The organism is Pseudomonas putida (assembly GCF_028682635.1).
In the GTDB taxonomy this organism is placed as follows: domain Bacteria; phylum Pseudomonadota; class Gammaproteobacteria; order Pseudomonadales; family Pseudomonadaceae; genus Aquipseudomonas; species Aquipseudomonas putida_AE.
In genome coordinates this window covers 1-40,586 of the sequence record NZ_JANHLK010000042.1, presented here as the reverse complement: position 1 = coordinate 40,586, position 40,586 = coordinate 1, and the positions used below count along the sequence as shown (strand labels likewise).

Sequence of the window (40,586 nt, the reverse complement as noted above, 5' to 3'; positions counted from 1 at the left end):
CCGTGATGCCGCCTTCGCTACACCCCTCCCCTCTTTTCATCGCCTTCCGACCAGAAACTCCCATCAGGCTATTGCGCATCCGGTATTATGGTATACCATCATACGCACAGACACCTTCCACCCTGATACGGAGCAGCTCATGAGTTTCGAAATCCGCAAGATCGTCAGCTATGTCGAAGAAACCTTCATCGAAGGCGGCAAAGCCACCGACAAGCCCGTGACCATGGTCGGGCTGGCCGTGGTGATGAAGAACCCCTGGCTGGGCAACGGTTTCGTTGAAGACCTCAAGCCGCAGATCCGCGCCAACTGCTCCGACCTCGGCGCGCTGATGGTCGAGCGCCTGGTGGGCATCATTGGCGGTGCCGAGAAGATCGAAGCCTATGGCAAGGCTGCCGTGGTCGGTGCCGACGGTGAAATCGAACACGCCTCCGCGGTGATCCACACCCTGCGCTTTGGCAACCATTACCGCGAAGCGGTGAAAGCCAAGAGCTACCTGAGCTTTACCAACAAGCGCGGCGGCCCGGGCACTTCGATCCAGATCCCGATGATGCACAAGGACGATGAAGGCCTGCGTTCGCACTACATCACCCTGGAAATGAAGATCGAAGACGCGCCGCGTGCCGACGAAATCGTCGTGGTCCTGGGTTGCGCCGATGGCGGCCGCCTGCACCCACGCATCGGCAACCGCTACATCGACCTGGAAGAACTGGCTGCCGAAAAAGCCCAGTAAGCCGGTCGGTCACTACAACAAAAAGGTATGCAGGAGCGCTCCATGATTCGGCTCACCGCTGAACGCACCCCGGCTGGCACCAGTTACCTGGCGACCGGCCAAGGCCAGCCCGTGGTCTTGATCCACGGCGTGGGCCTGAACAAAGAAATGTGGGGCGGCCAGATCGTTGGCCTGGCCACGCAATACCGCGTCATCGCCTACGACATGCTCGGCCATGGCGCCAGCCCGCGCCCTGAAAGCGGCACGCCGCTGCTCGGTTATGCAGACCAGTTGCTCGAGCTGCTCGATCATCTGCAATTGCCCAAGGCGGCCGTGATCGGTTTCTCCATGGGTGGGCTGGTGGCGCGGGCTTTCGCCCTGCATTACCCGCAACGCCTGCAAAGCCTGGTGGTGCTCAACAGCGTGTTCAATCGCACCGCTGAGCAACGTGCCGGCGTGATCGCCCGCACCAGCCAGGCCGCCGAGCACGGTCCGGACGCCAACGCCGAAGCCGCGCTGTCACGCTGGTTCAGCCGTGAATACCAGGCGGCCAATCCGGCGCAGATCGCCGCAATTCGCCAGACGCTGGCGGGCAATGACCCCCAGGGTTACCTGACCACCTACGAATTGTTTGCCACCCAGGACATGTACCGCGCCGAGGACCTGGGCAACATCCAGGTACCGGCGTTGATCGCCACCGGCGAACTCGACCCCGGGTCGACCCCGGAAATGGCCGAGCAACTGGCCCAGCGCATTCCCGGTGCCAAGGTTGCCGTGCTCGCCGAGCAGCGGCATATGATGCCCGTAGAATCGCCGCGCCTGGTCAATCAGCTGTTGCTGGAGTTTCTCGACACGGCGCACTCCCGACAAAACCAGATCAAGGGGATCGTTGCATGACACTCACACGCTTCCAGATGTGCATCGGCGGTGAATGGGTCGATGCCCTCTCCGGCAAGACTTTCGAAAGCCTCAATCCGGCCCTGGCCGAGCCCTGGGCCGAACTGCCCGATGCCGACGAAGCCGACGTCGAGCGCGCCGTACAGGCTGCGCAGACCGCCTTCGACAGCCCGGCCTGGCGTGGCCTGACCGCCACCGCCCGCGGCAAGTTGCTGCGCCGACTGGGCGACCTGATCGCCGAAAACAAGGAACAACTGGCGCAGCTGGAAAGCCGCGACAACGGCAAACTGATCCGCGAGACCCGCGGCCAGGTCGGCTACCTGCCGGAGTTCTTCCACTACACCGCAGGCCTGGCCGACAAGCTCGAAGGCGGCACCCTGCCGCTGGACAAGCCCGACCTGTTTGCCTACACCGTGCACGAAGCCATGGGCGTGGTCGCCGCGATCATTCCGTGGAACAGCCCGCTGTACCTGACCGCGATCAAACTGGCGCCGGCCCTGGCGGCGGGCAATACCATCGTGATCAAGCCGTCCGAGCACGCCTCGGCGACCATTCTCGAACTGGCGCGTTTGGCGCTGGAAGCCGGCATCCCGCCGGGCGTGGTCAACATCGTCACCGGTTACGGCCCGAGCACCGGTGCCGCCCTCACCCGCCATCCGCTGGTGCGCAAGATCGCCTTCACCGGTGGCGCGGCGACGGCCCGGCATGTGGTGCGCAGCAGTGCCGAGAACTTCGCGAAATTGTCCCTGGAACTGGGCGGCAAGTCGCCGAACATCATCTTCGCCGACGCCGACCTCGACAGCGCGATCAACGGCGCCATCGCCGGGATCTACGCCGCCTCCGGGCAAAGCTGTGTGTCGGGTTCGCGCCTGCTGGTGCAGGACGAAATCTACGACGAATTCGTCGCTCGCCTGGTGGAACGCGCCCAGCGCATCCGCATCGGCAACCCGCAGGAAGACAGCAGCGAAATGGGCCCGATGGCCACCGCGCAGCAGCTGGCCGTAGTGGAAGGACTGGTGGCCGATGCCATTGCCGAAGGGGCAACACTGCGCCTGGGTGGCAAGCGTGCGCAGAACCTGGGCGAAGGCTGGTTCTATGAGCCGACCCTGTTCGAATGCGACCGCAATTCGATGAAGATCATGCAGGAAGAAGTGTTCGGCCCGGTGGCTTCGGTCATCCGTTTCAAGGACGAAGCCGAAGCCCTGGCGATCGCCAACGACTCGCAGTTCGGCCTCGCCGCCGGCATCTGGACTCGCGACCTGGGCCGCGCCCATCGCCTGGCCCGGGACGTGCGTTCGGGGATCATCTGGGTCAATACCTACCGCGCGGTGTCGGCCATGGCGCCGATCGGCGGCTTCAAGAACAGTGGCTATGGACGCGAAAGCGGCATCGATTCCGTGCTGGCCTACACCGAGCTGAAAACGGTGTGGATCAATCTGTCCCAGGCACCGATGCCTGATCCATTCGTGATGCGCTAGGAGTCCTGAGAAATGATCGAACCCGGCATTTACAAAGACGTCATGAGCTCGTTCCCTTCCGGGGTCACGGTGGTCACCACCCTGGACCCGGCGGGCGGCATCGTCGGCATTACCGCCAGTGCCTTCAGTGCGCTGTCGATCGATCCGGCACTGGTGCTGTTCTGCCCCAACTACGCCTCTGACACCTACCCGATCCTGCGCGACAGCAAGCAGTTCGCGATTCACCTGCTGTCCGCCGACCAGACCGCCGAAGCCTATGCGTTTGCCGGCAAAGGCAAGGACAAGGCCAACGGCATCGAGTGGCACTTGAGCGAACTGGGCAACCCGTTGCTGCGCAAGGCCACGGCGATCATCGAGTGCGAACTGTGGCGCGAATACGATGGCGGCGACCACGCCATCATCGTCGGTGCGGTGAAGAACCTGATCCTGCCCGAGCAACCGGTGACGCCGATGATCTACCACAAAGGCAAGCTGGGCCCCCTGCCCACCCTGGCCTGATCGGTTCCACACAAAAAAACCTGTGGGAGCGGGCTTGCTCGCGAAGGCGGAGTATCAGTTGACATCAATATTGACTGACCCACCGCTTTCGCGAGCAAGCCCGCTCCCACAGGGGTCCGTGCAGATTTTTTAAATTTTGTCAGGAGCCGGCATGAGCCCAGCAGCCTCGTTACTGTTCCGCCAGCAGGCCTACATCAACGGCCAATGGCTGGATGCGCCCGACGGTGCGCAACAGGACATCTTCAACCCGGCCACCGGCGAGTTGATCGGCCAGGTGCCAAACCTCGGCGCCGAAGACGCACGCCAGGCCATCGACGCCGCCAACAAGGCCTGGCCGGCCTGGCGCGCACTCACCGCCAAGGAACGCAGCAACACGCTAAAGCGCTGGCACGCGCTGATGCTGGAAAACGCCGATGCCCTGGCCGAAATACTCACCCTCGAACAAGGCAAGCCGTTGGCCGAAGCCAAGGGTGAAATCCTCTACGCCGCCAGCTTCATCGAGTGGTTCGCCGAAGAAGCCAAGCGCATCTACGGCGACACCATTCCCAGCCACAAGGGCGATGCGCGTATTGTCGTGAGCAAGGAACCAATCGGTGTCGTCGCGGCGATCACCCCCTGGAACTTCCCCGCGGCGATGATCACCCGCAAGGCCGGCCCGGCACTGGCCGCCGGTTGCCCGTGTATCGTCAAGCCGGCGCCGGAGACGCCGTTCTCGGCTCTGGCCATGGCCGCGCTGGCCGAGCAGGCCGGCATTCCCGCCGGTATTTTCAACGTGATCACCGGCGATGCCATCGCCATCGGCGCCGAACTGACCGCTAGTCCGCTGGTGCGCAAACTGTCGTTCACCGGCTCCACGGCCATTGGCAAGTTGCTGATGGCGCAGTGCGCGCCGACGCTGAAAAAGGTGTCGCTGGAACTGGGCGGCAACGCGCCTTTTATCGTCTTCGACGACGCCGATCTGGAACGTGCGGTGGAAGGCGCGCTGATCGCCAAATTTCGCAATGCCGGCCAGACCTGTGTCTGTGTCAATCGCTTCCTGGTGCAGGACGGTATTCACGACGCTTTCGTCGCGCGGTTGGCCGAACGGGTCTCGCAACTCAAGGTTGGCAGCGGTTTCGCCGACGGCGTCACCCAGGGTCCGCTGATCAACGAGCGCGCCGTGGCCAAGGTTGAAGACCATGTGCAGGATGCACTGGCGCAAGGTGCACAGCTGTTGTGCGGCGGCGAACGCCACGCCCTGGGCCATGGCTTCTTCCAGCCCACGGTATTGGCCGGCATCACCACGCAGATGAAAGTCGCCCGGGAAGAAACCTTCGGCCCGCTCGCCGCGGTGTTCCGCTTCGCCAGCGAATCCGAGGCCGTGCAGATGGCCAACGACACCGAATTCGGCCTGGCTGCCTATTGCTACACCCGCGACCTGGGCCGCGCCTGGCGCATGAGCGAAGCGCTGGAATACGGCATGGTCGGGATCAACGAAGGGTTGATCTCCACCGAAGTCGCGCCGTTTGGCGGGATCAAATCCTCGGGGCTGGGGCGCGAAGGCTCCAAATACGGCATCGAGGATTACCTGGAGCTCAAATACACCTTGATGGGTGGGCTGTGAATCAATACCTGTAGGAGCCCGGCTTGCCGGCGAAGGCGCCCTCAAGTACGCCTTCGCCGGCAAGCCGGCTCCTACAGGGGTCTAAGGAGATCATCGAAATGAGCAACGAAAAATACGAAAAAGGCCTCAAGATCCGCACCCAGGTGCTGGGCGAAGCCTATGTGAATCATTCCATCGAGAACGCCGACGACTTCACCCGTCCCCTGCAGGAGATGGTCACCGAGTACTGCTGGGGCCACGTCTGGGGCCGCGAGGGTCTGTCGCTCAAGGAGCGCAGCATGATCAACCTGGCCATGATCTCGGCCCTCAACCGCCCGCACGAACTCAAGCTGCATGTGCGCGGCGCCTTGCGTAACGGCCTGAGTCGTGAGCAAATACGCGAAATTCTGCTTCAGGTCGGCATATATTGCGGTGTTCCCGCTGCCGTCGACAGTTTCCGGCTCGCCCGGGAAGCATTCGCCGAAGCCGATGCCGAGGCCTCAAGTTAACCCCTCGGCTGTTTGAACTGAACGAGCACGGACGGTGCCCGTTTTGCATGGACAGCCACATTCTAGAGCGGACCCCATGAAACGCCTGCCACTCGACGACAGCTTCAAGGTCAATCGCAACCCCGTTACCCTGCGCGAAATCGTGCTGGATAAACTGCGAAGCGCCATCATGAACTTCCAGCTCCTGCCGGGAGATCGACTGGTCGAACGCGATCTGTGCGATCGCCTGGGCGTGAGCCGCACCTCGGTGCGCGAAGCCTTGCGTCACCTGGAATCCGAAGGCCTGGTGGAGTTCGCCGACGCCAAGGGCCCGCGGGTGGCGATCATCACCCTGGCCGATGCCGTCGATATCTATGAGCTGCGTTGCGTACTCGAGGGCCTGATCGTCCAGCTGTTCACCCTGCGGGCCAAGGCCAAGGACATCAAGGCCCTGGAAAAGGCCCTGGAAGAAAACCGCCAGGCCTTGAAGGAAGGCGAGCTGCAGCAGGTCATCGACTCCGTCCAGGGCTTCTACGACGTACTGCTCGAAGGCTCCGGCAACCATGTCGCCGCGACCCAGTTGCGTCAGTTGCAGGCGCGCATCAGCTATCTGCGGGCGACTTCGGTGTCCCAGCAGAACCGTCGCGGCGCCAGCAACCAGGAAATGGAACGCATGGTCGAGGCGATCAAGAGCGGTGATCCCCTGGCCGCTCACCAGGCGTGCGTCGACCACGTGCGCGCCGCCGCCACCGTCGCCCTCGATTACCTCAAGCGCAAGCAGGAAGAGACCGGGGCGATCCCCGAGATCACCCAGCCCATCGCACTCAAAGAACCTCGCATAGGTCGTTGATCATGTTCAGCCCGAGCTATTGTCCAAAGTGCGGCAGCAATGACCTCAAGTCACAACTGCCCCCGGGCGATACGCACGAGCGCCTGATGTGCCGCGTCTGCGGCTACATCCACTACGTCAATCCGAAAATCATCGCCGGCTGCATCATCGAACAGGACGGCAAGTACCTGCTGTGCCAACGCGCCATCCCCCCGCGCCCCGGCACCTGGACCTTGCCGGCGGGCTTCATGGAAGGTGGCGAGACCACCGAGCAGGCGGCGCTGCGCGAAGTCTGGGAAGAGAGCGGCGTGCGCGCGGAGATCCTCTCGCCCTACTCGATCTTCAGCGTGCCTACAATCTGCGAGGTGTACATCATCTTCCGCGCCATCGCGCTGGAGATCACCGGGCAATACGGGCCGGAAACCCTCGACTACAAATTCTTCGCGCCTGAGGACATTCCCTGGGACAGCATCTATTACCCGGCGATAAGGCAGATCCTCGAGCGTTATATCGAGGAACGCCAGGCCGGGGTCTACGGCATCTACATCGGTAACGACGACACCGGCAAAATTCATTTCATTCGCTAGCGAAAGCCTCCGATATTCCGCCATCCCTTGTAGGAGCCGGCTTGCCGGCGAAGGCGTCCTTGAGTATTGCGCAGGCCTCGCGGACGCCTTCGCTGGCAAGCCAGCTCCTACAGGGTGATGTGGTGTTTGTCAGGTTGGTGACACACCTTCGACGATGATCACCTCGGCCCGCGCCACGCCTTCGCGGTGCCCTTTCGCCTCCTGATACAGCTCGGATCGATAACAGGCCAACGCCTGCTCGTACGAGTCAAACTCGATCACCACGCTGCGTTGCGGCGTCGGCCGACCTTCCATCGCTTCGCTGCGTCCGCCGCGCGCCAATATCCGACCCCCGTATTCGGCAAACGCCTTCGGTGCCCGCTGGGTGTATTGGCTGTATTGATCGGGGTCGGTGATATCCACGTGAGCAATCCAGTACGCCTTCATAGTGACCTCTGTGGTTGTTATGTATTATGGTATACCACAATATATCTCCATCAAACACCGAGAATCCTTACATGGCCTTCAACAGCATCGAAGAAATCATCGAAGACTACCGCCAAGGCAAGATGGTGCTCCTGGTGGACGACGAGGACCGGGAAAACGAAGGCGACCTGTTGCTGGCCGCCGACCGTTGCAGCGCCGAAGCCATCAGCTTCATGGCCCGTGAAGCACGGGGCCTGATCTGCCTGACCCTGACCGACGAGCATTGCCAGCGCCTTGGCCTTGAACAGATGGTGCCGAGCAATGGCAGCGTGTTCAGCACCGCGTTCACCGTGTCGATCGAAGCGGCGGTTGGCGTCACCACCGGCATCTCCGCTGCCGACCGCGCACGCACCGTGGCCGCCGCCGTCGCCGAGGGCGCGAGTGCCACCGATATTGTGCAGCCCGGGCACATCTTCCCTCTGCGCGCCCGGGAAGGCGGCGTACTGACCCGCGCCGGCCACACCGAGGCCGGTTGCGACCTGGCTCGCCTGGCCGGCTTCACCCCCGCCTCGGTGATCGTCGAAGTGATGAACGATGACGGCACCATGGCTCGCCGCCCGGACCTGGAAGTGTTCGCGCGCAAGCACGGGATCAAGATCGGCACCATCGCCGACCTGATCCACTATCGTTTAAGTACCGAGCATACGGTGGTGCGCATCGGCGAGCGCGAGCTGCCGACGGTGCATGGCACCTTTCGTCTGATCACCTTTGAGGATCGCATCGAAGGCGGTGTCCACATGGCAATGGTCATGGGTGATCTGCGCCGCGATGAAGCGACGCTGGTGCGCGTGCACGTAATCGACCCGTTGCGCGACCTGGTGGGCGCCGAGTACAGCGGGCCTTCCAACTGGACGTTATGGGCCGCATTGCAGCGCGTGGCGCAGGAAGGTCGCGGCGTGGTGGTGGTGCTGGCCAACCACGAATCCTCGCAAGCGTTGCTGGAGCGTGTGCCGCAACTGACCCAGGCGCCGCGGCAATTCAGCCGTTCGCAGTCACGGATCTATTCGGAAGTCGGCACCGGGGCACAGATCCTGCAGAACCTTGGCGTCGGCAAGCTGCGGCATCTTGGGCCGCCGTTGAAATATGCAGGGCTGACCGGGTATGACCTGGAAGTCGTCGAGAGCATCCCGTTCATTGAATGAATGATGCCCCCCTGTAATTGGATGGGACTCGCCCCAGCCGAGGCGTCAACGATAACCGGTGTTTTCTGGATAAACGCGGTGTATGTGAGTCCTTCGCTGGCAAGCCAGCTCCTACAGGGGGTGCGTCGTTCTACAGATTCGAGTTCTGCAATAAAAAAGCATTTTTGGCTGATAGCCGGTAAGGCAAAGTGCTTGCACAAAGTTTGGAATACCATAATATGATATTCCATAGACCGGGCGATTCAGCCAAGCGCACCCGACAGGGAAAGCACCCACAACAGCCCTTGGCCCGGTCGCCTTTCAAGGCCAGATGGACCTACTGCTCCCGATAGGCGGGCACTACCAAGCCCGCTCAAAAACACAACAAATGAGGGCGTGAAAATGGTGTTGAACAAACGTGCAACCGCAGTACTGTTCGCCGGCCTGCTGGCCACGGCCAGTCATGTGGTTATGGCGGCCGAAAGCGTCAACTTCGTCAGCTGGGGCGGTAGCACTCAGGATGCACAGAAGCAGGCCTGGGCCGATCCGTTCAGCAAGTCCACCGGTATCACCGTGGTCCAGGATGGCCCTACCGACTACGGCAAGCTCAAGGCCATGGTCGAAAGCGGCAACGTGCAGTGGGACGTGGTCGACGTCGAAGCCGACTTCGCCTTGCGCGCCGCCGCCGAAGGCCTGCTCGAACCCCTCGATTTCAAAGTCATCGATCGCGCCAAGATCGACCCGCGCTTCGTTTCCGATCACGGCGTCGGCTCGTTCTTCTTCTCCTTCGTGCTCGGCTACAACGAAGGCAAGCTGGGTGCCAACAAACCCCAGGACTGGTCCTCGCTGTTCGACACCAAGACCTTCCCCGGCAAACGCGCCCTCTACAAATGGCCAAGCCCTGGCGTGCTCGAACTGGCGCTGCTGGCCGATGGCGTCGCCGCCGACAAGCTCTACCCGCTGGACCTGGACCGCGCCTTCAAGAAACTCGACACCATCAAGAAAGACATTGTCTGGTGGGGCGGCGGCGCGCAGTCGCAACAGCTGTTGGCCTCCGGTGAAGCGAGCATGGGCCAGTTCTGGAACGGTCGCATTCATGCCCTGCAGGAAGACGGTGCACCGGTCGGCGTGAGCTGGAAACAGAACCTGGTCATGGCCGACATCCTGGTCATTCCAAAAGGTTCGAAGAACAAGGACGCGGCGATGAAGTTCCTGGCCAATGCCAGCAGTGCCAAAGGCCAGGCCGACTTCTCCAACCTGACCGCCTACGCCCCGGTCAACGTCGACAGCGTGGCGCGCCTGGACTCGGAGCTGGCCCCCAACCTGCCGACGGCCTACGCCAAGGATCAAATCACTCTTGATTTCGCCTACTGGGCCAAGAACGGTCCTGCTATCGCGACACGGTGGAACGAATGGCTGGTCAAATGAAAATGACGGCAACTGCGTCCCGTCCATCCTCGCCCGTCGGGAGCGCCCTTGGCGCTGCCGGCAAGGCCGCTGCGATGACGCAAACCCCGACCCTGGCGCAACGCTGGCGCGGATCGAGCAACCTGATCCCCGCCCTGATGTTCCTCGGCCTGTTCTTCCTGGCACCCCTGATCGGCCTGCTGCTGCGCGGCGTGCTGGAGCCTGTGCCTGGGCTGGGCAACTACGAGCAACTGTTCGCCAACTCGGCCTATGCCCGGGTCTTGCTCAACACCTTCTCGGTGGCCGGCCTGGTGACGCTGTTCAGCCTGCTGCTGGGTTTCCCGCTGGCCTGGGCGATCACCCTGGTGCCCCGCGGCTGGGGTCGCTGGATCCTCAACATCGTGCTGTTGTCGATGTGGACCAGCCTCCTCGCCCGCACCTATTCCTGGCTGGTGTTGCTGCAAGCCTCCGGGGTGATCAACAAGGCGCTGATGGCCATGGGCATCATCGATCAGCCGCTGGAGATGGTGCATAACCTCACCGGCGTGGTGATCGGCATGAGCTACATCATGATCCCGTTCATCGTGCTGCCGCTGCAGGCGACCATGCAGGCCATCGACCCGATGATCCTGCAGGCCGGCTCGATCTGCGGCGCGAGTCCCTGGACCAACTTCTTCCGGGTGTTCCTGCCGCTGTGCCGGCCGGGGCTGTTCTCCGGTGGCTTGATGGTGTTCGTGATGTCCCTCGGTTACTACGTGACGCCAGCGTTGCTGGGCGGTGCGCAGAACATGATGCTGCCCGAGTTCATCATCCAGCAGGTGCAGTCGTTCCTCAATTGGGGCCTGGCCAGCGCCGGTGCCGCGTTGCTGATCGTGATCACGCTGGTGCTGTTCTACTTCTACCTGAAGCTTCAGCCGGAATCCCCGGTTGGCGCCAGCAACGCGAGGTAAGCCGTCATGCTCCTGACCCCCAATGCCATGAGCCGCCGGATGCGCTTTGGCCTGTATGCCACCACCGGGCTGATCGGTCTGTTCCTGTTGTTGCCGATCGTGTTCATCGTCCTGCTGTCGTTCGGCTCGTCGCAATGGCTGGTGTTCCCGCCACCGGGCTGGACGCTGAAATGGTACGGCCAGTTTTTCTCCAACGCCGACTGGATGAACGCGGCCATGGCCAGCCTCAAGGTCGCGGTACTGACCACGTTCTTTGCCGTGGCCCTGGGCCTGCCGACCGCCTTCGCCCTGGTGCGCGGGCGCTTTCCCGGCCGGGAAATGCTCTACGGCCTGTTCACCCTGCCGATGATCGTGCCGCTGGTGATCATTGCCGTGGCGGTGTACGCGCTGTTCCTGAAACTGGGCTACACCGGGACCATGTTCGCGTTCGTGGTCAGCCACGTGATCGTCGCGTTGCCGTTCACCATCATTTCGATCATCAACTCGCTGAAGCTGTTCGACCAGTCGATCGAAGATGCCGCGGTGATCTGCGGTGCCTCGCGCCTGCAGGCGGTGTTCAAGGTGACCTTCCCGGCGATCCGTCCGGGCATGGTGGCCGGCGCCCTCTTCGCCTTCCTCGTCTCATGGGATGAGGTGGTGCTGAGCGTGATGATGGCCAGCCCGACCCTGCAAACCCTTCCCGTGAAAATGTGGACCACCCTGCGCCAGGACCTGACGCCCGTGATCGCCGTCGCCTCGACGCTGCTGATCGGCCTCTCGGTATTGGTCATGGTGATCGCCGCCGCACTGCGCCGGCGCAACGAAATCAGCGCCTAAGCGCAGGAGTACGACATGAGTGCAGTGATCAAAGATTCCGCGCAGCAAAATGACAAGCCCCTGGTGAGCCTGCGCAACCTGAACAAATACTACGGCGACTTTGCCGCCGTGGACGACATCTCGCTGGACATCAAGGACGGTGAATTCCTCACCTTCCTCGGCTCCAGCGGCTCGGGCAAAAGTACCACCCTGTCGATGCTCGCCGGTTTTGAAACCCCGAGCAGCGGCGAGATCCTGGTCAATGGCCAGTCACTGGTGAACGTACCGCCGCACAAGCGTGACATCGGCATGGTGTTCCAGCGCTACTCGCTGTTCCCGCATCTTTCTGTGCGCGACAACATCGCCTTCCCGTTGGCGATCCGCAAACTGGCCACCGCCGAGCGTGAACGTCGGGTCGATGCCATGCTCAAGCTGGTGCAGCTCGAGCAATTCGCCCATCGCCGCCCTTCGCAACTCTCCGGCGGCCAGCAGCAACGTGTCGCCATCGCCCGGGCGCTGGTCTACGAACCACGCATCCTGCTGATGGATGAACCGCTGGGCGCACTGGACAAGAAACTGCGTGAAGACTTGCAGGACGAACTGCGCCAGCTGCATCGGCGCCTGGGCATCACCATCGTCTACGTGACCCACGACCAGGAAGAAGCCATGCGCCTGTCCCAGCGCATCGCCATCTTCAGCCACGGCAAGATCGTCGGCCTGGGCAGCGGTTATGACCTGTACCAGAACCCGCCGAACGCCTTTGTCGCCTCGTTCCTCGGCAACTCGAACTTCCTCAAGCTCAAGGCCCAGGGCAACGCGGTGGCTTCGTTCGAAGGGCAGCCGCTGTCGATCCGCCTGACGGCCGGGCTGCAAACCGATCAGGATGTACTGTTGATGGTGCGGCCGGAAAAGGCCTTGGCCCTGAGCATCGAGCAAGCCGCCCAGGAACCGCTGGCCGCGGGCTGGAATGAAGTGACGGCCAAGGTGGTGGAGGTGTTGTTCCTGGGTGAAAGCCAGACGTGCAGCGTGGTGACTTCGGGTGGTACGTCGATGACCGTCAAGGCGCTTTCTGCGGCGGGCATGCCGATGCAGGCGGGTGATCCGGTGCGGGTGCGTTGGGCGACTGCGGATGCTTGTGTTTATACCGAGTGGGCGGAGAGTGATTTGAACAAGGCTGCAGGGGCGCATTGATGCCTTGAGGTTCCTCTGGGCCGTTAATTGAGTATCACCCTCGGGTCGCCGCAACGTCGGGTTGCGGTGGCCCTTTTTTTTGGCGTACATATCCATTGCTGCAGTACCGCAAAACCTTGTGGGAGCTGGCCTGCCGGCGATGGCGGCCTGACAGCCGACCTGATCTCAAATGAACGCCCCTGTAGGAGCTGGCTTGTCGGTCGCCGCAGCGCAACGATGGTCGTCAACGATGACGCGAGCTGTCTGTGGGACCGCGTATTTCGGACGTTTTTCGCGAGCAAGCTCGCTCCTACAGGTAGGAGGTGCGCCATAGGTGGCCGTTACCGCAGGAATGGATATGTACTCCAACACCAAACAATAGGTCGGCTGTCAGGCCGCCATCGCCGGCAGGCCAGCTCCCACAGTAGATCGGGTAGGGCCGCGAGAGATGGGTCGGTTGTGAGGCCGCCTTCGCTGGCAAGCCAGCTCCTACAGTAGATTGGGGACGGCCGTGAGAGATGGGTCGTCTGTCAGGACGCCTTCGCTGGCAAGCCAGCTCCTACAGTAGATTGGGGACGGCCGTGGGAGATGGGTCGGTTGTCAGGCCGCCATCGCCGGCAAGCCGGCTCCTACAGTAGATCGTGTATAGCCGCGATCAGGTAGCAATCCGGATATGTTTACGAGCAAAACAAAAATGCCCGGCCAAAAGCCGGGCATTCCAGACAAACAAAAACCATCAATCGGTATAACCCAACTTAGAAGCCCGACTCCGCTCAGCCCGCCCACGGGTAGCCAGGCAATAGTAGAGCGGACAAGTCACCACCAATCCCACCAGCCACGACAAGTCCGCACCCTCGACCAGATTGGCATAAGGCCCGACATACAACGACGTATTGGCAAACGGCAGCTGCACAATGATCCCGATGAAATACGCGACGATCGCATGCAGATTGAAGCGCCCATAAATCCCGCCATCCGCACGGAAGATCGAGGTTATGTCATAGGACCCGCGCTTGATCACATAGAAGTCGATCAGGTTGATCGAAGCCCAGGGCACCAGCACCAGCAGCAACGCCAGGATCAGCCCGATGAACTGCGAGATGAAGTCCGCCGAAGCGCCCAGCGCCACCACACAGCAGCCTGCCAGCACCACGGTCGACAGCACCACACGCACCTTGATGCTCGGCGTCCACTGACTGGCGAAGGTCTGGATCGAGGTGATGATCGACAGCACCGCGCCATACAGATTCAAGGCGTTGTGGCTGATGATGTTGAGCAGGAACAGCACCATCAGGATCGGCCCCAGCCAGCCGGTGGATTGCTTCACCGCAGCCATTGCTTCGGTGCCTTCCGGGGTCGCCAGCACAGCCACCGCGCCGAAGGTGAAAGACAGGATCGTGCCCAGGGTTGCCCCCAGGTAGGTGGCCCAGAACGGCTTGGCGATGCCGATGTCGGCCGGCAGGTAGCGCGAGTAGTCCGACACGTAGGGCGAAAAGCTGATCTGCCAGATGATCCCCAGGGACACGGTGGCCAACCAGCCGGACAAGTTGAAACCGCCGCGGGTTAAAAAGTCCGCCGGCAGGTCATGGGCGAAGATGTAGAGGAAGCCGGCGAGCAAGGCGCTGCCCATGACCCAGGTGCCGATGCGGTTGAGTGAGTGGATGAAGCGGTAACCGATCACCCCGATCGCCGTGGCGCTCAGGGCACCGATGAGGATGCTCGCCGGCACCGGTACCGAGGGAGCGATGCCGACAATCGACTTGCCCGCCAGGACGATGTTGGAGATGAAGAAACCGACGTAGATCAGTGCCGCAAAGAACACGATCAGCAACGCACCATAGCGCCCAAACTGACCCCGGCTCTGGACCATTTGCGGAATGCCCATGCGCGGCCCCTGGGCCGATGCCAGGGCAATCACCAGCCCGCCGACCATATGCCCGAGGGCAATCGCCAGCAACCCCCAGAACAGGTCGAGGTGGAACACCTGGACCACCATGGCACCCGTGACGATGGGCAGTGGCGCGATGTTGGTGCTGAACCATAGGGTGAAAAGATCGCGGGCCTTCCCGTGGCGCTCTGCGAGTGGAACGTAATCGACCGTGTGATTCTCGATCAACGGGTCTTGCCGGGACATCTGGGACATATGCATGAACTCGAGTTTGTCTGTTCTTATCTTTGTATGAAGCCAAACCGGGGGGACTCTGTGGTCGCCCCTCAGATGCGCACCATATTATGGTATTCCAACATTTTCACAAGACTGATCCGGTCTTGAAATGCCCATCTGATCCGCCATCCTGCCCGCCAGTCTGCGTTCATGACCCGCTTGAAGCCCCGTAAACATTGAGGTTCCGACGACGACCCTACGTTTATCGGTTCACCGAAAAAGACCTTGCAAACGACGTATTACGGTATACCATCAGACCTACAAACTCATAAAAACCACGTTCCACTCCCGAGGACAGTCCAATGATCGATGCCGCCATCTACAAACAAGTCATGGGCTCGTTCCCGTCCGGCGTCTGCGTGATCACCACACTCGATGACGACGGCCAGATCGTCGGCCTGACCGCCAGCGCCTTCAGCTCGCTGTCGATGGACCCGGCCCTGGTGTTGTTCTGCCCCAACTACAGCTCCGACTCCTACCCGGTCCTGATCAGGAACAAGCGCTTTGCCATTCACGTACTGTCCGGCGGCCAGCAGAGCGAAGCCTATGCCTTCGCACGCAAGGGCAAGGACAAGGCGCAGGGCATCGAGTGGACGTTGAGCGAGCTGGGCAACCCGATCCTGGCCAACGCCACGGCGGTCATCGAATGCGAGTTGTGGCGCGAATATGAAGGGGGAGATCACGCGATCATGGTCGGCGCGGTGAAGAACCTGATCGTGCCCCGGCAGAACGCCGGGCCGCTGGTGTATTGCCACGGCAAGATGGGTGCCTTGCCCGTTCTGGCCTGACACTTACAGGCAAAAGATCACCGCCTGTGTAGGAGCTGCCGCAGGCTGCGATCTTCTGATCTTAAAATTGTTGCATCAATATCGTATTATGGTATACCAATAATCAACAGCCCCGCAGTCGACGGGTCGACCACAAGAGATTCGAGGTAGCGTCATGAAATTTTCCCTGTTCGTACACATGGAACGTTGGGACGAAAGCGTCAGCCACCGCCAGTTGTTCGAAGACTTGACCGAACTGACGCTGATGGCCGAGGCCGGTGGTTTCAGCACCGTATGGATCGGTGAACACCACGCCATGGAATACACCATCTCGCCAAGCCCGATGCCGCTGCTGGCCTACCTGGCCGGCAAGACCACCACCATTCACCTGGGCGCCGGCACCATCATCGCGCCGTTCTGGCACCCGATCCGGGTCGCCGGTGAATGCGCGCTGCTGGACGTCATCAGCAACGGGCGCATGGAAGTGGGCCTGGCCCGTGGCGCTTACCAGGTTGAATTCGACCGCATGGCCGGCGGTATGCCCGCCTCCTCTGGCGGCCAGGCATTGCGGGAAATGGTTCCGGTAGTACGTGCCCTGTGGCAAGGCGACTACGCCCATGACGGCGACATCTGGAAATTCCCGACGTCCACCAGCGTGCCCAAGCCGATCCAGAAGCCGAACCCGCCGATGTGGATCGCCGCCCGTGACCCGGACTCGCACAACTTCGCCGTCGCCAATGGCTGCAACGTGATGGTCACGCCGCTGATGAAAGGCGATGAAGAAGTCCTCGACCTGAAGAACAAGTTCCAGGCCGCCCTGGACAACAACCCGGACGTGCCGCGCCCGCAATTGATGGTGCTGCGTCATACCCACGTGCACTCGGCCGACAATCCCGAAGGCTGGAAAGTCGGGGCCAAGGCCATCGCCAGGTTCTACCGCACTTTCGATGCCTGGTTCGGCAACAAGGTAACACCGGTCAACGGCTTCCTGGAGCCCAGCCCGGAAGAGAAATTCGCCGGCCGCCCGGAGTTCGAACTGGAGAGCCTGCACAAGACCGCCATGATCGGCACCCCGGAAGAAATCATTCCGCGCATCAAGTACTATCAGGAACTGGGCGTCGACGAGTTCAGCTTCTGGTGCGACAACAGCCTGCCGCACGCCGAGAAGAAAAAGTCCCTGGAGCTGTTTATCAAGCACGTGGTTCCGGCGTTCCGGTAGGAGCAAGCTTGCTCGCGTTGGACGCCAACGATAACGCGCGCCATCTGAATGACCGCGTTGACCTGTGGGAGCGGGCTTGCTCGCGAAAGCGTCAGGTCCATCGCCATCGATGTTGAATGAGCTGCCCTCTTCGCGAGCAAGCTCGCTCCTACAAGGGTCGATTCCCATGTCCAATGGTCGTCTCCAATCACTCGCCTTTCCCTCCAGCGCCGCGCGGGCTTACCTGCGCGGTGGCTGGACGTCTTCGCACCTGCATTTCAAGCGCCTGCGCGCCAGCGTTACCGCCAAGCAGAACGGCTTCTGGCAAATAGTTCACTGAGCCCACCCGAACAGGAATCCACGTAGCCGAACGTCAGGCGATAGCCTCGCGCTTGCGCTGCATTGTGCTTCGGGACGCTACCGCGTCCGGCCATGATCAGGTTTGCTCCATGAACAATAAAAACGCACTGTTGATCATCGACATGCAACAGGAGGACGGCTTCGTCCTCGAACACTTCGACTCGGTGGTGGCCAACACGGCCTTCCTTCTCGAAACCGCCCGCCAGCAGCGGGTCCCGATCCTCTATACCCGTCATGTCAATCCAGCCGATGGCAGCGACCTGCCGCCCGGCGAACCCCGCGCGCCCGACGGCGGCCCCAGCGGTTATCGCGCCGGCACTCGCCAGGTGGAGATCATCGAGAGCCTGGCCCCGCAGCCCGCTGAAACGGTGATCGATAAAGGCCGCTACAGCGCCTTCCACCGTACCGACCTGGATGCCCGGCTCAAGGCGCTGGACGTTCACACGCTGACCATCTGCGGCGTACTCACCGATGTCTGCGTGCTGACCACGGTGTTCGACGCCTTCGCCCTGGGTTACCACATTCGCCTGGTCAGCGACGCCTGCACCACGACCACCCTGGCCGGCCACTACTCAGCGCTATTGATTATGGCCAACTGGGTCTACTCCCTGGAAATCCTCACCCGCAGCGAATGCCAACGCGCCCTGGAAAACCGCGACTACCTGAGCCTCAATCCCGAGCACCCGGACCTGTTCGCCCACCAGCCCCATGAGCTGCCAGGCACCATCGCCCGTTTGCACGCCCACCTCGCCCGGACTCAGGAGTAATCGCCATGCAAGTCGAAAAAAGAAGCATCGATTTCATCCCCGAAGGCGAACGCCATGGCCGGCCGGGGTCGCTGTTCTTCATCTGGTTCGGCGCCAACATGAACATCACCACCATCGCCTCCGGTGTGCTGCCGGTGGTGATGGGGCTCAACCTGTTCTGGAGCGCCCTGGCAATCGTCGTCGGCTCGTTGCTGGGGGCGATTTTCATGGCCTCCCATTCCGCCCAGGGGCCCAAATTGGGCATTCCGCAGATGATCCAGAGCCGCGCGCAATTCGGCGTGCTCGGGGCGGTGTTGCCGCTGCTGTTCGTAATGCTGATCTACCTCGGGTTCTTCGTCAGCAATACCCTGCTGGCGGCCCAGGCGCTGGAGTCGGTCAGCCCGCTGCCGGCCAGCGGCAACATCTACCTGATCGGCGCCCTGTGCTTCGTGGTAGCGCTGTTTGGCTACCGGCTGATTCACCGCTTGCAGAAGCTGCTGTCGATCCTCTCCCTGCTGGTCTTCGCCGCCGCCACGCTGTTCGCCCTGCAGCTGTCGATCCCGGCCGAGCAATGGCTGCCGACGGGGTTCTCGCTGTCGAAGTTCCTGGTGGCGGTGAGCATCGCCGTGACCTGGCAGCTGTCCTATGCGCCCTATGTCGCCGACTATTCGCGTTACCTGCCGAGCAATACGTCTGCTGCACAAGTGTTCTGGTACAGCTACGCCGGCACGGTCAGCGGCGGTGCCTGGATGATGATCCTAGGGGCGATCCTGAGCGTCGGCATCGGCGACTTTTCCAGCAACGTCGGCGGCCATGTCGCCGGGCTGTTCGGCAGCGGCGCGATCCTGCTGTTCGCGTTCATCGTCTATGGCCAGGTGTCGATCAACGTGTTCAACCTGTACGGGGCGTTCATGTCGACCATCACCGTGATCGAACCCTTCGCAAGATTGAAAGTGACGCCGCGGGTGCGTGGCCTGTTCATGCTGGTGATCAGCGTGGTGGCGACCGGCCTGTGCACCATCAGTCAGGACGATTTCATCACCTTCTTCCTCAACTTCATTTTCTTCATGAGCTACTTCCTGATCCCCTGGACGGCGATCAACCTGGTGGACTTCTATTGCCTGCGCAAAGGTGAATACCGGATCGACGACATCTTCGACCTCAACGGGATTTACGGGCGGGTCAACTGGATCGCCTGCGGCAGTTTTGTCCTGGCGATTGCCCTGGAGATTCCGTTCATGAATACCACGCTCTATGTCGGTCCGGTCGCCACGGCGCTCGATGGCGTCGACCTGGCCTGGCTGGTCGGCTTGCTGGTGCCGGCCGTGAGTTATTACTGGCTGATGAAGCTCGGCAAGCGCGGCGAACGCGTCGCTGAACTGTCCTGATCCATCCCTCAAGAACACAACGCCGGACTCAGTGCCCGGCGTTGCGCTCGAAAATGGCCCCTTCGATACCCAACACTTCTCGGGTATCGGCGTAGATCCCCACCCCCTTCTCCCAGACGTGCTTGATCGATTGATCCGCGCAGCGAATCCGGTAGTTGAGTTCGAACGGCTCGCGCCGTGACAGGGCATATTGCACTTCGCGCCAGACATAATCGGCGTCCTGCGCCAGGATCAGGCTGTTGTAGGTGAATTCGTGATTGTCCACCAGCCGCTCCGCGGGATAGCCGGTCAGTTGCAGGCACCCGGCACTGACGAACTCCATGGTCCAGTCCCGGTTGTTGCGGCCGCGGTAGATCAGCCCCGGCATGCTGTCGAGCAAACTCATGCAACTGCGCTGGCTGGCCAGCAAGGCAATCTCGCGCCGCTTGTGCACGGTGATATCCCCCGCTACCAGATAGAACCCCTGGTCACCGCGCTTGAGACTGACCTCGAACCAGCGCAACTCCCCCGAGGGGTGCACGAAACGCAGACGCTGGTTGAACGAAGTCTCGGGCCGCCGCCGCAATTCATGCAGCGCCTGGCGCCACATCGATCGGTCTTCGTGGTGCACATGGTCAATCAGGTAACGCTCGCCCTGGGGTCGATCCATCAGCTCGACCCACGCCAGGTTGAAGTGGACGATGCGACCGTCATCGGCCAGTTCAAGCAACGCCGCCGGGAAGTGATCCATCCGCTGCACAGGCGCTGTTGGGACGATTGCCTCGGGGTGATCGATCATCTAATGGCGCTCCTCATGTCTCACCGATGCGCCGTTATGCACCCAGGCCGCCAGCTCCAGGCGCGAGTGCAGACTGAGCTTCTGCAAGAGATTCTTCACATAGATCTTCACCGTGCCGTCGCTGATCCCCAGTTCCCGGCCGATCTGCTTATTGCTCATGCCGGCGGCGATCAAGGCCAGCGTCTGGCCTTCGCGCTCGGTCAGGTTATGGGTATCGGCGTGCTCAAGATCGTGCCCGGGCCGGGGCGTCGGCGCGTCCTGGTCGGCCAGCAGGGCAATCAGGGTCGAATCCAGGACGATCGCGCCCCGGTTGCAATTGCGCATGTAGTCCAGCAGTGCATCGGGCTCGGTTTCCTTGAGCACATAACCACTGGCCCCCAGGCGCAGGGCCATCAGCAGTTCGGCGCGATCCATCGACGCGGTGAGCACCACCACCTGACAGTCGAGGCGCAACTGGCGCAGCTCATCGAGGACCTGCAAGCCGCTCAAGCCGGGCATGTGCAGGTCAAGCAGGACCTGTTGCGGCGCCAGGCTCACGGCCAGATTGATGCCTTCGCGGCCACTGGCGGCCTGGCCCACCACTTCAAAGTCGTCGCTGGCACCGAACAGCTGGGCCAGGCCCTTGCGAAACAACGGGTGATCATCGATCAGTAACAAGGTCGTGCAGTCCATCGAAACTCCCCTCAGGCAAATCCTGGTGACGGCAAAGGCCAAGGTGTACGCGTACCCCGTGCGGGCGGATGGCCTCGATGGCCAGGCGCGCACCAATGCTCGCGGCCCGCTCGCGGATGATCGCCAGGCCGAAATGGTTGTCCTCCCCGGACGCCGGGCTCAAGCCGATGCCGTCATCCTCCACCGACACCGACACAGCGCCGTCCTGGTCTTGCCGCAACTCGATGCGCACATGCCGTGCATGGGAATGGCGTACAGCGTTGGCCAGCGCCTCGCGGATGATCTGCAGTACCTGCAATTCGGTTTCCGCGCCCAGGGCATCGTCGGCCAGGCGGTTGTCCAGTTCGAACACGATGATGCAGCGCCGCGAGAACTCCGCGACCGAGTCGGCCAGGGCCTGGCGCAGGGAACGCCCGTCCATGGTCAGGCGGGCGCTGGTGATCAATTCACGTACCTGACGCTGCAACTGGCTCAAGCCGCCGCGCAGCTCCTGCAACACCGCAGCCGCCTGCGCAGGCGCGCCCAGCTGCGACTGCAGCAGACTCGCCTGGAACGACAGATAACCCAGCTGCTGCGCCACCGAATCGTGCAGTTCACGGGCCAGTGCACCGTGCCGGAAAGTCGCCTGCCGACGCTGCTGTTCACGGCTGTGACAGAGCAGACGCACGCTGACGTCCACGGCCTGCGCGGCCTCCTCCAGCAACTGGCGCCAGCTCGCGCCGGCCGCGCGCGGCGTATCGAGCAGCAACCAGCCGCTGCTGCCCTGTTGGTCGCCGTTGGGTACGGAACACAGCAGGCGATGCACGCCCCGTTGCCGACAAGGGCCGCAGGCCTGGGCGGATTCACTCGCTGCCGAGGCACGCCGTGGGCAGTCCAGCACGCCCTGGCAACCCTCGATCACGCCGCGCCGAGCCGGCGTCGGCTCGACACCGGCCAGGACCAGATTCAGCTGGCAAGCGGGCAACAGTGCTTCGAAACGGTCCAGAAAAACCGCCAGGGCACCGTCAGCGTGCACCTGGCTCAAGGGCAACCCGGCCAACAGCTGGCGCACGCTGCGCGCCTGTTCGGGACGGATACGCCCCAACCAGAGCGGCCACCACTGCACTCGTGTTCGCACTTCTCGATCACTCCCCGTCCGCTTGCTCGGCTGTGAACAAGGACGAGCAACTTCCATGCCCTGAATGGCCGCCGTGCACGGCCTACCCCCAAAGAGATAGCGCTTTTTCTGGATTGAGAGATTTTTCCCCGTAGGAAATTATCTTCCTCAGCAGGAAACAACACGCCCTGTGCAACGCCACCTTTCCCGCCCCGCAAACAGGGGCGGATCAACAGGAAAGCCAGCATGACGGATAGACACAGCGCCGCCCCGGATCGACTTCACAGCCTGCCGCGCTATCGCCAGCCCCAGCCTCGTGAAGCCGCCACCCGCCATATCGTGGTCATGCAATCGGCGGCCGCCTGCGCGTCCTTTGTCGGCGACTTGCAACAGCCCCTGGTGCTGAACCAGCAGAACAGCGACTTCCAAGCGCGCCTGCAGCAGGTACTGGGCAGCGCCACCGTGGGCAGTCACCTGTACATCATGGGCGACGAGGCATTCGTCTGGCGCATCCATGCCCAGGCTCGCGCCGCCGGGCTGGAAGACGACGAGATCGACATCACCCACGCCACCGTCGGCCCGCGCCAGGTGTATTGCGTGCATTGCGGACTGACCCAGGCGTGCGGGCCGCAGCCAGCGATGACCTGCGAGCGCTGTGAAGTCGGGCTGGAGGTGCGCCAGCACTTTTCCCAACGCCTGGGGGCTTACCTCGGCGTCTGCAGCGATCCCGACCAACCTTATGCCGGAGTCCAGCCATGAGCGTCTCGCTGAGGGTCCGGGTCAGCGAGGCCGACATGCTAACTCCGGTGGTGCGCGAACTCACCCTGGAACCCTGCAGCGGCACCCTGCCGGGATTCTCCGCCGGCAGTCATGTGCAGGTGCACCTGCCACTGGGCAGCGGCCAGGTGCGCAATGCCTATTCGTTGACCAGCGACCCGGCGGACCGCCAGCACTACCGCATCGCCGTACGCCTGCAGGAAGCCTCCCGCGGCGGCTCACAGTACCTGCATCGACACGTCCAGGTGGGTGACACCCTGCAGATATCGCCGCCGGCCAACCTGTTCGCCCTGCACGCCCCCGCCCGCCTGCACATCCTCATCGCCGGCGGCATCGGCATCACGCCGTTCATGGCGCACATCGCCGAGCTGGAGCGACGCCAGGCCGATTTCGAACTGCATTACCTGTATCGCCCTGGCCTGAGCGATGCCTATCTCGAGCCCTTGCAACAACGGCTGGGCTCGCGACTGCACACCTACAGCGCCCGCCCGGACCTGGACACCATCTTGCGCGACCGCCCGCTGGGCAGCCATGTCTATACCTGTGGCCCGCAACCCTTGCTCGATGCAGTCCGGCAACAGGCCAAGGCCCTGGGCTGGCCTTCGATGCGGGTGCACTGGGAGGCCTTCAAGGCCGCAGAACCTGGGCAAGCCTTTGACCTGGAACTGCTGCGCAGCGGGCAGCGCCTGCGGGTCGGCGCTGAACAGAGTCTGCTCGAAGCGCTGGAGTCCGCCGGCCTGCAGGTGCCCAACCTGTGTCGCGGCGGGGTCTGCGGCCAATGCATGACCCGCCATGTGCGCGGCGACATCGAACACCGCGACAGCTTCCTCAGCCCCGCCGAGCAGGGCGAATTTCTCATGCCCTGCGTCTCTCGCGGCCGCGGCCCCTGCGTTTCGCTAGACCTCTAGGAGTCGACCATGACCATTCCATCCAGCCCGGTGCTGAGCTACCGCAACGACTTCAGTTTTCGCAACAGCCCCGCCGCCATCCGCCGCTTTCCCTTCCCGTTCACCGAGGACAGCTACCTGTATTCGGTGAACATCGAACCGGCCACGTCCCGGGACCCTGGTTCGATTTACCAGCACGGCTTCGACATCGACGAACACTACCGTTCGGAAATGGCCGAACGCGCCCTGGTACTGGACAAGGACCCGCGCCGCTACCTGGTGATGCCGCACATGCAAGTGGCAGCGTGGGATGCCCTGCAGATGCTCATGGAGCAGCTCGCCGCCGATTATCCGCAGTGGTTTGTGCTGGAGCGTCAGGGCGAGCACTGGCATTGGCGCAATCAGCTGCTGGACATCGACCAGCACTTTGTCTTCGGCGATGCCGCGAGCCTGCCCTGCGAGCCGCTGGAGTTCATCACCCGCCAGGTCCAGGGGGATTTCGCCCTGCTCGACCAGCGCGACGGTGATCTGTACATGGACGCCGGCATGGTCACAAGCCCAGCCGACTGGTCCCTGGCATTCGACGCCGGCATGAGTTTCAAGCAGTGGCATTCGCCCGTGCCCATGGCCCATCAGATGGGCGTGTTCGACCGCGCACTCAAGTACCTGCTGGCCTTGCAGGTCGGGAAGCCGGTTCGCCGCCTGAACTGGACGCTGACCATCAATCCGCGCCTCGACTCCTCACCCGAGACGTTCCATGAATGGGGCGCCGACCGTGGGCGCATTACGGCTGGCAACGTCGGGCAGCAAGTGCATCTGCGGGTCGAACTGCAAGTGATGGCCCGCTTGCCCCGCAGCAACGCGGTGATGTTCAGCATCCGCACCTACCTGATCAGCATGGATGAGCTGGTCACTCAGCCCGGCTGGGGCTGCCGCCTGCACCGCGTCCTGCGCGACCTGCCCGAGCCGATCGCCGACTACAAGGGCATGAGCCGCTACCGACAGACCCTGGTCCAGTGGCTGAGCCGCTTCGACCTGCAAGCCTGACCCCTTACCACTTTCTCCCGACAAGGATCCTCACATGGCTCACTCATGGCGTATTTCTGCACTGGCCGAACGGCACCGCGCACTCGGCTCGAACCTGGAAGACTGGAACGGCATGGGCACTGCCTGGACCTACAGCAGTGAACTGGCCGATCATCATCAGGCGATCCGCACCCGGGCCGGGTTGATGGATGTGTCCGGGTTGAAGAAAGTCCACTACGTCGGCCCCCACGCCGAAAGCCTGTTGCAGTGGGCCACCACCCGTGACATCGCCAAGCTCTACCCGGGCAAATCGGTGTACGCCTCGATGCTCGACGAGGACGGCAAGTTCGTCGATGACTGCATCGTCTACCGCACCGGACCCAACGCGTTCATGGTGGTGCATGGCGCCGGCAGCGGCCACGAAATGCTGGTGCGCTCATCCCAGGGCCGGCAAGTGGCGGTGTTGTTCGACGACGACTTGCACGACCTCTCGCTGCAAGGGCCATTGGCAGTGGACTTTCTCGCCGAGCACGTCCCCGGTATTCGTCAGCTGCCCTACTTCCATCACTTGCAGACCCGCCTGTTCGACCGCCCGGTAATGATCTCCCGGACCGGCTACACCGGCGAGCGAGGCTACGAGATCTTTTGCAAGGCGGCCGATGCCCCGGCGCTGTGGGACTCGATTCTCGAACAGGGTGCGGGCCTGGGCATCATCCCCTGCGCCTTCACCGCGCTGGACTGGTTGCGGGTGGAAAGCTCGTTGATGTTCTTTCCCTACGACAACTCGCAGATGTACCCCTTCGCCGACCAGAAGGCGGGCGACACCCTGTGGGAAATGGGTCTGGACTTCACCGTCTCCCCGGACAAACGCGATTTCCGCGGTGCCGAAGAACACTTTCGACTGCGCGGCCAGGAGCGTTTCAAGATCACCGGCGTACTGCTCGAAGGCGTCCGCCCTGCCGAGGCCGGCGACACCCTCTGGCAAGGCGACAAACAAGTCGGGGTGATCACCTGTGGCATGTATTCACGCCTGAGCAAGCGTTCCATGGCCATCGCCCGCATGAACGTTGCCTGCTCCGTTCCAGGTATTGCCCTGCAGGTTCGCGGCAGCCAGGACAGCGCGGCGGTAACCCATGCCCTGCCCTTCGACGACCCGGAAAAAACCAAGCGCACGGCCAAGGGCTGAGCCGTCATTTTCATTTCATCAAGGAGCCCATGATGGATACCCCCGAACACTACATTCTCAAGATCAGTTGCCCGGCAGCCTCCGGCATCGTCGCCGCCATCACCACCTGCCTGGCGGCGCAACACTGCTACATCAGCGAGCTCGCACAATTCGACGACGAATTCACCGGGCAGTTTTTCATGCGCGCGGTGTTTCGCTTCAACGCCGGCATCACCGGCGATGTCGGTGCCCTGCGCGAAGACCTGGGCGACATGGCCAGCGGCTTCGACATGCAGTGGCAACTCTTCTGCACCAGCCAGCCGACCCGGGTGTTGCTGATGGTCAGCAAATTCGACCACTGCCTGACCGACCTGCTGTATCGCCACCGCAAAGGCGAAATGGACATGACCATCACGGCAGTGGTCTCCAACCATCTGGATCTGCGGGCCATGGCCGAACGCGAAGGCATTCGTTTCATCTACCTGCCCATCACCAAGGACACCAAGGCCAGTCAAGAAGCCGAGTTGATGCGCATCGTCGAGGATACCCGCACCGACCTCGTGGTCCTTGCCCGCTACATGCAGATCCTCTCCGATGGACTGTGCCAACAGCTGTCCGGTCGCGCCATCAATATCCATCACTCGTTCCTGCCGGGCTTCAAGGGGGCCAAGCCGTATCACCAGGCCTACGACCGAGGCGTGAAGCTGATCGGGGCCACGGCGCACTACGTCACCAGCGACCTCGACGAGGGACCGATCATCGAGCAGGAAATCCAGCGGGTCGATCACACCCATCTGCCCGACTCCCTGGTCGCCATCGGCCGCGATACCGAAACCGTGGCCCTGTCCAAAGCCCTCAAATACCACCTGGAACACCGGGTGTTCATCAACCAGGACAAGACAGTGATCTTTCGCTGAGCGCGCCTGCCCTTTATCCCAAGAGCCATTACGAGGCACGATCATGACTTTACGCGTGGCAATCATCGGCGCCGGACCTTGCGGCCTGGCGCAACTTCGCGCTTTCCAGTCGGCCCGCGACAAGGGCGCCGACATCCCCGAACTGGTCTGCTTCGAAAAGCAGAGCGACTGGGGCGGCATGTGGAACTACACCTGGCGCACCGGCCTGGACGAGAATGGTGAACCGGTGCACGGCAGCATGTACCGCTACCTGTGGTCGAACGGCCCCAAGGAATGCCTGGAGTTCGCCGACTACACCTTCGAAGAGCATTTCGGCCGCGCCATCGGCTCCTACCCGCCACGCGAAGTGCTGTGGGACTACATCAAGGGCCGGGTGGAAAAGGCTGGCGTACGTGACTACATCCGCTTCAACAACGTGGTGCGCCAGGTCACGTTCGATGAGCAAAGCCAGCGCTTCACCCTGCACGCCCACGACTACAACAGCGATACGCTGACCTGCGAACAGTTCGACTACGTGATCAACGCCTGCGGCCACTTCTCCACACCCAAGGTGCCGTACTTCGAAGGCTTCGAACAGTTCGCCGGGCGCATCCTGCACGCCCACGATTTCCGTGAGGCGCTGGAGTTCAAGGGCAAGGACCTGTTGATCGTCGGCAGCAGCTATTCCGCCGAAGACATCGGTTCGCAATGCTACAAGTACGGCGCCCGCAGCATCACCAGCTGCTACCGCACCGCGCCCATGGGCTATAACTGGCCGGACAACTGGGAAGAGAAACCGCTGCTGCAACGCCTGGAAAACAACCGCGCCTGGTTCATCGATGGCAGCAGCAAGCATATCGACGCGGTCATTCTGTGCACCGGTTACAAGCATCACTTCCCGTTCCTGCCGGACGAACTGAGCCTCAAGACCGACAACCGCCTGTGGCCGATGAACCTCTACAAAGGCGTGTTCTGGGAAGCCAACCCGCGGCTGATCTACCTCGGCATGCAGGATCAGTGGTACTCCTTCAACATGTTCGATGCCCAGGCCTGGTACGCCCGCGATGTCATCCTGGGGCGCATCGAACTGCCAGGCCAGGCCGAAATGATCGCCGACAGCCGGCAATGGCATGAACGGGAACAGACGCTGCAAACCAACCAGCAGATGTTCGAGTACCAGGGCGCCTACATCCAGCACCTGGTGGATGCCACCGACTACCCCGACTTCGACATCGCCGCGGTCAACCAGACCTTCCTGCACTGGAAGCATGACAAGGCGCAAAACATCATGGGTTATCGCGACAAGTCCTACCGCTCGCTGATGACCGGCACCCAGTCGCCGCCCCACCACACCCCGTGGTTGCAGGCCCTGGACGACTCCATGGCGGCGTACCTCGGTGAACCGCCCGCCGCCATCAAGTCGGTCGGCTGACCCTGGAGCCTGTCATGCAAGCACCTCGTTTTTCGCGACCCCGGGAGCCCGGGCTCTTTGCCCGCGCCCCTGACCTTGAGCGCTACCGGGTGGCGGCCGGTGGCCTGACCCTGGTCGCCCTGCAGCCCGGCGACAGCCTGCAAGTGATCGACCTCGAAGGCCAACAGCCCTGCGAGTTGCTGGCGTTGACCATCAACGGCCGCAGCGCGCTCGGCGATTGGGCGCTGAGCGGTTCGCCAAGCTGCCGGTTGATCGCTTCACGCCTGGTCGACGGGAGCGCGCAGGCTCGCCGGGTGAAACAGGCGCTGGTGCGGCGCGGTGTCGACCCACAACAGCTGCCTGCCGCCGCCTCCCTGTGGGACGACGACAGCCCCGCCGGCCACAGCAGGCATTTCGTGGCCTGCGCTGAGGTGCTGGTGATCGTCGCCGCCCCCGCCGGGCCGACCTCGGTCGACCGGCAATACCGGCCCAGCGAACTGAGATTGTGGGTGACCCGGGCCAATCCCTCGTCCCTGTTGCTGCCCGCCCTCCCGGAACCCCTGGGTGAACTGCTGGACGAGTTCACCCTGAGCCCCGGCACTGCTCACAGCTACAGGGTCGGCAAGGGCCAGTACGTGCAAGTGCTGGATGTCGCCGGACGCCAGTGCTCGGACTTCGTCGCCCTGGATCGGCGCGCGCTGGATCGCGGTGAGGAACTGGACCTGGACCAGACCGTTACCCGCACCTTGAACGGCAGCGCTTATCCGGCACCGGGGCTGTTTTCGAAGTTTTTCGACCCGCGAATGCAGCCGATGCTCGAGGTGGTGCACGACACCGTCGGCCGCCACGACTCCTTCGCCCTGGCCTGCGCCGCTCGCTACTACGAGAGCCACGGCTATTTCGGGCACGACAACTGCAGCGACAACCTCAGCCGGGTGATGGCGCCCCACGGTGTCAAGCCGCGCAACGGCTGGCCGGCGATCAACTTTTTCTTCAATACCGGGATCGACGCGCACCAGCAGATGACGCTCGACGAACCCTGGTCACGCCCCGGCGACTATGTGCTGCTGCGGGCCATGACCGATCTGTTGTGCGGCAGTACTTCGTGCCCGGATGACATCGACCCGGCCAATGGCTGGAACCCGACCGATATCCATGTCCGTATCTACAGCGAAAAGGAGCGTTTTTCCATCGCCATGAGCACTCGAACCACGGCCGATGCCGACCCGATCCTCACCCGTGAATCGGCCTTCCATTCACGAACCAGCGCCCTGACCCGCAGCTTCGTCGACTACCGCAACTGGTGGCTGCCCCTGCGTTATGACGGCTATGGCGCCATCGAGGAATACCTGGGTTGCCGCGAACGGGTGGCGGTGATGGACCTGACCGCCCTGCGCAAGTTCGAGATCATCGGCCCCGACGCCGAAGCCTTGCTGCAGTACTGCCTGACCCGCGACGTGCGGCGCCTGGCGGTGGGGCAAGTGGTGTACTCGGCGATGTGTCACGAGCATGGCGGCATGCTCGACGACGGCACCTTGCTGCGCCTGGGCCCGGATAACTTCCGCTGGATCTGCGGCGAGGACTACGCCGGAGTCTGGCTGCGCGAGCAGGCGCAGAAGCTGGGCATGAAGGTCTGGATCAAATCCGCCAGTGAGCAGATTCATAACCTGGCCGTGCAAGGCCCGATGAGCCGCGATCTGCTCAAACAAATGGTCTGGACTGCGCCGACCCAGCCGAGCCTGGAAACCCTGGGCTGGTTCCGTTTCCTGGTCGGCCGGCTGGACGATTACGACGGCTGCCCCCTGATGATTTCCCGCACCGGCTACACCGGCGAACTGGGTTATGAAGTCTGGTGCCACCCCAATGATGCCGAAAAGGTCTGGGACCGGATCTGGGCGCTCGGCCAACCCTTGGGCATGGTGCCGCTGGGCCTGGAAGCGCTGGACATGCTGCGCATTGAAGCCGGGCTGGTGTTTGCCGGCTACGAGTTCAGCGACCAGACCGATCCATTCGAAGCGGGTATCGGTTTTTGCGTACCGCTGAAAAGCAAGACCGATGACTTCATCGGACGCGACGCCCTGCTGCGCCGCAGCGCCCATCCCGCCCACAAGCTGGTGGGCCTGCAATTGAACGGTAACGAAGCGGCCCACCACGGCGACCCGGTCTACCGCGGCCGGGCCCGGGTCGGCGTCATCACCAGTGCCTGTCGCTCGCCGCTGCTGGCCAGCAACATCGCCTTGTGCCGGGTCGATGTGGCCTGTGCCGACGCGGGCACGGAACTGGAAATCGGCAAAGTCGATGGCCTGCAGAAGCGCATCAGCGCCACGGTCAGCGCAGCGATTTTCTACGACCCGGACAAGAGCCGGGTACGCAGTTGATCGACTTCACATTCATTGTTTGCTGCCCATACACGCACCTGTAGGTGCGAGCTCGCTCGCGATGGTCGTTAACGATAACGCGTGTTTACTGGTTTAACGCGGCGTTCTCAAGTCCATCGCGAGCAAGCTCGCTCCTACGGGCCGCTCTACTCAAGACATGGGAATACGAAGATGGAAGCGACTACGTTCGAGGCCGTACCGCAGGCCGCCGGTTCGGTGGGCAGCCTGCACCGCAAGATCGATTGGCGCGGGGCTTTCTGGGTCGCCAGTGGCGTGCCCGCCCTGGTGCTGTTCTCTATCGGCGCCATCGCCGCCACGGTCGGCAAACCGGCCTGGATCGTCTGGATCGTGTCAATTGTGTTCGGCTTCATCCAGGCCTTCACCTATGCCGAAATTGCCGGGCTGTTCCCGCACAAGTCCGGGGGCGCCTCGGTCTACGGTGCAGTGGCCTGGGTGCGCTACAGCAAGCTGATCGCGCCGGTGTCGGTCTGGTGCAACTGGCTGGCCTGGTCGCCGGTGCTGTCGATCGGTTCCGGGCTGGCGGCCGGCTACATCCTCACCGCGCTGTTTCCCGCCGATGCATTGATCAATACCTGGCAACTGACCTTGCTCGACCTGGGCTGGATCAAGAGCGGCCTGTCGCTACGGGTCAATGCGACCTTCGCCATCGGCCTGTTGATCCTGCTGACGGTGTTTGCCGTGCAGCATGGCGGCATCCTGCGCTCGGCACGCCTGACCCTGGTGCTCGGTGTGACGTCGCTGATTCCGTTGCTGCTGGTGGGCGTCGTGCCGTTGTTCACCGGTGACGCGGCCCAGGCCAACTTCCTGCCGCTGTACCCCCTGGCCCATGATGCGGCCGGCCAGGTCATCGACGGGCCTTGGGATATGTCCGGTTGGTCGCTGATGGCCGGCGGGTTGTTCATGGCCGCGTGGTCGACCTACGGTTTCGAAACGGCGGTGTGTTATACGCGCGAATTCAAGGATCCCAAACGCGACACCTTCAAGGCGATCTTCTATGCCGGCCTGCTGTGCATCCTGGTATTCACCCTCGTGCCCCTGGCGTTTCAAGGCAGCCTGGGTCTAGGTCAGTTGGTGACACCGGCGGTGCTCGATAGCAGCGGCGCGGTGATCACACCCGCGGTCTACAGCGGTCTGTTGTCGCCGGCGATCTACAGTGGCATGGGCGTTGGCCAGGTCATGGCGGACAGCATCGGCGGCGGCAAGGTGGTGGCCAACATCGTGTTGATCATGCTGGTCCTTGCCACCTTGCTGGCGATCATGACTTCGATGTCCGGGTCCTCGCGCACCCTGTACCAGGCGTCGGTGGATGGCTGGCTGCCGAAATACCTGGGCCGCACCAACGAACATGGTGCACCCACCGCCGCCATGTGGACCGACCTGTCGTTCAACCTGTTGCTGTTGCTGATGTCCGACTATGTCTTCGTGCTCGCGGCGTCGAACGTCAGCTACATCATCTTCAACTTCCTCAACCTCAACGCCGGCTGGATCCATCGCCTGGATCGCCCGGATTGGGTCCGCCCCTACAAGGCGCCCACCGTGCTGCTGGCGGCCGGTGGTGTACTGAGTTTCGTCAACCTGGCCTGCATGGGCCTGGGCGCCGATATCTGGGGTGCCGGAACCCTGGTGACGGGCCTGCTGCTGGCGCTATTGATCCTGCCGGTGTTCTGCTATCGCCACTACGTGCAGGACAAGGGGCGCTTCCCGCAAGCCATGCTCAACGAGCTGCACGTACAGGCCGATGCCGGCCTGAAACGCGCCGGCTGGTTGCCCTATGCCACGCTGATCGCGGGCGTGCTGGTGGTGTATGGCTGCCATCAACTGGTAGCCTGAGCGTCCTTGCCCGCAGGTCTCTGATCCATCATCGGGGCGCAACGGCGCCTCGGTGATCGCTTCATCTCCCACTCAATCAAGACAACGGTGACTATTTTGCTCAACGCCACCCCCGCACCTGCCCGCGATATCGACGGCAAAGCCATCTCGGCCCTGGTTCTCGACGAGGTTCGAGAAGAGGTCGAGGTCCTGGCCCGACAACAGATCTTCCCGGCCCTGGCCGTGCTGCTGGTGGGTGAGGACCCGGCCAGTGAGGTGTATGTACGCAACAAGCTGCTGCGGGCCAGGGAGGTCGGCATCCGTTCACTGGAGTACCGCCTGGCGGAAAACGCCAGTCAGGCCGAGGTGCTGGACCTGATCGCGCAACTGAACGCCGACGTCACGGTGAACGGGATCCTGGTGCAATTGCCGTTGCCGGCCCACATCGATGAAGCGGCGGTGATCCATGCCATCGATCCGATCAAGGACGTGGACGGGTTTCATCGGGAAAACGTCGGTGGCCTGGTCCAGGGCATCGAAGTGCTGACCCCCTGCACTCCAAGCGGCTGCATGCGCCTGCTGCACGAAACCTGCGGCGACTTGAGTGGCAAGCACGCCGTGGTCATCGGTCGTTCGAACATTGTCGGCAAGCCCATGGCGACGCTGTTGTTGCAGGCCGACTGCTCGGTCAGTGTGGTGCACTCGCGCAGCGTCGATGCGCCGGCATTGTGCAGGCTGGCAGACATAGTGGTGGCGGCGGTGGGTCGTCCAGGGCTGATCGATGCGAGCTGGCTCAAGCCCGGGGCGGTGGTGATCGATGTGGGGATCAATCGCATCAGCAGCGAGTCGGGCAATCGACTGGTCGGCGATGTCGACTACGCCAGTGCGCGCACGGTCGCCAGCGCCATCACGCCGGTGCCCGGTGGGGTCGGGCCGATGACCATTGCCTATCTGCTGAAGAACACCCTGATCGCCAGCCAGTTGCAGCGGGCGGTGGGAATTCGTCAGGCGGAACCAGCCTTCATCTGACGTACGTGTACATGTAGGAGCGAGCTTGCTCGCGATGGTCGTTAACGAAGACGCGTGTTTTCAGGTTACACGCGGCGCCTTTGAGACCATCGCGAGCAAGCTCGCTCCTACAGGGTTACAGGGTTCTCGTCGATCAGTGGTTATAGGCACGCTCGTTGTGCTCGGCCAGATCCAGGCCCATCTCCTCCACCGAGTCATCGGCGCGCAAGCCGATCACCGCGTTGATCACCTTGAGAATGATCCAGCTGATGGCGAAGCAATACACCGTGGTCATCAACACACCCTTCACTTGCGCCAGCACCTGACCGCCCATGGTCACGCCTTCTACCAGCCCGCCCAGGGACGGTACGCAGAACACGCCGGTCAATACCGCGCCGATCATCCCGCCGATGCCGTGAAGCCCGAATACATCCAGGCTGTCGTCATAACCGAAGCGACGCTTGAGCACGGTGACGCTCAGGTAGCAGAACACCCCGCACAACAGACCGATGGCCAAGGCACCGCCCACGCCCACATAGGCGCACGCCGGCGTAATCCCCACCAGACCGGCCAGGGCGCCGCTGGCCAGGCCCAGCGCACTTGGTTTGCCGACCTTGAACCACTCGGTGAACATCCAGCCCAGGATCCCGGCGCACGCGCCCAGTTGGGTGTTGAGCATGACCACGCCGGACGTGCCGCTGAGGCCGCCACCGGAACCGATGTTGAAACCGAACCAGCCGACCCAGAGCATGGCGGCACCGGCCATGGTCAGGCTCAGGTTGTGCGCCGGCATAGGCGTATTTTCATAGCCCTTGCGCTTGCCCAGGATCAGGCAGGCGGCCAGCGCGGCGACACCGGCATTGATGTGCACGGCGGTGCCACCGGCGAAATCGAGGACACCCCAGTTATGCATCAAGGCCCCCGCACCACCCCAGACCATATGCGCCACCGGGGCGTACACCAGGGTGAACCACAGCGCCATGAACAACAGCGCCGCGGAGAATTTCATGCGTTCGGCGAAGGCACCGGCGATCAGCGCCGGGGTGATGATGGCGAAGGTCATCTGGAAGGTCACGAACACCCCTTCCGGGATCTCGCCGACCAGGCTTTCCGGGGTCATTCCGGCGAGAAACGCCCGGCTCAGGCCGCCGACAAAACTGTTGAAGCTCACCTCGCCCTCGACCATGCCCGTGGAGTCGACCACCATGCTGTAGCCGTAGATCACCCACAGGACCCCCACCAGTCCGGCGATGCCGAAACACTGGGTGAACAACGACAACATGTTTTTCGCCCGCACCAGTCCGCCATAAAACAGGGCGAGACCGGGCAGGCACATGAACAGCACCAAGACCGTGGCGGTGACCATCCAGGCGGTGCTGCCGGTGTTCAATGTTGGTGCATCGGCGGCCTGCGCCAGGGGCACCAGCGCACCGGCCGCCACCAGGCCCAGAAGGGATTTGCCGAGAAGACGATTGACCATGTTCGAAGCTCCTGCAATGGAAATCGGAAGTGTCGGGCAGCGAGCAAGTAGCAAAACAATGGGCCTTGATGGCCTCTTCGAATATCTGATGCGTATACGTCCTTGTAGGAGCCCGGCTTGCCGGCGATGGCGATCTTTCGGGCGCCTTCGCCGGCAAGCCGGGCTCCTACAGACGATGGCGATCTTTCGGGCGCCTTCGCCGGCAAGCCGGGCTCCTACAGAAGCAGGTATCAGTACCCCGAACCCGGAATCCAGCTGGTCCCCGCCAGCGGCACCCGTGCCATGGCCGCCGATTCCACCGTCAACGCCACCAGGTCCTCCGGATCCAGGTTGTGCAAATGCGACTTGCCGCACGCCCGGGCCATGGTCTGTGCCTCCAGCACCAACACCCGCAAATAATTGGCCAGTCGGCGACCGCCTTCCACCGGGTCCAGGCGCTTGGACAGCTCCGGGTCCTGGGTGGTGATCCCGGCCGGGTCGCGGCCGTTCTGCCAGTCGTCATAAAAACCGGCGGCTGAACCAATCTTGTGCAGTTCTTCATCCAGGCGCGGGTGGTTGTCGCCCAGCGCAATCAGTGCCGCCGTGCCAATCGCCACCGCGTCCGCGCCCAGCGCCATGGCTTTGGCCACGTCGGCTCCGTTGCGAATCCCCCCCGAAACGATCAGCTGGACCTTGCGGTGCATGCCCATCTCTTGCAAAGCCTGTACCGCTTGCGGGATGGCCGGCAAAATCGGGATGCCCACGTGTTCGATAAACACTTCCTGGGTCGCCGCCGTGCCCCCTTGCATGCCATCGAGCACAATCACGTCGGCCCCGGCCTTCACCGCCAGCTTGACGTCGTAGTACGGCCGGCTCGCGCCGATCTTCACGTAGATCGGTTTTTCCCAATCAGTGATTTCGCGCAGCTCGGCGATCTTGATCGCCAGGTCATCCGGGCCGGTCCAGTCCGGGTGACGGCAGGCGCTGCGCTGGTCGACACCGATCGGCAAGGTGCGCATGCCGGCCACCCGCTCGGTGACTTTCATGCCCAGCAACATGCCGCCGCCACCGGGTTTGGCGCCCTGCCCCAGGACGATTTCGATGGCGTCGGCCTTGCGCAGGTCATCCGGGTTCATGCCGTAGCGCGACGGCAGGTACTGATAGACCAGGTGCTGCGACTGCCCGCGCTCTTCCGGGGTCATGCCGCCGTCACCGGTGGTGGTGCTGGTACCGGCGATGGTCGCGCCGCGGCCCAGGGCTTCCTTGGCATTGGCCGATAACGCACCGAAACTCATGCCGGCGATGGTCACCGGGATCTTCAGGTGGATCGGCTTCTTGGCGAAGCGGTTGCCGAGGATCACATCGGTGCCGCACTTTTCCCGATAGCCTTCCAGCGGATAGCGCGACACGCTGGCGCCGAGCAACAGCAAATCATCGAAGTGCGGGACCTTGCGCTTGGTGCCGCCGCCGCGAATGTCATAGATGCCAGTCTCGGCGGCGCGCTGGATTTCCTGGATGGTCAGGCGGTCGAAGGTCGCGGACTCGCGCAGCACCGGAGTATTTTTCTCGCTCATATCTATTCTCCTCGCGTGGATCAGTACGCGGACGCGTTATCGACTTTGAAGTTGTACAACTGACGGGCCGAGCCATAGCGCTTGAAGTCAGCCGCCTTGTGCTCAAAACCGGCGCGGTTGAGCAGCACCTGCAGTTCCTCCAGGTGCTCGGCGCGCATCTCTTTCTCGATGCAATCGGAGCCCAGGGACGCGACGCTGCCCTTCACGTAGATGTGGGTTTCGTACAGCGAATCGCCCAGCGCATCACCGGCATCGCCGCACACCACCAGGCGCCCGGCCTGGCCCATGAAGCAACTCATGTGACCAATGCTGCCGCCGACCACGATGTCGATGCCCTTCATGGAAATCCCGCAACGGGCCCCGGCATCGCCTTCGATCACCAGCAAACCGCCATGGGCGGTGGCGCCAGCGGCCTGGGACGCACTGCCCTTGATGCGCACGCAGCCGGACATCATGTTTTCCGCGACACCGACGCCGGCGTTGCCGTGAACGGTGATGCTGGCTTTCTGGTTCATGCCCGCGCAGTAGTAACCGGCATGCCCCTGGATATCGATGGACACGGCCTGGTTCACGCCAACGGCGAGGTTGTGCTTGCCGTTGGAGTGGGTCACCACCCATTCGCGGTCTTCTACGTTGTGCACCTGGTCATGCAGCGCCTGATTGAGGTCGCGCACGCTGGCGATGGAAAGATCGATGGTTTTCATGTGTGCGCTCCTTAAGCTGACTCGCGTTCCCAGATGTACAAGGTGGCCGGTGCCGGCTCCCAGATCCTGGCGTTTTCAATGCCCGGCAGGCTCGACAGCGCCTGATACTCCGAGGCCATGGCCACGTAGTCGTCAGTCTCGGCGAGGATCGCCGGCTTGCAGGCGATCGGGTCGCGGATCACCGCAAAGCCGTTGCGGGTGCCGATGGCGAAGGTGAAGAAACCGTCGAGATCCTCCAGTGCATGGTCCAGCGCCTCTTTCAACGAGTCGCCCTGCTGCAGGCGCCAGGTCAGGTAACCGGCGGCCACTTCGGTGTCGTTGTCGGTTTCGAACTTGATGCCCTCACGCTTGAGTTCCTGGCGCAGGCGGAAGTGGTTGGACAGCGAGCCGTTGTGCACCAGGCACAGGTCGGCGCCGGTGGAAAACGGGTGGCTGCCTTCCATGGTCACCGCGCTTTCAGTGGCCATGCGGGTGTGGCCGATGATGTGGCTGCCCTGCATGCCGGCCAGGCCAAAGCGCTGGGAAATCTCCTGGGGCAAGCCCATGCCCTTGAGGATCTCGATGCTTTGCCCGGCGCTCATGATGCGCACGCCCGGCGCCAGTTCGGCGAGGGCCAGGCGTACTGGCGCCTCCTCGGCGTTGATCTTCAAGACGGCGGCGCTGGCGTTCTGAAACCAGTCCAGCGAGCAACCAAGCCGGCCTTCCAGTGCACCCATCAGGGCGCTCCAGTCGAAGCTTTCGCTGGTGGCCTGCAGGGTCAGCTTGACCCAGCCATCGGCCACTTCATCGCCATAGATGGCGAAGCCGGCACTGTCCGGGCCACGGTCGGTCATGGCCTGCAACATCGGTTCGAAAAGCTGGCCCAGCCGGGATTCCAGCTGCGGGTTTTTCAGGTAAAGACCTACGATTCCGCACATTAGAACAGTCCTCACTTCGTTCGGGAGCTGCAAGCTTTGAGCTGCAAGCAATCCGCATAGATAGAAATATTCGTGACACGCCGCCAACCCGCTGTTACTTGCGGCTCGACGCTTGCAACTCGTAGCTGCCGCCCAGCAACCTCAGAAAAACTCCGTATAGCGCGCGATTTCCCAGTCACTCACATGGCGGCTGTACTCCACCCACTCCATGCGCTTGAGCTTGATGAACTCGCCGACGATCTGCGGGCCCAGCACTTCGGCGAACAACGGGTCGGCCTCCAGCGCATCGCAGGCTTCCTTGAGCGACTGCGGCAGGGTCTTGATGCCGCGGGCGGCGATCTGCTCCAGGCTCAGGCTGTAGAGGTTTTCGTTGCAGACGTGATCGATTTCCAGCTGGCGGTCGATGCCGTCCAGGCCCGCGGCGATGATCGCGGCGCTGACCAGATAGGGATTGCAACCGGCGTCCGGCAGGCGAAATTCCAGGCGGCCATAAGGCACCCGGACCATTGCCGAGCGGTTGTTGGCACCAAAGGCGATGAACGCCGGTGCCCAGGTCGCGCCGGACAACGAATTGCCCACCACCAGGCGTTTGTAGGAGTTCACCGTGGGGGCGGCGAAGGCACACAGCGCCGGCCCATGAGCCAGCAAGCCGGCAGCGAAGTGATAGGCCATTTTCGACAGGCCCATGCCGCTCGGGTCGCTGGCGTCATGGAACAGGTTCTTGTTCTCGGCGCTGCTGATCGACAGGTGAAAGTGCATGCCATTGCCGGCGCGTTTCGGGTCGGGCTTGGGCATGAACGAACAGATCATGCCCAAGTCATTGGCGATCTCGCCGGCGGCCATGCGAAAGAAGGTGAAGCGATCCGCCGAGGTCATGGCATCGCTGTAGGTGTAGTTGATCTCGAACTGGCCGTTGGCGTCTTCGTGATCGATTTGATAGACCTCGAAATCCACCGCCTGCAAGGCTTCGGTCAGGCGCTCGAGGAACACCCGGGAGCGCGACAGGCCTTTGTAGTCGTAGCAAGGCTTGTCCAGGTTGTCGCTGAGGTCGACCAGTTGCAGCTTGCCCTGCTCGTCGCGACGCATCAGGTTGAACTCCGGCTCCAGGCCGGTATTGAGGGTCCATCCCTTGTCCTCCAGACGGCGGATCTGCTGCTGCAACACGTAACGGCTGTCATAGGGATGGGGTTTGCCATCGACGTGACCGACGCACACCACCCGGCCATACCCCGGCTGCCAGGGCACCGGTGTCAGCGTGGACAGGTCGCCGCGGGCCATGAAGTCGGGACCGTGGGGCTCCATGCCCATGCCACTGATCGCGAACCCGGCAAAACCGGCGCCCTCTTCGGCCACCGTCTTGAGCCCACAGATCGGCACCGATTTGGTCTTGGCCGCGCCATGGATATCGACAAACTGCGCAAGCACGTACTTGATCCCGTGCTTGTCGATAATGCGCTGTGTCTCTGCTGGCAACATTGCTCGTCACTCCTCGCGAAAGGCAAATCAGTTGTGGGTTGGCCCTGACTTTCTCTTTATTCCTGAAAAGAAAGTTTGTTTCCCAATAGGAATGCAAGGCCCTTGCCAGCTTCGCGAGTGACTCGTGAAAAGCGTTATCTGTGCTGTTTATATGGGAAAATTCTTTTCCCCATGGGAATATTGATCGGTATATGCGCGCCCGGACGCCGCGATTTGCACTTTCCCAGTGCGAAACTAATATTACTGAACGGAAAGTGTGCAGGATCCGATGACTATGCCGACCGAAACCGCCCCGCGCCTCAAGCTTGAGCAATACCTGGGTTTGCAGATCAAGCGCCAGCGCCAGGCCCAGGACCTGAAGCTGGCCGATGTGGCCAAGATTGCCGATATCAGCCAGGGCATGTTGAGCAAGATTGAAAACGCCCAGGTCTCCACCAGCCTCGACACCCTCAGCCGTCTGTGTGACGTGCTGGGCCTGCCGCTGTCGAAACTGTTCAGCGAGTACGACCAGCAGGATGGCAGCGCACTATTAGTCAAGGCTGATCAGGGGATGGAGGTGGTTCGCCGCGGGACCGAGAAAGGTCATACCTACCATCTGCTCAATCACACCCGTGGCCCGAAGAAGAGTTTCGAGGCCTACATGGTGAGCATGGATGACGCCAGTGAAGAGTTTCCGACCTTCTCCCACCCGGGGACGGAGTTTTTGCATTTGCTGGAAGGTGAGCTGATTTATCGCCATGGCAATCAGCTGTATCGCATGGAGGCCGGGGACAGCCTGACCTTCGAAGGGGAAATTCCCCATGGGCCGGAGGAGCTGGTGCAGGTGCCGATCCGGTTGTTGTCGATCATGAACTACGGTAGCGACAAAGAATGATTTCGAAGGGCTCTTTGTCTTTCCCCGTAGGTGCTGGGCCAGCGAAGTCAGCATAACGG

Annotated in this window: 38 protein-coding genes; 28 read left to right on the top strand and 10 right to left on the bottom strand. The window is 62.4% G+C overall.

Features of this window, described 5'->3' with window-relative positions; all coding sequences use genetic code 11:
* The first annotated feature begins 139 nt into the window (after window positions 1–139).
* The 8 genes from NPS56_RS29270 (at window position 140) to NPS56_RS29235 (ending at window position 7,068) form a co-directional block, all read left to right on the top strand.
* Window positions 140–730 carry an amino acid synthesis family protein gene (locus NPS56_RS29270; protein WP_274077878.1) on the top strand — a complete coding sequence of 197 codons (591 nt, stop codon included), beginning with the start codon at window positions 140–142 and terminating at the stop codon, window positions 728–730.
* 42 nt (window positions 731–772) lie between these two features.
* A complete protein-coding gene (locus NPS56_RS29265; RefSeq protein WP_274077877.1) occupies window positions 773–1,606 on the top strand; it encodes an alpha/beta fold hydrolase in 834 nt (277 codons plus the stop codon).
* A complete protein-coding gene (locus tag NPS56_RS29260; RefSeq protein WP_274077876.1) occupies window positions 1,603–3,084 on the top strand; it encodes an aldehyde dehydrogenase in 1,482 nt (493 codons plus the stop codon). Before NPS56_RS29265 ends, NPS56_RS29260 begins: the two co-directional genes overlap by 4 nt.
* Before the next feature lie 12 nt (window positions 3,085–3,096).
* A complete protein-coding gene (locus NPS56_RS29255; protein WP_046817508.1) occupies window positions 3,097–3,582 on the top strand; it encodes a flavin reductase family protein in 486 nt (161 codons plus the stop codon).
* Window positions 3,583–3,733: 151 nt separating this feature from the next.
* Window positions 3,734–5,185 (top strand): NAD-dependent succinate-semialdehyde dehydrogenase, encoded by a 1,452-nt coding sequence (locus NPS56_RS29250; RefSeq protein ID WP_274077875.1) that lies wholly within the window; start codon window positions 3,734–3,736, stop codon window positions 5,183–5,185.
* A 98-nt stretch (window positions 5,186–5,283) separates the two neighbouring features.
* Window positions 5,284–5,673 (top strand): carboxymuconolactone decarboxylase family protein, encoded by a 390-nt coding sequence (locus NPS56_RS29245; protein ID WP_274077874.1) that lies wholly within the window; start codon window positions 5,284–5,286, stop codon window positions 5,671–5,673.
* 76 nt (window positions 5,674–5,749) lie between these two features.
* Window positions 5,750–6,502 (top strand): GntR family transcriptional regulator, encoded by a 753-nt coding sequence (locus NPS56_RS29240; protein WP_046817510.1) that lies wholly within the window; start codon window positions 5,750–5,752, stop codon window positions 6,500–6,502.
* A 2-nt stretch (window positions 6,503–6,504) separates the two neighbouring features.
* Window positions 6,505–7,068: an NUDIX hydrolase gene (locus NPS56_RS29235; RefSeq protein WP_274077873.1), complete on the top strand. Its 564-nt coding sequence runs from the start codon at window positions 6,505–6,507 to the stop codon at window positions 7,066–7,068.
* A 129-nt stretch (window positions 7,069–7,197) separates the two neighbouring features.
* Here the strand turns inward: NPS56_RS29235 and NPS56_RS29230 are convergent, their stop codons facing one another.
* Window positions 7,198–7,494: a DUF1330 domain-containing protein gene (locus tag NPS56_RS29230; protein WP_274077872.1), complete on the bottom strand. Its 297-nt coding sequence runs from the start codon at window positions 7,492–7,494 to the stop codon at window positions 7,198–7,200.
* Window positions 7,495–7,565: 71 nt separating this feature from the next.
* Here NPS56_RS29230 and ribBA point away from each other — a divergent pair, with 71 nt between their 5' ends.
* The 5 genes from ribBA (at window position 7,566) to NPS56_RS29205 (ending at window position 12,997) form a co-directional block, all read left to right on the top strand.
* Window positions 7,566–8,675, top strand: coding sequence for a bifunctional 3,4-dihydroxy-2-butanone-4-phosphate synthase/GTP cyclohydrolase II (gene ribBA / locus NPS56_RS29225; protein ID WP_274077871.1), 1,110 nt, complete (start codon window positions 7,566–7,568; stop codon window positions 8,673–8,675).
* A gap of 381 nt (window positions 8,676–9,056) precedes the next feature.
* On the top strand, window positions 9,057–10,082 hold the full coding sequence (locus NPS56_RS29220; RefSeq protein ID WP_274077870.1) for an ABC transporter substrate-binding protein: 1,026 nt from the start codon (window positions 9,057–9,059) through the stop codon (window positions 10,080–10,082).
* Window positions 10,079–11,011: an ABC transporter permease gene (locus NPS56_RS29215; RefSeq protein ID WP_274077869.1), complete on the top strand. Its 933-nt coding sequence runs from the start codon at window positions 10,079–10,081 to the stop codon at window positions 11,009–11,011. The genes NPS56_RS29220 and NPS56_RS29215 overlap by 4 nt, the downstream gene beginning before the upstream one ends.
* A gap of 6 nt (window positions 11,012–11,017) precedes the next feature.
* On the top strand, window positions 11,018–11,827 hold the full coding sequence (locus NPS56_RS29210) for an ABC transporter permease (protein WP_007976227.1): 810 nt from the start codon (window positions 11,018–11,020) through the stop codon (window positions 11,825–11,827).
* Between the two features lie 15 nt (window positions 11,828–11,842).
* The gene (locus tag NPS56_RS29205) at window positions 11,843–12,997 is read left to right on the top strand and encodes an ABC transporter ATP-binding protein (protein WP_274077868.1); all 1,155 of its coding nucleotides are present in this window, start codon (window positions 11,843–11,845) and stop codon (window positions 12,995–12,997) included.
* A 715-nt stretch (window positions 12,998–13,712) separates the two neighbouring features.
* Here the strand turns inward: NPS56_RS29205 and NPS56_RS29200 are convergent.
* Entirely contained in the window at window positions 13,713–15,119 is a 1,407-nt protein-coding gene (locus NPS56_RS29200) for a purine-cytosine permease family protein (RefSeq protein WP_274077867.1), read from the bottom strand.
* A gap of 323 nt (window positions 15,120–15,442) precedes the next feature.
* Here NPS56_RS29200 and NPS56_RS29195 point away from each other — a divergent pair, with 323 nt between their 5' ends.
* The 5 genes from NPS56_RS29195 (at window position 15,443) to NPS56_RS29175 (ending at window position 19,599) form a co-directional block, all read left to right on the top strand.
* Window positions 15,443–15,928 (top strand): flavin reductase family protein, encoded by a 486-nt coding sequence (locus tag NPS56_RS29195; RefSeq protein WP_274077866.1) that lies wholly within the window; start codon window positions 15,443–15,445, stop codon window positions 15,926–15,928.
* A gap of 154 nt (window positions 15,929–16,082) precedes the next feature.
* Window positions 16,083–17,126, top strand: coding sequence for an LLM class flavin-dependent oxidoreductase (locus tag NPS56_RS29190; RefSeq protein ID WP_274077865.1), 1,044 nt, complete (start codon window positions 16,083–16,085; stop codon window positions 17,124–17,126).
* 166 nt (window positions 17,127–17,292) lie between these two features.
* Entirely contained in the window at window positions 17,293–17,445 is a 153-nt protein-coding gene (locus NPS56_RS29185) for a hypothetical protein (protein ID WP_274077864.1), read from the top strand.
* Window positions 17,446–17,554: 109 nt separating this feature from the next.
* A complete protein-coding gene (locus NPS56_RS29180) occupies window positions 17,555–18,232 on the top strand; it encodes an isochorismatase family cysteine hydrolase (RefSeq protein WP_274077863.1) in 678 nt (225 codons plus the stop codon).
* 5 nt (window positions 18,233–18,237) lie between these two features.
* Window positions 18,238–19,599: a purine-cytosine permease family protein gene (locus NPS56_RS29175; RefSeq protein ID WP_274077862.1), complete on the top strand. Its 1,362-nt coding sequence runs from the start codon at window positions 18,238–18,240 to the stop codon at window positions 19,597–19,599.
* 28 nt (window positions 19,600–19,627) lie between these two features.
* Here the strand turns inward: NPS56_RS29175 and NPS56_RS29170 are convergent, their stop codons facing one another.
* The 3 genes from NPS56_RS29170 to NPS56_RS29160 are packed head-to-tail and all read right to left on the bottom strand — an operon-like array spanning window position 19,628 to window position 22,166.
* Window positions 19,628–20,377, bottom strand: a complete 750-nt coding sequence (locus NPS56_RS29170) for a PAS domain-containing protein (protein WP_274077861.1) — start codon at window positions 20,375–20,377, stop codon at window positions 19,628–19,630.
* Entirely contained in the window at window positions 20,378–21,049 is a 672-nt protein-coding gene (locus NPS56_RS29165) for a response regulator (protein WP_274077860.1), read from the bottom strand.
* Window positions 21,018–22,166 (bottom strand): ATP-binding protein, encoded by a 1,149-nt coding sequence (locus NPS56_RS29160; protein WP_274077859.1) that lies wholly within the window; start codon window positions 22,164–22,166, stop codon window positions 21,018–21,020. Before NPS56_RS29160 ends, NPS56_RS29165 begins: the two co-directional genes overlap by 32 nt.
* Before the next feature lie 225 nt (window positions 22,167–22,391).
* Between NPS56_RS29160 and NPS56_RS29155 the strand changes: the two genes are divergently transcribed.
* The 9 genes from NPS56_RS29155 to folD all read left to right on the top strand — a co-directional run bounded on the left by NPS56_RS29155 (window position 22,392) and on the right by folD (window position 33,544).
* Window positions 22,392–22,904, top strand: coding sequence for a dimethylamine monooxygenase subunit DmmA family protein (locus NPS56_RS29155; RefSeq protein ID WP_274077858.1), 513 nt, complete (start codon window positions 22,392–22,394; stop codon window positions 22,902–22,904).
* Window positions 22,901–23,830 carry a PDR/VanB family oxidoreductase gene (locus tag NPS56_RS29150; RefSeq protein ID WP_274077857.1) on the top strand — a complete coding sequence of 310 codons (930 nt, stop codon included), beginning with the start codon at window positions 22,901–22,903 and terminating at the stop codon, window positions 23,828–23,830. The genes NPS56_RS29155 and NPS56_RS29150 overlap by 4 nt, the downstream gene beginning before the upstream one ends.
* Window positions 23,831–23,839: 9 nt before the next feature.
* Entirely contained in the window at window positions 23,840–24,856 is a 1,017-nt protein-coding gene (locus NPS56_RS29145) for a heme-dependent oxidative N-demethylase family protein (protein WP_274077856.1), read from the top strand.
* Between the two features lie 34 nt (window positions 24,857–24,890).
* Window positions 24,891–26,021 (top strand): aminomethyltransferase family protein, encoded by a 1,131-nt coding sequence (locus NPS56_RS29140; RefSeq protein WP_274077855.1) that lies wholly within the window; start codon window positions 24,891–24,893, stop codon window positions 26,019–26,021.
* A 29-nt stretch (window positions 26,022–26,050) separates the two neighbouring features.
* Window positions 26,051–26,917 carry a formyltetrahydrofolate deformylase gene (purU, locus tag NPS56_RS29135; RefSeq protein WP_274077854.1) on the top strand — a complete coding sequence of 289 codons (867 nt, stop codon included), beginning with the start codon at window positions 26,051–26,053 and terminating at the stop codon, window positions 26,915–26,917.
* Between the two features lie 43 nt (window positions 26,918–26,960).
* Window positions 26,961–28,328 (top strand): NAD(P)-binding domain-containing protein, encoded by a 1,368-nt coding sequence (locus tag NPS56_RS29130; protein ID WP_274077853.1) that lies wholly within the window; start codon window positions 26,961–26,963, stop codon window positions 28,326–28,328.
* Between the two features lie 14 nt (window positions 28,329–28,342).
* Window positions 28,343–30,685, top strand: coding sequence for a DUF1989 domain-containing protein (locus tag NPS56_RS29125; protein WP_274077852.1), 2,343 nt, complete (start codon window positions 28,343–28,345; stop codon window positions 30,683–30,685).
* Window positions 30,686–30,856: 171 nt separating this feature from the next.
* Complete coding sequence (locus NPS56_RS29120) at window positions 30,857–32,536, top strand: APC family permease (RefSeq protein WP_274077851.1); 1,680 nt, start codon at window positions 30,857–30,859, stop codon at window positions 32,534–32,536.
* A gap of 87 nt (window positions 32,537–32,623) precedes the next feature.
* Window positions 32,624–33,544 (top strand): bifunctional methylenetetrahydrofolate dehydrogenase/methenyltetrahydrofolate cyclohydrolase FolD, encoded by a 921-nt coding sequence (gene folD / locus NPS56_RS29115; protein WP_425313653.1) that lies wholly within the window; start codon window positions 32,624–32,626, stop codon window positions 33,542–33,544.
* A gap of 133 nt (window positions 33,545–33,677) precedes the next feature.
* On the opposite strand, the gene NPS56_RS29110 is transcribed toward folD, so the two are convergent.
* From NPS56_RS29110 to glnT, 5 genes are all read right to left on the bottom strand, one after another.
* The gene (locus NPS56_RS29110; RefSeq protein ID WP_274077850.1) at window positions 33,678–35,003 is read right to left on the bottom strand and encodes an ammonium transporter; all 1,326 of its coding nucleotides are present in this window, start codon (window positions 35,001–35,003) and stop codon (window positions 33,678–33,680) included.
* Between the two features lie 230 nt (window positions 35,004–35,233).
* Window positions 35,234–36,556, bottom strand: a complete 1,323-nt coding sequence (locus NPS56_RS29105; protein ID WP_046817536.1) for an FMN-binding glutamate synthase family protein — start codon at window positions 36,554–36,556, stop codon at window positions 35,234–35,236.
* Between the two features lie 20 nt (window positions 36,557–36,576).
* Window positions 36,577–37,260 carry a protein glxC gene (locus NPS56_RS29100; RefSeq protein WP_046817537.1) on the bottom strand — a complete coding sequence of 228 codons (684 nt, stop codon included), beginning with the start codon at window positions 37,258–37,260 and terminating at the stop codon, window positions 36,577–36,579.
* An 11-nt stretch (window positions 37,261–37,271) separates the two neighbouring features.
* Window positions 37,272–38,177: a class II glutamine amidotransferase gene (locus NPS56_RS29095; RefSeq protein ID WP_274077849.1), complete on the bottom strand. Its 906-nt coding sequence runs from the start codon at window positions 38,175–38,177 to the stop codon at window positions 37,272–37,274.
* Between the two features lie 141 nt (window positions 38,178–38,318).
* Window positions 38,319–39,653: a type III glutamate--ammonia ligase gene (glnT, locus tag NPS56_RS29090; RefSeq protein ID WP_274077848.1), complete on the bottom strand. Its 1,335-nt coding sequence runs from the start codon at window positions 39,651–39,653 to the stop codon at window positions 38,319–38,321.
* Between the two features lie 268 nt (window positions 39,654–39,921).
* On the opposite strand from glnT, the gene NPS56_RS29085 reads away from it, so the two are divergent.
* On the top strand, window positions 39,922–40,527 hold the full coding sequence (locus tag NPS56_RS29085; RefSeq protein WP_032831756.1) for a helix-turn-helix domain-containing protein: 606 nt from the start codon (window positions 39,922–39,924) through the stop codon (window positions 40,525–40,527).
* The last annotated feature ends 59 nt before the right edge of the window (window positions 40,528–40,586 follow it).

What these genes read in the sequence shown, in the direction of transcription:
- NPS56_RS29265 (WP_274077877.1), top strand. Translation starts at nt 773, where the DNA reads ATGATTCGGCTCACCGCTGAACGCACCCCGGCTGGCACCAGTTACCTG.
- NPS56_RS29210 (WP_007976227.1), top strand. Translation starts at nt 11,018, where the DNA reads ATGCTCCTGACCCCCAATGCCATGAGCCGCCGGATGCGCTTTGGCCTG.
- NPS56_RS29085 (WP_032831756.1), top strand. Translation starts at nt 39,922, where the DNA reads ATGACTATGCCGACCGAAACCGCCCCGCGCCTCAAGCTTGAGCAATAC.
- NPS56_RS29195 (WP_274077866.1), top strand. Translation starts at nt 15,443, where the DNA reads ATGATCGATGCCGCCATCTACAAACAAGTCATGGGCTCGTTCCCGTCC.
- NPS56_RS29145 (WP_274077856.1), top strand. Translation starts at nt 23,840, where the DNA reads ATGACCATTCCATCCAGCCCGGTGCTGAGCTACCGCAACGACTTCAGT.
- NPS56_RS29100 (WP_046817537.1), bottom strand. Translation starts at nt 37,260, where the DNA reads ATGAAAACCATCGATCTTTCCATCGCCAGCGTGCGCGACCTCAATCAG.
- NPS56_RS29230 (WP_274077872.1), bottom strand. Translation starts at nt 7,494, where the DNA reads ATGAAGGCGTACTGGATTGCTCACGTGGATATCACCGACCCCGATCAA.
- NPS56_RS29235 (WP_274077873.1), top strand. Translation starts at nt 6,505, where the DNA reads ATGTTCAGCCCGAGCTATTGTCCAAAGTGCGGCAGCAATGACCTCAAG.
- NPS56_RS29120 (WP_274077851.1), top strand. Translation starts at nt 30,857, where the DNA reads ATGGAAGCGACTACGTTCGAGGCCGTACCGCAGGCCGCCGGTTCGGTG.
- glnT (WP_274077848.1), bottom strand. Translation starts at nt 39,653, where the DNA reads ATGTTGCCAGCAGAGACACAGCGCATTATCGACAAGCACGGGATCAAG.
- NPS56_RS29105 (WP_046817536.1), bottom strand. Translation starts at nt 36,556, where the DNA reads ATGAGCGAGAAAAATACTCCGGTGCTGCGCGAGTCCGCGACCTTCGAC.
- NPS56_RS29220 (WP_274077870.1), top strand. Translation starts at nt 9,057, where the DNA reads ATGGTGTTGAACAAACGTGCAACCGCAGTACTGTTCGCCGGCCTGCTG.
- NPS56_RS29125 (WP_274077852.1), top strand. Translation starts at nt 28,343, where the DNA reads ATGCAAGCACCTCGTTTTTCGCGACCCCGGGAGCCCGGGCTCTTTGCC.
- NPS56_RS29255 (WP_046817508.1), top strand. Translation starts at nt 3,097, where the DNA reads ATGATCGAACCCGGCATTTACAAAGACGTCATGAGCTCGTTCCCTTCC.
- NPS56_RS29130 (WP_274077853.1), top strand. Translation starts at nt 26,961, where the DNA reads ATGACTTTACGCGTGGCAATCATCGGCGCCGGACCTTGCGGCCTGGCG.
- ribBA (WP_274077871.1), top strand. Translation starts at nt 7,566, where the DNA reads ATGGCCTTCAACAGCATCGAAGAAATCATCGAAGACTACCGCCAAGGC.
- NPS56_RS29215 (WP_274077869.1), top strand. Translation starts at nt 10,079, where the DNA reads ATGAAAATGACGGCAACTGCGTCCCGTCCATCCTCGCCCGTCGGGAGC.
- NPS56_RS29185 (WP_274077864.1), top strand. Translation starts at nt 17,293, where the DNA reads ATGTCCAATGGTCGTCTCCAATCACTCGCCTTTCCCTCCAGCGCCGCG.
- NPS56_RS29270 (WP_274077878.1), top strand. Translation starts at nt 140, where the DNA reads ATGAGTTTCGAAATCCGCAAGATCGTCAGCTATGTCGAAGAAACCTTC.
- NPS56_RS29175 (WP_274077862.1), top strand. Translation starts at nt 18,238, where the DNA reads ATGCAAGTCGAAAAAAGAAGCATCGATTTCATCCCCGAAGGCGAACGC.
- NPS56_RS29250 (WP_274077875.1), top strand. Translation starts at nt 3,734, where the DNA reads ATGAGCCCAGCAGCCTCGTTACTGTTCCGCCAGCAGGCCTACATCAAC.
- NPS56_RS29155 (WP_274077858.1), top strand. Translation starts at nt 22,392, where the DNA reads ATGACGGATAGACACAGCGCCGCCCCGGATCGACTTCACAGCCTGCCG.
- NPS56_RS29170 (WP_274077861.1), bottom strand. Translation starts at nt 20,377, where the DNA reads ATGATCGATCACCCCGAGGCAATCGTCCCAACAGCGCCTGTGCAGCGG.
- NPS56_RS29245 (WP_274077874.1), top strand. Translation starts at nt 5,284, where the DNA reads ATGAGCAACGAAAAATACGAAAAAGGCCTCAAGATCCGCACCCAGGTG.
- NPS56_RS29190 (WP_274077865.1), top strand. Translation starts at nt 16,083, where the DNA reads ATGAAATTTTCCCTGTTCGTACACATGGAACGTTGGGACGAAAGCGTC.
- NPS56_RS29110 (WP_274077850.1), bottom strand. Translation starts at nt 35,003, where the DNA reads ATGGTCAATCGTCTTCTCGGCAAATCCCTTCTGGGCCTGGTGGCGGCC.
- NPS56_RS29180 (WP_274077863.1), top strand. Translation starts at nt 17,555, where the DNA reads ATGAACAATAAAAACGCACTGTTGATCATCGACATGCAACAGGAGGAC.
- NPS56_RS29205 (WP_274077868.1), top strand. Translation starts at nt 11,843, where the DNA reads ATGAGTGCAGTGATCAAAGATTCCGCGCAGCAAAATGACAAGCCCCTG.
- NPS56_RS29260 (WP_274077876.1), top strand. Translation starts at nt 1,603, where the DNA reads ATGACACTCACACGCTTCCAGATGTGCATCGGCGGTGAATGGGTCGAT.
- NPS56_RS29240 (WP_046817510.1), top strand. Translation starts at nt 5,750, where the DNA reads ATGAAACGCCTGCCACTCGACGACAGCTTCAAGGTCAATCGCAACCCC.
- NPS56_RS29200 (WP_274077867.1), bottom strand. Translation starts at nt 15,119, where the DNA reads ATGTCCCAGATGTCCCGGCAAGACCCGTTGATCGAGAATCACACGGTC.
- NPS56_RS29095 (WP_274077849.1), bottom strand. Translation starts at nt 38,177, where the DNA reads ATGTGCGGAATCGTAGGTCTTTACCTGAAAAACCCGCAGCTGGAATCC.
- purU (WP_274077854.1), top strand. Translation starts at nt 26,051, where the DNA reads ATGATGGATACCCCCGAACACTACATTCTCAAGATCAGTTGCCCGGCA.
- NPS56_RS29150 (WP_274077857.1), top strand. Translation starts at nt 22,901, where the DNA reads ATGAGCGTCTCGCTGAGGGTCCGGGTCAGCGAGGCCGACATGCTAACT.
- NPS56_RS29165 (WP_274077860.1), bottom strand. Translation starts at nt 21,049, where the DNA reads ATGGACTGCACGACCTTGTTACTGATCGATGATCACCCGTTGTTTCGC.
- NPS56_RS29140 (WP_274077855.1), top strand. Translation starts at nt 24,891, where the DNA reads ATGGCTCACTCATGGCGTATTTCTGCACTGGCCGAACGGCACCGCGCA.